Below are 50,621 nucleotides of genomic sequence, written 5' to 3'. Positions count from 1 at the left end.
CCCTCCCTCTCCCTGTGGGAGAGGGGCGGGGTGAGGGCATCAGGCCGCACGAGATTTCCCCTCACCTACCTCTCCCAAAGGGAGAGGGGACGGTATTACTTAAACAACGCGTGCACGTTGTTTTGTTTGTAATTGAGCGTCGGGTGCAGCTCGTCGAGCTCGAACGACAGCGCCAGATAGCGGTCGGCCATCAGCTCCGCGAAATGTGCCTTGATCAGCGCAAACAGCATCTCCCCCACGGCTTCCCGGCTCTCCAGGCTGCGCCCGGCACCAATCTTTAGCGTCATATGCACAAAGGCGTAGTCGTGCCTGCCGTCGGCCATCTGCCAGGTGTCCAGCCAGTGGGCGCGGCTGCGGATGCCGCCGATGGGGAAGATGCCCGTGGCGGCCAGCGCCTCATTCACTTTGGCAAACAGCCCCGGCAGGTCGGCCTGCTCGCGGATGTTGTCGGTACATTCAGCAATAAAGTGCGGCATGGTGGCTCCTTACGCGGGCAGCGGGAAAACGGCGTTGACCTGGCCGGTGCCGGAGCTGGCGAACAGCTCGGTGAGGAACTCCACCTTGCCGTCGTATTTGTCCCAGCCGAGCATCCCCAGCAGCATCACCGTGTCGTGCATGTTGCCCTCGCCGTAGCAGTAGTCGGCGTACTCCGGCAGCATGCTGCAAAACTCTTTGAACTGCCCCTCGCGCCACAGCTTCACCACGCGTTCGTCCATCTGGCGGTCGAACTCGCGGGTGTAGCTGTTCATCCCTTCTTCCGCGCGCTGGTCGTCGATAAAGCGGTGCGACAGCGAGCCGCTGGCGAGCACCGCCACGGTGCCGTCGTATTTTTCGATGGCGCTGACGATGGCCTCGCCCAGCCTGCGGCTGTCGGCGAAGTCGTGAACCGTGCAGAACGCCGAGATGGAGACCACTTTGAAGTGTTTATCCGCGTTCATGTAGCGCATCGGCACCAGCGTGCCGTACTCCAGCTTGAGGCTCGGGATGTTGTGCGCTTTGGCGCGCACGCCGAGCTTCACCGCCTCGTCGGCGATCAGCTGGCCGAGCTCCGGGTTGCCGTCGTAGTCGTAGGTCATGTCGCGGATAAAGTGCGGCAGCTCGTTGCTGGTGTAGACGCCCGCAAAATGGTCCGCACAGTTGATGTGGTACGCGCTGTTCACCAGCCAGTGGGTGTCGAACACGATGATGGTGTCCACGCCCAGCTCCCGGCAGCGCTTGCTGATTTCTTTATGCCCGTCGATGGCCGACTGGCGGCAGCCGTGGTTTTTCCCCGGCAGCTCGGAGAGGTACATCGACGGAACGTGGGTGATTTTTGCCGCTAACGCTAATTTACCCATGGTCAGATCCCCCACTTTGGAATCGGATGGTCGCCCATGGAGATGCAGACGTTCTTCATCTCCGCGAACACCTCGAAGCTGTACTCACCGCCCTCGCGGCCGGTGCCGGAAGCCTTCACGCCGCCAAACGGCTGGCGCAGGTCGCGCACGTTCTGGGTGTTGACGAACACCATACCCGCTTCGATATTCCGCGCCAGGCGCAGCACTTTGCTGACGTCCTGGGTCCAGATGTACGACGCCAGGCCGTACTCCACGTCGTTCGCCAGGCGCAGGCCTTCCGCTTCGTCCTTAAACGGCAGCAGGCAGGCCACCGGCCCGAAGATCTCCTCCTGCGCCACGCGCATGCGGTTGTCGACGTCCGCCAGCACGGTTGGTCGCAGGAAATTGCCGCCCTTCAGGTGCGCAGGCAGATCGGTTGGTTTGTCCGGGCCGCCCGCCAGCAGGGTTGCACCCTCTTCAATGCCGAGGCGGATGTAGCCGGAGACTTTCTCCCAGTGCTGCTGGCTGATGAGCGCGCCAATCTGGGTATTCGGATCGGTCGGATCCCCAACGCGCAGGCGGCTGGCGCGCTCTGCAAAGCGTTTAACGAATTCCGGGTAGATGCTCTGCTGGATGAAGATGCGCGAGCCGGCGGTGCAGCGCTCGCCGTTGATGGAGAAGATGGTGAACAGGGCGGCGTCCAGCGCGCGCTCGATGTCGGCATCTTCAAAAATCAGCACCGGGGACTTGCCGCCCAGCTCCATGGAATATTTCTTCAGCCCTGCGTTTTTCATGATGTTGCGTCCGGTGGCGGTGCCGCCGGTGAAGGAGACGGCGCGCACGTCGTGATGGCGCACCAGCGCGTCGCCTGCCGTCGCGCCGTAACCCTGCACCACGTTGAGCACGCCCGCCGGAATGCCCGCCTCCAGCGCTAGCTCGCCCAGACGATCGGCGGTCAGCGGGGAGAGTTCAGACATCTTCAGCACCGCGGTGTTTCCGAGTGCCAGGCACGGCGCGACCTTCCAGGTGGCGGTCATAAACGGCACGTTCCACGGCGACACCAGCGCGCAGACGCCCACCGGCTGTACCAGGGTGTAGTTGAGCATCTTGTCGTCGACCGGGTAGGTTTTGCCGTTCATCTGCTGGCACACCTCGGCGAAGAACTCGAAGTTGTGCGAGGCGCGCGGAATGAGCACGTTTTTGGTCTGGTGGATCGGCAGACCGGTGTCGGCGGTTTCCATGGCGGCGATCTCGGGCACGTTCTGGTCGATCAGGTCGCCCAGACGACGCATCAGGCGCGCGCGCTCCTTCATCGGCAGGTTGGCCCATTTCGGGAACGCCTCTTTGGCGGCGGCGACGGCCTGGTGAATTTCAGCTTCACCGCCGGCGGCGACTTCCGCTAATACCTCGCCGGAAGCCGGGTTGGTGGTGTGGAAGTACTCGCTTCCGGCGACGTTTTTACCGTTGATCCAGTGGTTAATCTTTTTCATTTTGCAGTCTCCTCGCTGACAATCCGGTTCACCAGGCGTCCCACGCCCTCCACTTCCACCACCACCTCATCGCCCGGCACTACGTCGGACAGCCCTTTCGGCGTGCCGGTGGCAATCATGTCGCCCGGCTGCAGGGTCATAAAATCGCTCAGGTACGCAATCAGGTACGGGATGCTGAAAATGAGATCGGCGGTGGTGCCTTCCTGGCGCAGCTCGCCGTTGACGAAGGTGCGCAGGGTGAGGTTGTGCGGATCGGGGATGGCTTCTTTTGGCACGATGTTTGGGGAAATGGGGGTCAGCCCGTCCCGGCTTTTCACCCGCAGGTTCGGGCGGTAGTAGTTTTCCAGGTAGTCGCGGATGGCGTAGTCGTTGCAGACCGTATAGCCCGCAACACAGTCCATCGCCTCGGCTTCGCTGACCTTACGCGCGGTTTTGCCGATGACCACCACCAGCTCCGCTTCGTAATGCATGTACTCAATATTGTTCGGGCGCACCGACGTCTGGCCGTCGCCGTTGAAGGTGTTTGGCGCTTTGATAAATACCAGCGGCTCGGTCGGCGGCTTAAAGTCCAGCTCGCTGGCGTGGTCGGCATAGTTCAGACCGAGGGCAAACAGCGTGGCGTGCGGCGGCGTGCTGTGCGCAATAGTGACGCTATGCTCATCCACCACCGGGTTTTCCAGCGGCGGAAAGCCTTCTGCCAGAATGCGCACGCGATCGCCCGGGCGGATCTCAACGCGGCTTTGCGGGGTGCCGAGCAGGATTGCATCGCCGGGATTGAGGGTGGCGAAGTCGCTCAGGGCGCTCAGCAGTTCGGCGGCGCTGCGCTGAAGATCGGCCGTGTTCCAGTGGTCCGCTTCGCGGCCGTTGATCTCGGTGATGATGGTCAGGTTATCCACGTTACCAACGGCGACAAGTTCGCCGAGCGGGCAAAATCCGTCCCGGCATTTGGCCTTGATGGCCGGACGGTAGAAGCTCTCTTCCGGCAGGCTCACCTCGTTGGCGAGCGCATATCCCGCGATGTACTCCGCGGCGTCCTCCACGCGAACCTTGCTGGCGGTTTTGCCCACGACCAGTGCCACCGTCGCGCCGCTTAATACCGTTTCCCCGTGCGGGAAGGGGATCGGCTCGCCCGCGCGGATCACCGTGTTATGCGGCTTGATAAACCACACCGCCGTTTTCGGCGGCGTGTTGTAGGGAGCTTTTTCAAAGGCCTCACGCCAGGCTTCACGCTGGCTTTGATGGTTGAGGGCGACGGCAAAAACGGTACCTTTCATTCATATACTCCTCACCCCGGTGGTCCGGGTTGTGATTTCATTAATATGTTAATGATCTGGTTTTATGCTTTTGCTGTTTATTTCGCAATCAGAAGTGAAAGATTTGTGATGGGAATAACAATAAATTTACGTATTGGGTTTTGTTTATAACAAAATCAAAGAGTTAATAAAATTGACGGGTTTCTGTTAAACTTTTTGATGGAAACCGTGTTGTTTATAAAAACATCTTTTAGGGATTGTTTACTTGTTAATGATGGGAAGGGGAAAGGCTATGCATGATTCATTAACCATCGCGCTGCTGCAGGCGCGGGAAGCGGCGATGTCGTACTTCCGCCCGATCGTGAAGCGCCATAACCTGACCGAGCAACAGTGGCGCATCGTGCGCGTGCTGGCTGAACATCCGTCGATGGATTTTCACGATCTGGCGTTTCGCACCTGCATCCTGCGCCCGAGCCTGACCGGCATTCTGACGCGGATGGAGCGCGACGGCCTGGTGCTGCGCTTAAAGCCGGTGAACGACCAGCGCAAGCTGTACGTGTCGCTGACCAAAGAGGGGAATGCGCTGTATGAACACGCCCAGGCACAGGTCGAAGAGGCGTATCAGCAGATCGAGGCGGAATACACGCCGGAGAAGATGAAACAGCTGACGGCGCTGCTGGAAGAGTTTATTGAACTCGGAAACCGGCATAACGCAGCGCGGGAAGAAGAGTAAAAACCACAAATTCCAGGATGATTTTCGTAAAGTTTTCCCTTTCCAGGCCGAAAATTCTGTATCTGTCTGAGGAAAGAGAAAACATGTTAAACCGTATCAAGATTGTCACCAGCTTAATGCTGGTTTTAGCGATATTTGGCCTTTTACAACTCACGTCCGGTGGTCTTTTCTTTAATGCCCTTAAGAATGACAAAGAGAATTTCACCGTCCTGCAAACCATTCGCCAGCAACAATCCACGCTGAACGCCAGCTGGGTCGCGTTGCTGCAAACCCGTAATACCCTGAACCGCGCGGGTATCCGCTACATGATGGATCAGAGCAATATCGGCAGCGGCGCGACCGTTAACGATTTGATGCAAATCGCGTCTACGTCTCTGAAACAGGCGGAAAAAAACTGGGCTGCCTACGAAGCCCTGCCGCGCGATCCGCGTCAAAGCGATGCGGATGCCATGGAGATCAAGCGTAACTATGATATTTACCACGGTGCGCTGGCGGAGCTGATTCAGCTGCTGGGTGCCGGCAAAATCAACGCCTTCTTCGACCAGCCGACCCAGAGCTATCAGGACGGTTTTGAGAAGCAGTATGTGAGCTACCTGCAGCAGAACGACAAGCTGTATCAGACGGCGGTCGAAGACAGCAACAGCTCCTACAGCCAGGCTATCTGGGTGCTGATCAGCGTCCTGATTGCCGTGCTGGTGGTGATCGTGGCCGTCTGGCTCAACATCAAGCAGACGTTGATCTCTCCGCTGAATCGTCTGATCGACAACATTCGCCATATCGCCAGCGGCGACCTGGTGAAGCGCATTGAGGTTCAGGGCACCAACGAGATGGGTGAACTGGCCGACTCGCTGCGCCATATGCAGAGTGAGCTGGTGCGTACCGTCGGCGACGTGCGTAACGGCGCGAACGCGATCTACAGCGGCGCGAGCGAAATTGCGATGGGCAATAACGACCTCTCTTCCCGTACTGAACAGCAGGCCGCTTCCCTGGAAGAGACCGCTGCCAGCATGGAGCAGCTGACGGCAACCGTTAAGCAGAACGCCGAAAACGCCCGTCAGGCGAGCCACCTTGCGCTGAGCGCTTCTGAAACCGCGCAGAAAGGCGGTAAAGTGGTGGACAACGTGGTGCAAACCATGCGAGACATTGCCGGTAGTTCACAGAAGATTGCCGACATTATCAGCGTGATCGACGGCATTGCCTTCCAGACCAACATTCTGGCACTGAACGCGGCGGTAGAAGCGGCGCGTGCGGGCGAGCAGGGCCGTGGTTTTGCGGTGGTGGCAGGTGAAGTGCGTAACCTGGCCCAGCGCAGCGCCCAGGCGGCTCGCGAGATCAAGAGCCTGATTGAAGACTCCGTGGGCCGCGTGGAAGTGGGCTCAACGCTGGTAGAAAGCGCCGGTGAAACCATGGGTGAGATCGTGAACGCGGTGACCCGCGTAACGGACATCATGGGTGAAATCGCCTCTGCGTCTGACGAGCAGAGCCGCGGTATCGACCAGGTGGGTCTGGCGGTAGCAGAGATGGACCGCGTGACCCAGCAGAACGCCTCGCTGGTAGAGGAATCTGCCGCAGCGGCGGCCGCACTGGAAGAGCAGGCGAGCCGTCTGACTCAGGCCGTGGCGGTATTCCGCATTCAGCAGGAGCAGATGAAAGCGCGCGAATTCGCTGCGGCTAAAGCGGTTTCCACGCCGGTGATGGCGCGTAAAACCGCGACGGCCGATTCAGGCGATAACTGGGAAACGTTCTAACCCGGTGCGTTGTGCCGGGTGGCGGCTACGCCTTACCCGGCCTACGGAAGGTTGTTGCAGGCCCGGTAAGCGAAGCGCCACCGGGCAATATTACAGAGGCAGGCGCATGGCGCAGCGGGAGTTATACGCTAAGCCGTGCGCTGCTTCTTCTTCACGTTTTTCACGCAGTTCAGGCGTGAGTTCAGCTACGTATTCAAACCCCAGCTTTGCATAGAACGGCGCGTTCCACGGTACGTCCAGGAACGTCGTCAACGTCAGCGACGCCAGCCCCAGCGTGCGGGCATGGTCTGCCACGCAGGCGATGAGCTGCCTGCCGATCCCTTTTCCCTGCCAGTCCAGATCAACCGAGAGTTCGACAATAAACAGTGATGAAGGATGGGCCTCGGCGAGGATAAACCCGACGGGCTGGCCGTTCGCCAGCGCCAGCCAGCTTAGCCCACGTTCGGCATATTCAAGGTGCTGCTCAGCGGAAATGACCTCACCGTCGGCAAGCAAGGCGAGATCCGGGTCTTCACGAAAGCGCTCGCCCGCCGCGCGTTCAATGGCGGGCAGGAAGGCAACGTCGCCGGGACGCGTGGGGCGGACGGTGAGGTTAAGGTCGACCATTAGCCTGCGCGACTCACAATTTTAATTTCGACCATGCCAATGCCGAGCTCGCGCGGTGAATGGCCGAGGATATTCCCTTCATTGGTGGACTGCGGATCCGGCGGCACGATCACCAGGGTATTGCTGCGCGATGGGTTCTCAAAATGCAGCGTGTGCGTGCTCACGTCGTTCCCGAGCGTCAGCATCTGCTCCTGGCTGCCCACGCGAACCGGTACAGGCTTGTTAGCGTTGGGGCCATACGCTCTGGCGGTGATCACCAGGTCGAACTGTTCCGGCAGGGGATGGGCGTACTCAATTTTCACCTCGTTGCCCAGCTGCGCGTTGGACCAGCGCCCCCAGGACTCCGGACGCGAGATGCCGCTAAACTGCTTCACTTCCTCGGGCGCGCCGGCCACGTTAAAGATAAAGCTGTCCGCTTTGTAGCGAATATCGTTATCGCTGACTTTAAGCATGTCGATGTTGTGCTGATAGCGCGCGGTATCAATCACCGTATCGTTGAACGCGGTTTTGCCTTTCCACTGGGCTTTATCCACGTGCTGCACGGTTTGCTCTCCGCCAAGCTGACCCTGAGAGACGCACCAGTCGGTAGAAAGCGCCAGCGGCTGCGACCAGAGCTGGCCCATTTTGTAGCACCGGTCGACCCAGACGAAATTATCGCGCGGAGCAAAATCGGCCAGCTGATAGCGCAGCGGCGCGGAATATTCGCTTTCCGGCAGCGGCTCGACGCGCCCCGCCGACACGCGCACCAGCAGCGGCAGACGGAAGCTGCTGCCCGAGAAGGCAATCGTGTTTTTATCCCGATCGACGGTGAAGTCCTTCATCTCTTTCGGGAAGTTCCACAGGCGGATAATGTCTGGCTTCCAGGCGAGGATTTTATCCTTCATGTTGAGGAACACTTCCGACAGGGATTGCCCCGACAGCGTGCTGCGGCCCAGGCCAATAAAGTTGTCGCCGCCCAGAATGTCCAGCACGGTTGCGCCGTTATCCATGGAGTTGCGTTTGGTGGCAATTACCTCCTGCTGCGGCTGGTCGCCGCGCAGGACGAAGAACAGGTTGCTGCGATCCTGCTTGTTGAGCCGATCCCAGGCGCTGTTTTTCATCGCCAGATGGTCAGACGAAACGACGATAACGGTGTTTTTAAACCAGGGCGAGGCTTTGATTTTCTCGACCAGCGCGGCAATGTGCTCCTGACTGCAGGTGACGGCGCTGAAGGATTTGTTGTTTTTGCCGTCCACGTCATAGCTTTTGCGTTTGCAGCTGCGCGAGACGAACCCGTCCGGATGGTGGGTATCCACCGTCAGCGCAAAGAGGGAGAAACGCTTGCCCGCGCGGGAAAGCTCCTCGAATTTCTTCCAGGTTTCGTCGAGTACCGTATCGTCATAGAAGCCCCAGTCGTTACGGTAGCTCGGATCGGCAACAGTCGTTTTTAACTCTTCTGAGCCATACAGGTGGTCAAAACCGTGAGATTTCAGGAACACGTCTTTTCCGGCAAAGCGCAGATTTGCCCCCTGCACGAAATAGTTTTCGTAGCCGGAGTTTTTCAGGATATCGCCGAGGCAAATATTCTGTGGGAAGAACGTCGACATCGAGGCTGAGGCGTTACCTTCAAAAGGCGCGAACAGCGGGATACCGCACTGGGAGGCAACCATTCCGGCAATCGTATAGTCCGTACCCGGCAGCTGCATGGTGTGGCTGAAGTCGAGCCCTTCGTTTTTCAGCGCGCCCAGGTCTGGCGTCAGGTTCGGGAAGGCATCGTTATCAAAGTACGTGCGTTCCAGGCTTTCACCGTAGATGTAGACCAGATTGAGCTTCGGGCTGGCGATCGTTTTGGACGGTTCTTTGTAGTAAGCCGCGAAATCCGGATCGCCGTCGCGCGACTGGGATTTCACCAGCTCGGTGATCTGATGGAACGCCGGGCTGGCGTCGACGGAGGCCAGCGCCAGGAATAACGCCAGCAGGCTGTAGCCATGATGGTGCGGAAGATGGCGACGGCGACGCAGCACCCAGGCCAGCGCGCCAAAAATCGTCACCAGCGCGACGATAAGGCCGAGCCCCGGAAGAATGTACTTGCCCACACCCGCGCCCGTCAGGCTGTTCGTTAGCGTGTAGAGCACCGCATCGTTAATACCGTCACCGGTGAAGTAGTCGCTGGCGTATAAGGTAATGTTTAAAATAATAAAAATGCCGAGTACCACCAGCGTGGCGATAAACCACCAGGTGTGACGGCCGGCTTTCCAGGCGTAAACGCCGACAGAAGCCAGAAAAAGGATAAGAGACATGAATTCTGACAACAGCATATCCTCATGACGCCAGGTGCTTCGCTGGCTAACTGTTTATTTTTTGGGTCATACAATGTAATTGCGATGTCGTTAAGCTGCAATTTTAGTGTCACGAAAGTGTGCTGTTGTTAGGATTTGGTTTAGAAAATCGTTTTTATGAAGAAGGTCGCATCCTGACAAACGGACGCTGAGACGGTGGCAGGTGGGAAAAACGTTCGTTTAGCGCCGCGTTGCAAGACTATCGCATTAAACGCGGCGTGTTGTGGCAGAAAATGGGGTAGATCAGGAGATGAAATTAACGCCTTGTTTCAGCACCAGATCGCAGGCTTTGGTTTTCACCTGTTTTGCCAGAGAAGAGTTGCCGAGGGTGCTCAGGTTAAGCTGCTGCCCGTTTTGCGCGTTAAGCAGGCCCTGAATGCCGTCCATATAGTTGGTGTCCGCTTTTTGCTCCTGAGTATCCAGACCCAGTTTACCCAGCACCTGGTTTTTCACGTTTTGCGCGTCGGTCACGGAGGCCAGCTTTTGCTTTGCGCAATATTCCAGAATCCCCGCCGCGTTGTTCATCGTGCCCGCGCTAAGGCTCTGAGAGCTGTTGCCCAGCAGGCTGGTGAGGGAAGAGGCGGAGAGTCCACCCTGAGAGCTGCTGCTCTCTTTGGTCAGCTCATTTGCCGCGCTTGACAGGGACTCCTGCCAGGACGCCGCTTGCGCTGCGCCGGTCACCAGCAGCGCGCCTAAAAAGGTGCTGATTAGAATCTGTTTTTTCATCATGGCTCTCTCAAAAAGGTCCGTTTTGGGCCGAAGGGGTTCCAGTATATACCTGTGCCCAGGCGGCGATTCCTGGAACTGTCTTAATACTCTTTGCCGGTAACGCGGCTGCGGTAACTTTCCCAGTCGAAGATGACATAAAGACTATTACCCAGCTTCATGCGGTCCATGACGCGTTCACCCAGTAAGCGGGTCATCTCGTCGATATTGTGGTTCGTCAGCATGCCGGTGGGGCGTTTGGACGAGGAGCGGCGGTCGACAATCTGGTTGATGATCACTTTTTCATAGCGGGATTCTGTCTGAACGCCAATCTCGTCGATGACCAGTAAATCGACATTGCTCAGATCGTTGAGCAATTGCTCTTCGCTGGTTTCGCGGTTGCTGAAGGTGTCTTTCATCGCGGACATGATATCGGCCACGGTGATGATAAGAACCGATTTACCCCGCAGAAGCAGCTCGTTGCAGATGGCGGCTGCAAGGTGGTTTTTTCCGGTACCCGGCTTGCCGCTAAAGATGAAGCTGGCGATATTGCCGTCGAATTCATCCACGTACTGACGGGCGGCGGCAAGGGCGTTCATCTGCCCGCTGGTCTCGATTTTATAGTTATCGAACGAGCAGTTCTGGTGCAGCGGACGGATACCGGAACGGTTAAAGGTGCGCTGCATTTTCATCGCCCGGTTCTCCCGGGCGAGCGCGGCGGCGCGGATCTCACCTTGCTCTTTTTGCCACGCCAGCAGCTCTTCACCCGTGGTGAACGCGGGCTTCACGTTGGCAGGCATCATTTTTTGCAGACGTTTCATCAGGTCGCCGACGTTCTTCATTTCGCACCTCGGAATCCGCTGGGGATCTGTTTATCCGGTTCGGAAAACGCGTTGATATCGCGTTTGGGCTGGCCGTTGTTGCCGGCGCGGGTAATTTGAAGATGACGCGCGAGCTTTTGCTGCCATTGAATATGGGTGAAGACTTTACCTTCCGCCTGCCACCAGGCGGTAAACGCGGCGAGCTCTTCCGCGGTGGCCGGCTGGGTTAGCGCAATCCCCCACAGCGCGGCCTGCCGCTGAAAATCTGCATCCGGCTGCCAGCCCGCGTACAGGGCAAATTTTCCCATCGGAACGGTCACGGGGACGTTAACTGGTTCATCAAAGAACTGGTTGTCCAGCGTGATATCGCTCGCCGGGCGTGACAGTTGCGCTTCAATCTCCAGAAGCTGTGCCAGGCGTTCCGGCGTGATTGCGTAGAACGCCGGCGCGTTGTCGGCAAAAACCGCAACCGTGCCGCCTTCGGCATGGGTCAACACACCGCGTGGGTCGCGCATAAAGGCATCAATGCCAGCAATGCTGGTGGTCAGAATTCTGGAGGACATAACGCTTACTCTACTGATTACTACGGGCGTGATATGGGCTTATGGTAGCACAGAGAGAGGAAAGGGAAGGAGGGGTAAAGTGCGGGCTGGTGCCCTCACCCTCTCCCACAGGGAGAGGGAACAGAAGCATTATGCGATGATATTCAGGGTCACGTCGATGTTGCCGCGGGTCGCGTTAGAGTACGGGCAAACAATGTGCGCCGCATCGACCAGCTTTTTGGCTTCCGCAGGATCCATACCCTCAACGTGGATGTTCAGTTTTGCCTCAATACCAAAACCGGTTGGCAGCGGGCCAATACCCACTTCGCCTTCAATAAAGGCGTCTTTTGGCAGGGTAAATTTGTCGCGTGCGGCCACGAACTTCATCGCGCCCAGGAAGCAGGCAGAGTAGCCCGCAGCAAACAGCTGCTCAGGGTTCGTCACTTCTCCGCCCATGCCGCCCATCTCTTTTGGCACGCCCAGTTTTACGTCCAGTACGCCATCGGAAGAGGTCGCGCGGCCGTCACGGCCACCGGTTGCTTTTGCTTTGGCGGTATACACTACTTTTTCTAAAGACATGGCAGGTTCCTCATCTTGCTTTAATATGCGCTATTAAATAGCGTGCGATATATATGGGTAATAATCACGCGTAAAGTATAGCTTTACGCGCGGTGTAGCTGTTGTCGCAAAAGTTCGAGCTGCTGTTTGAGCGCCAGCAAAGTGTCGGTATCACACTGCGCTGCGCAACCCACCGCATGGGGAATACCCAATGCCTGCTGCTGAAGTTCACGTCCCGCTTCACTCAGGGTGACGGCGACCTGACGTTCGTCTTTGCGCGAACGGTGACGGTTGATTAACCCACCGCTTTCCAGCCGTTTTAACAGCGGCGTCAGGGTTGCAGAGTCCAGAAACAGGCGTTCGCCGATGTCCGACACCGTGACGTCATCCTGCTCCCACAGCGCCAGCATCACCAGATATTGCGGGTAAGTCAGGTTCAGCGGTGCCAGCAGCTGCCGGTACAGCTTATTAAGCGCCAGATTTGCCGAATAGAGGGCAAAGCAAAGCTGGTTATCCAGCTTGAGCGCAGCGGTTGCGTCGTTCGTTTTCGCGTTCATGAGATGAATATAGGTAGTGCGCAATTTAATTGCAAGCAATTTTATGGGCAGGTGTAGCGGAGCGCCACCTGAACGGCCATTTTGCGGTAGTGCTGGCGCTGAGCCTGTTCGTCCGCCCCGTCTTCAAACAGGAGCGTGAAGGTGTAACTGTTGGCAACGTAGTGAAAGCTGAAGCTGCTTATCAGGCGGTGAAGATCGCGGGCGTCAACCGTCTGGCTGAAGAGCTGTTTTTCTTTGCCCCGGCGCAGGATGCCCTCCAGCAGGTCGAGCGCGCTACGGTTAACCTGGCGAAGATAGCTCGACTGCTGCATAAAGCGGCCGCGCTGCATGTTTTCCATGCAGATAATCCGGATGTAGTCCGGGTGGTCGGCATGATAGTCAAAGGTGGCTTCAACCAGGTTGACCAGCGCTTCGACGGGGGGCATTCCCGCCAGGCTTAGCGCTTTTTCACTGGCGCGAATCTGGGTGTAAACATGTTCCAGAACCAGGAGATAGAGATTCTCTTTATTCTTAAAATGATAAACCACCATGCGTTTGGTGGTACCCGCTTTCTCCGCGATCTGCTCCATGCGGGCACCGTTCAATCCATACTCGGCAAAAAGCGCGATGGCGCTCTGAAAAATTTTCTCTTTCAGGCTGGATTCTTCGCTGTGCTCGGGGTGTTCGCTGCCAGGGTTAGCCACATCCTTTCCTTATTTTCACCAAACGGACCAGAAAGATTATCTCCATGGCAGCGAAATAACACAAATATCAAACGCGTGGGCGTTTGCGGTACAGCCACAGCCCGGGGATCGACAGCCCGATAGAGAGCGCGCCGACGATGGACGACGCCTTAAGAAAGTTGCTCAGGAGGAGGATCATCTGAGGCTCGGTGTAGCCAAAGTGGCTGATTTTCACCGCGGAAATCATCGCCGTATAGGCAGATATGCCGGGGAACATTGGGATCACGGCGGCGACGGTGAATACCTTGGGATGCGCCAGATACCAGCGCGACCACTGGATGCCGATACTGCCAACCAGCATGGAGGCCATAAATGTCGACCATTCGATGTTAAATCCTGCGGTCATCATCACCATTCGCGAGCCATGACCAATCGCGCCCAGCAGCGCACACCACCGCAGAGCGCGTTGCGGAACGTTAAACACCATCGCGAAGCCGACGGCAGGAATGGCGGCCAGAAGCATGTCCTGTGCCAGCGCCAGCAGAAAATCTATCACGCCCATCCGCGTAACCCCCAGAGTGTCATGGCCATCACAACGCCGATGCAGGTCGCCAGCGTCAGCAGGCTGGCAATAGCCCAGCGTGCCAGACCGGTATTGATGTGCCCTTTAAACATGTCGGCGACGGCGTTAATCAACGGAAAGCCCGGCACCAGCAGAAGCACGCTCGCGGCCATGGCAATCGTCGGGGTAGTGGCAAACTGCGGCAGGCGCAGCAGCAGGCCGGAAACCGTGGTGGCGACAAACGCGGTAATGCAGAAGTTAATTTGCGGATGCAGCTGTCTGTGCGTCAGCAGCTGGCGAACATACATGGCGATACTGCTGGCGAAAAAGGTGACGATCGCGCCGTCCCAGCCGCCTTTATTGAGCTTACAAAAGCAGGCACACGACAGCCCTACCATCACCACGACAAGCCAGCGCGGATAACGCAATGGCTTAATTTGGCTGAACCGTTTTTCAATCTCCCGAAGATCGAGAAGCTTATGTTCAGCAAGGATGACGATGTGCTGCACTTCGGTCACGACGTGCATGTTAATGCCGCGATCATGGTTTTTGCGGGTGGAGGTCAGGCACTGGCCGCCTTTGATCGTGGTCAGCACGATGGCGTTAGATGAAATAGCGCTTTCAACGCTATCCATACCCAGCGCCAGTCCCAGCCGGGTGGAAAGCTCCTCAACCAGCGCGCTTTCCGCGCCGTGCTGGAGCAGAAAAAGACCGCACTGAATACATAGCCGCGTGATAGCACGCTGCGTTGACCGATCTGCCTGCATGTATTGTCCTGAAGAAGGTGGATAGTTGCCGGTTGGCCCATAGCGATTACTTTTAGCACAAAGTGCAGTGCCTCTTGCTGTGGGCCAGATCAAGGTTTATGCAAACAGTTGCAGCCCCTACGTGCGGAAGGGGTTGGGATTAATTCATCATTCTGGTGAATTATAATTATTGAAAGATAAGTTATATATATTTAGTTATTCTAATTTTATATTGTAGTTATTTTAATGACACTGCAATTAAATTTAATTTCGCTTTGTGAGATATTACTGCTGTTTAGGTATTTCTTAAACTAAGAATACATCTCATCTTCTGCTTGTATTAACCTGCTTTACACTCAGGGACGAAAATACTCATACGTTGATGCATTTTAACGTTACTCATCACATGAAGAATGGACACGGAGGGTCTATGTTGTCTTTGCACGGTAAGCATAGCGTTATCATTAGCCGGATACCGGTCATGCAAAACGGGTTGGGGGGCGTAATGACTCGCCATTTCCCCGATTTTGAATTGACCTATTGCAGCTCATTGCAGGAGTTAACACTGCTCCAGCTACGCCGCGCTGACGTCATCATTGCCGATATTACAGGCGAATACTGGAATCCTCGGGGCGCGCTCGAAGAGTATTTCAATTTATTGAATCAATACCGGAACATTCACTGGATCTTTTTAGTTTCGCGGCCGCTTAACCCTATTGCCGTTGAGCTACTTGTGCGCCCGGAAAGTACGTTGCTTTCTGATATGGAACCCATTGAAGGCCTGGTTAACGCTATTCGGGCAGGTAGCGAACGCGCAGAGCGGGTAAGCCAGACGTTGTTAGCCCCTGAACCTCAAAGTACGGAGGATGAAGACGAAAACGTTATTGCCCTTACGCACTCCGAACGCAAAGTTTTGCGACTGTTAGGTAAAGGATGGGGGATTAACCAAATCGCCACATTGCTTAAGAAGAGCAATAAAACCGTCAGTGCGCAGAAAAACAGTGCGATGCGACGGCTGTCATTACGCAGTAATGCCGATATGTACGCCTGGATAAACAGTACACAGGGAATGCGAGAGCTGAGTTTGATGTCAGCCTATGGAGAGTTCGAGGAATGGAAAAAACCGATTCAACAAGACATATCGCCATCGTCGAAAATTGCACGATGAGTGCTGTTGGGCTGCAGCATCTTTTTGCGATGCCCGGCCTGAATCATTATCAGCTGCATCTGTTTAGTGAATTTGACAGCTTTAAGAAAGCACTTCAGCACATCAATGTTTTCTCGCTGATCTATTCATATTCCGATGCGCGAGAAGAGCGTCGTAGCTGCCTGGCGCACCTGCGGGATTTTGCGTTTACGCATTGCCATATCCAGCGCATTATCCTGGTCGCTGATGAGATGGAAGCAAGATTGATTAGTCATCTTTCCCCGTCACGCCTTCACGGTGTGGTCAGTAAATCGCTGAAGCTTGAGCACCTGCAGAAGGAACTCATGGTGTTGCTGAGCGAAACCCTGCGCATCAATGACAATATGATGAATCACTGGTACCAGAGTCAAAGCAGAATGTTAAGCCCAACGGAACGGGCAATATTGCGTTATATGTCTTGCGGCTATTCCATTCCTCAAATCGCGGCACAGCTTGAACGCAATATTAAGACCATCCGGGCGCATAAGTTTAATGCGATGGTCAAGTTGGGGGTGAACTCTGACGTAGGGCTGCTCGATGCGGCGGATATTATTACCCACCTTTCGGCAAGAGAACCGCGAAGTTCGATACTCAGCAAGCCGACTTTTTTATAACCTGCCTGATGAGCGCCAGACAGGCTCTGGCGCATCAATCAGATGCAAACATCAACCCATTTTGCGGAAGTCAGCTCTGCCATTCTGTCAGGTGAAATACGCACGGCACTATGAATTGCGCCTGCTGCGGGCAGAACTTCGGCGTACTGCTTTAATGAGATATCGCAGTAAACCGCGAGCGGGTTTTCCAGGCCGAACGGGCACACGCCGCCAACGGGGTGACCTGTGATGGTCACCACTTCATCACTGCTGAGCATGCGCGCTTTTGCACCAAACGTATCCTTCAGCTTTTTGTTATCCAGGCGCGCATCGCCTTTCGCCACCACCAGTATCACCTCATTTTTCACCTTTAATGACAAGGTTTTGGCGATTTGTCCCGGTTCAACACGATGGGCGGCAGCAGCCAACGCAACGGTAGCGGTACTCTGACTAAGTTCAATGACGTCTATATCCGGCGCGTTGTCGGCAAAAAACTGCTGTACAGACTGCAAACTCATTGTTTCCTCCTGACAAATATCCTGCGTAATCTGTCATAAGAATTTATGCTCTGTAAATATCTCTTCAGTAACAAATATCCCGAACGGCTGATTTCTGGATCCTCTTCACAATCACGGAAACCGGTTACAGTAACCGGTTGCAGAGCGTGATGCGTCGATTAATACTGAGTACGTAACGTCCCCTGTATCCAATAATAAGAGCAAATTATGAAACCATTCCGTCTGAGCAGTACCACTGGTACACAAGCCAGCAAGGTTGTGAAGGTGATTTATGGAACAACGTGCGGCGCAAATGTGCCCGTAACAAACGTCTGACAGGAGATCTGCCATGTCTGCCAACCATGCTGCGTTTAACCTGATATTCCGTTTTGTTGAAAATTACGTCAGCCCGATTGCCGGGCGGATCTCTTCCCAGCGTCATGTCATGGCTATCCGTGATGGGTTTATCTCTGCGATGCCATTTATGATTGTGGGATCGTTTCTGTTAGTGTTCGCATACCCGCCGTTTTCGCCGGATACCACCTGGGGTTTCGCCCGAGCCTGGCTGGATATGGCGAAGCAGTTTGAAGGCCAGATCCTGACGCCGTTTGATATGACGATGGGCATTATGTCCATTTATATCTGTGCGGCGATTGCCTATAACCTTGGCAAACACTATGTCAAATCGCACCAGTTAGATCCGTTCATGTGCGCCATGCTGTCGCTGATGGCGTTTCTGCTGGTCGCGGCACCGAAAACCAAAGGTACGCTGCCAGTCGACAGCCTGGGTGGGACGGGCATTTTTACCGCGATTCTGGTGGCGATCTACTGCGTTGAGATGATGCGTTTCCTCAAGGCCCATAACATCGGTATTCGCCTGCCAGACCAGGTTCCTCCGATGATCAAAAACTCTTTTGATCTGCTGATCCCGGTGCTGGTGGTAGTGTTAACGCTCTATCCTCTGAGCCTGCTCATTCAGTCTCAGTTCGGCATGCTGATCCCGCAGGCCATTATGTCGGTCTTTAAACCTCTGGTTTCCGCAGCGGATTCCCTGCCTGCGATCCTGCTGGCCGTGTTGATTGGTCATCTGCTGTGGTTCGCCGGGATCCACGGCGCCGCCATCGTCTCCGGGATGCTGCAGATGTTCTGGCTGACTAACCTGGGTGCGAACCAGACCGCGCTGGCCGCCAGCCAGCCTCTGCCACATATTTTTATGGAGGCGTTCTGGACGTTCTTTATCGTGATTGGCGGGTCGGGCGCCACGATGGGGCTGGTGATTTGCTATCTGCGTAGCCGTTCAGCGCATTTACGCTCTATCGGGCGTTTGAGCGTGGTACCCAGCTTCTTTAACATCAACGAACCCGTCATTTTCGGTACGCCAATTGTGATGAACCCGGTGTTCTTCATTCCGTTCCTGCTGGCACCGATGGTAAATGCAGTGCTGGCCTGGGCGGCGATGACGTTTGACCTGATTGGCCGCGTCATCTCGGTGGTCCCCTGGACGGCACCGGCGCCAATAGGCGCAGCGTGGGCTCTGGGCTGGGATTTCCGCGCGGCTATTCTGGTTGTCGTTCTGGCCTGCGTATCGGCAATCATCTACTTCCCGTTCTTCAAAGTGTACGAGAAACAGCTGCTGGAGCAGGAAGCTGAAGAGGCACAGCGTAACGCGGAAGAGGACAATCAGCAGGTGGCTTAGGTTAAAGCAAAACGGCAACTCAGGTTGCCGTTTTTTGTGTTTGTTCCCTCTCCCTGTGGGAGAGGGGCAGGGTGAGGGCATCAGGCCGTGGCCGATTATTTCAGCGTGCAATCCCCGCACTGCTTAACGTCCGGCAGGCGATAGCGCTGGCAGCAGGTGCGGCGAACCAGAAGCCCATCACGGAGCACGACGGTACGGAATAACGGGTTGTCACGGCCATCGGAAAGCTGTTTTGCAAAGAAACAGGACTGACGCAGGGCATCAACGTTCTCGTCACCAAGCAGAGGCTTCATTTCCGTTAAATACCAGTGGATTAAATAGCCCGTATTGCTCCAGATAAGCTTCGCGTTAATTTCTCCCGTCGCTTCAAGCGCGTCCACGACCGGGATCAGGGCCTGGGTGATAAGCTGCTCCATGCGTTCCTGAGCCGTCAGGCGTTCCGCGTTCTGGTCTTCGTGGAGGTCAATCCAGAAACAGGCTGCGCGCCCGGTTTCGTGAAACTCGACGTGGAAATTATCCGGCGAGAGTTCCAGCATGCTCTTCTGGGTTAACAGCGCCAGCATGAGGGGAGGCACCATCAGCCCGATATACCACTGCGCCCAAAGAGAGAGCAGTGGTTTATTTTCCCGCGTTAGAGTGGGCTGATTGCGATAGATATGGTCGGAATAGGTGGCCAGCAGCGACTGCAGTTTTGTCGGTTGACGCCACTCTGAGAGCGTCATGGCGTGGTTCGGGTGCGCTTCATCAAGGCGGATAAAGTCCAGCAGGTGGGCGCGCGTCTCCGCAATCTTATCCCGTATGGCATCCGCAAGCGAAGCATTCCCGCTGGTGAGGGGCGCTCGCCAGAGGAGGGGTTCGACGATGTGTGCGGTATGTGTAGCCATAGCATAGATAGAAATCTAAATGATAATGATTGCCAATCCTAACTATTGCTCATATCAATGGCAAGACTTTTGTCTTTAAGACACCGCCGTGATGTTTATGCCGTCTGCAGCTCTTCACTCAACAGAATGTTATTGCGCCCCATATGCTTTGCTTCGTAGAGGGCTTTGTCCGCTTTTTCCAGCGCGCCTTCCACGTCTTCATCCTCGAAAATAGCAATACCAATGCTGATGGTGACGTTTGTCGCGACACTCTCGTTAAACAGATGCGGGATTTTCAAATCGTAGACTTTCTGACGGATCCGCTCGGCCGTCTGGCGAGCATGCTCGAGTGAAATATTGGTCAGCAGCACCATAAACTCTTCCCCGCCAAAGCGCGCCACAATATCGCGAGAACGCACGGCGTCGCGGATTGCCGCAGAGACGCGCTTCAGCGCCTGGTCGCCCATCATATGGCCATAATGGTCGTTATAGGCTTTGAAGTGGTCGATATCCATCAGCAGGACAAAATGCTCGCCATTTTCTACCGTCGGCAGGTTCTCCAGACGGCTTTGCAGGCCGCGACGATTATAGAGCCCGGTAAGCGGGTCCATCATGCTGAGATCGGTAAGGGTTTCTCGCTCTTCCAACAGGCGAGAGAGCAACTCCTGAGCGAAACGATCGTTACGTGTTTGCAAAATGTTATGAATAGCAATTGCCACCACAGGAAGTGCGAAGGAATAGGTCATTCTCAGCCATATATCGTGATCGCTTAGCCACAGGCAGACAATAAAGGTGGGCAATGAGTGCAGCGTAAATGCTTTGATATTACTGGCGAATGCCAGCGTTCCGATAAAAAGCACCGTCAGCAGGGCGATTAACAAATACGTCGCATGGTCGTGGGAAATTAAGGCGAATTTCGACACAATTTGCCAGGCCCATAAAATACCGAAGATCCCTGAAACAACAGGAATATTTATCTTCCGCGCGCGCTTTCTCCAGTGCCAGACGAACAGCCCTGTGCTGATGGAGAAAATAGCTATAAGCGGGGCAGATAACAGGCGTACGGAATTGAGCGGGTTTGTTACCGAGAACACTGCCGAGGCTGCGTTCAGAAATAAAAACAAACGTAACGACAATTGATATTTTCTGTGAACCAAAGACCGCCAGGATTGTGATGTCATAGTCGTGCGTTTTTATTAAAATTTAATTAAAACAAATAAGTAGGTGCTGTTTCGAAATAAAACATGCAAAAAACTCAAAGAGTAATTATCAGAAAATCTTTAGATGTTGTTAACAGGTGTGCAATTTATCACCTTAGGCAATTCCTGTCATTACGGGAAAGGTAAAGGTCGAAGGATTTTGATTCATTCAGCTGACAAATGATAATCTATATCATATGATATTGGTTATCATTATCGCTGTGAGAGGGCAGATCATGTTGAACAGGGCGCTTGGCAGTGGTTGGGGGGTATTGCTACCGGGAGCCATTCTCGGCGGGTTGATGTTTGCCGATCTCTCCCTTGATACCTGGAAAGCGATCATTGTGTCAGGCCTGTTAGTCACGTCAGGCATGATCTGGCATAAACAGCTGCGTCACTTTGTTTTACTGCCATCATGCGTAGCACTGGTCAGTGGAATTCTGGTGATACTAATGAGTTTGAAATAACAGGGAAAAACAAGGGGAACTTCAGAAGGGATGTAAGATAATTGGTGCGAGGGGGGGGACTCGAACCCCCACATCCTAAGGACACTAACACCTGAAGCTAGCGCGTCTACCAATTCCGCCACCTTCGCACAGTCATCTTACTATTGTTGATATCGCCTCGTTGGTGCGAGGGGGGGGACTCGAACCCCCACATCCGTAAGGACACTAACACCTGAAGCTAGCGCGTCTACCAATTCCGCCACCTTCGCATACCATCGATACTGTAAAAGTATCGTAACCACGGAGGCGCATTCTAGATGTTTTCAGCTTTACGTCAACAGAAAAGTGCGCGCGACGCCTTGATTGCTGCAAAAATGGCCGATGCAGGCGCCATGTGGAGCCGGATGGCGCTTGCACTTATCCGGCCTGCTGGAGCGGAGATTACTTTTTGGCCTGGCGCGTCATGACGGTACGATAGACCTTAAAGCGGCCGGTCTGGGCGATCACTTCGTGGAAGCCGAAGGTTTCGTCCAGCACTTTCGGGTACGCCAGGAAGGCGTTCGCGACAATACGCAGCTCGCCGCCGCTGTTCAGATGACGGGTTGCGCCGCGGATCAGCGTTTGCGCCGCTTCCAGGCTGGTCTCCATGCCGTCATGGAACGGCGGGTTAGAGATGATCATGTCGAAGCGACCGGTAATGTCAGAGAAGACGTTGCTGGCAATCACCTCGCCTTCAATGCCGTTTGCGGCAAGCGTTGCCCGGCTGGCTTCAACCGCCGGGGCGCTCACGTCACACAGGGTTAAGCGCACTTTGGGTGAATGGCTGGCGAGCACGGTAGAGAGCACGCCCGCGCCGCAGCCCACGTCCAGCACTTTGCCTTTGGTGTGCGGCGTCAGGGTGGAGAGCAGCAGCTTGCTGCCCGTATCCAGCGCGTCACGGCTGAACACGCCCGGCAGGGTTTTGATGGTCAGGCCGTCAAGCTGGTACTCGTCCCAGTAAGTCTGGGGATCAAACGTTGTCTGTTTTTCCAGACGGCCATGGTACAGACCACAGCGGCGAGCGCTGTCGACTTTATTCAGCGGCGCGTAGCCTTCCAGCATCTGTTCAGCGCTACGCACGCCGCTGCGGTTCTCACCCACCACGAAAATATCGCAGCCGACCGGCAGCAGGGAGAGCAGGTTCATCAGCTGGAACTGGGCTTCCGGCTTGTTCTTCGGCCAGTAGTAAATCAGCGTATCGCAGTCGGCGATATCGCTCTGCTCCGCCACCAGGCTAAAGCGCGCGCGCTCGCCCATCTGGCGGCTCAGCACCTGCCAGTGGTGGTAGTATTGGGTGTGGGCACGGCTTTCAGCACAGTCGAAACGCGCAGGCAGGTCATCCTGCATATCTCCGGCAAACAGAATACGGCTTTCTTCGAAATCATCACTGTGACGCAGCAAGACTTCACTTGCCGGGGTAAATGCAGACATGAATTGTTCCTCAATAAACTCAGGCGGGGATTATAGTAGGTAGATGGCGCACTTTCGACACATTTGCTATATTTGCGCGCCTGAGAGACAGGAGTTTTCCCTATGACATCCCGACGAGACTGGCAGTTGCAGCAGCTGGGCATTACCCAGTGGGCTTTGCGTCGCCCGACGGCGTTGCAGGGCGAAATCGCCATTTCCATCCCTGCGCACGTTCGTCTGGTGATGGTGGCGGAAGAACTGCCTGCCCTGAATGAACCCCTGATCGATGATGTCCTTCGCAGCCTGAAGATGACGGCCGACCAGGTTTTACAGCTGACGCCAGAGCGTGTCGCGATGCTTCCTCCTGATAGCCGCTGTAACAGCTGGCGTATCGGAGAGACAAACGAGATCCCCCTCCAGGGGAGCCAGATCTGCTCGCCGGCGCTGGACGAACTGAAAGCCAACCCAAAAGCGCGCAGCGCGCTATGGCAACAAATCTGCGAATATGAACATGATTTCTTCCCTCACGACGCCTGACCTGACCACAGCGTTTGCGATTGAAACACGCGCCCACGCGTTTCCGTGGAGCGAAAAAACCTTCGCCAGCAATCAGGGCGAACGGTATCTGAACTACCGTCTGGACGTTGACGGCACCATGGCCGCCTTCGCGATCACGCAGGTTGTTCTTGATGAAGCGACGCTGTTTAATATTGCGGTTGATCCCGCGTTCCAGCGCCGTGGGCTGGGAAGAGAACTGCTCGAGCACCTCATTCGCGAGCTCGAAACCCGTGACGTTTTCACCCTGTGGCTGGAGGTGCGCGCGTCGAATGTCGCCGCCATCGCGCTCTATGAAAGCTTAGGCTTTAACGAGGCGACAATCCGCCGTAACTACTACCCCACCGCAGAGGGACGTGAAGACGCCATCATAATGGCTCTGCCGATTGGATAACGAATATAAGGTTGTAACGATGAAATGGGACTGGATTTTCTTTGATGCCGACGAAACGCTGTTTACGTTCGATTCGTTCGGCGGCCTGCAGCGGATGTTTCTCGACTATAGCGTGACCTTCACCGCTGAAGATTTTCAGGACTATCAGGCGGTAAACAAGCCGCTGTGGGTGGATTACCAGAACGGTGCCATCACCGCGTTACAGCTTCAGCACCAGCGTTTTGACGTCTGGGCGGAACGCTTAAAGGTCAGTCCGGGAACGCTGAATGATGCGTTTCTGAACGCGATGGCCGATATCTGTGCGCCACTGCCGGGTGCGGTTTCCCTGCTGAATGCGTTGAAAGGCAAGGTGAAACTGGGGATCATCACCAACGGTTTTACCGCCCTGCAGCAGATCCGCCTCGAGCGCACCGGCCTACGCGATCATTTCGACGCGCTGGTGATCTCCGAAGAGGTGGGCGTACCTAAACCGGATCCGCGTATTTTCGACTACGCGCTGGCGCAGGCCGGTCATCCCGACCGCGATCGCGTCCTGATGGTGGGTGATACGGCAGAGTCAGATATCCTGGGCGGCATGAAGTCAGGTCTGTCGACCGTCTGGCTCAACGCGCATAGTCGCGTGAAGCCTGAGGGCATCGAGCCGACCTGGACCGTGACGTCGTTGAACGAACTGGAGCAACTCCTGTGTAAACAATGATTGCCTGCCCCCCATTGATGGGTAAAATAGCCGCAATTTTGTATTCCATGATGCGTGGCGTGCTGCCGCGCTTATAAAAGAAGATTTAATTATGACGTTGTCTCCTTATCTGCAAGAGGTGGCCAAGCGCCGCACTTTTGCCATTATCTCGCACCCGGATGCCGGTAAAACGACCATCACTGAGAAGGTGTTGCTGTTCGGACAGGCGATCCAGACTGCGGGTACCGTTAAAGGCCGTGGCTCCAGCCAGCATGCAAAATCTGACTGGATGGAGATGGAAAAGCAGCGTGGTATTTCGATTACCACCTCAGTGATGCAGTTCCCGTATCACGACTGCCTCGTGAACCTGCTGGACACCCCGGGCCACGAAGACTTCTCCGAAGATACCTACCGTACCCTGACGGCGGTGGACTGCTGTCTGATGGTGATCGACGCCGCGAAAGGTGTAGAAGACAGGACCCGTAAGCTGATGGAAGTCACCCGTCTGCGCGATACGCCGATCCTCACCTTCATGAACAAACTCGACCGCGACATCCGTGACCCGATGGAGGTGATGGATGAAGTGGAAAGCGAGCTGAAAATCGCCTGTGCGCCCATCACCTGGCCCATTGGCTGCGGTAAGCTGTTCAAAGGGGTGTATCACCTCTATAAAGACGAAACCTACCTGTATCAGACCGGTAAAGGCCACACCATTCAGGAAGTTCGCGTGGTGAAAGGTCTGGATAACCCTGAGCTGGACGTGGCAGTCGGCGAAGAGCTGGCCGCGCAGCTGCGCGACGAGCTGGAGCTGGTCAAAGGCGCGTCTCACGAATTCGACAAAGAGCTGTTCCTGAGCGGTGAAATTACCCCGGTCTTCTTCGGTACCGCGCTGGGTAACTTCGGCGTTGACCATATGCTGGACGGTCTGGTGGAGTGGGCGCCGCGCCCGATGCCGCGTAACACCGACACCCGTGAAGTGGAAGCGCAGGAAGAGAAGTTCACCGGCTTTGTGTTCAAAATTCAGGCCAACATGGACCCGAAACACCGCGACCGCGTGGCCTTCATGCGCGTGGTGTCCGGTAAGTATGAAAAGGGCATGAAGCTGCGCCAGGTGCGTACCGGTAAAGACGTGGTGATCTCCGACGCCCTGACCTTTATGGCGGGCGACCGTTCGCACGTTGAAGAGGCGTATCCGGGCGACATCATCGGTCTGCACAACCACGGCACTATTCAGATCGGCGATACGTTCACCCAGGGTGAAATGATGAAGTTCACCGGTATTCCGAACTTCGCACCGGAGCTGTTCCGTCGTATCCGTCTGCGCGATCCGCTGAAGCAGAAACAGCTGCTGAAAGGCCTGGTTCAGCTCTCCGAAGAGGGCGCCGTGCAGGTGTTCCGCCCAATCGCGAACAACGATCTGATCGTTGGTGCGGTCGGCGTGCTGCAGTTCGACGTGGTTGTCGCGCGTCTGAAGAGCGAGTACAACGTGGAAGCGATTTACGAGTCTGTGAACGTCGCGACCGCGCGCTGGGTTGAGTGTTCTGACGTGAAGAAATTCGAAGAATTTAAGCGTAAGAACGAAATTCAGCTGGCGCTGGATGGCGGCGATAACCTGACCTATATCGCGCCAACCATGGTGAACCTGAACCTGACGCAGGAACGTTACCCTGACGTTCAGTTCCGTAAAACCCGCGAGCACTAATCCCCTCTCAGAGCACGGCTGCCGCCGTGCTCTTCTTTAATTCCTGTCTTATTAATCCCTTGCGGAATGTTCTTAATTCAACGCAATTTCACGCTATTCGCGCGTTTTTTACCCAATTCTGAAAGCGGCTCTGTGAGAGTGATCTATATTTAACTCAGTGTTTAACACCGGGCGTGGATAAATTAACTGTTCAATGCATGACTTTAGGTTATCCATTTTACCCGTGTGTTTATTCGCAATATATAAAACTACTAAGGAAGTATGTAGCCCGAATAACGGGTAAACACAGGAATAGATCGATGAATATGACAAGACTGAAGATTTCGAAAACTCTGCTGGCTGTAACCCTGGGTAGCGTTCTGGTGAGCGGTTCCGCTCTGGCGGAAAGCAGCACAATGGATAAAGCCCAGTCCACGGCCGATACCGCAGGGCAAAAAATCGATAGCTCTATGAATAAAGTCGGCAACTTCATGGACGACAGCTCAATCACAGCAAAAGTGAAAGCCGCACTGGTGGATGATGAAGCCATCAAAAGTACCGATATTTCCGTTAAGACCGACAAGAAAGTGGTCACGCTGAGCGGCTTCGTGGAAAGCCAGGCTCAGGCCGAACAGGCGGTGAAAGTCGCGAAGGGCGTTGAAGGCGTTGCGTCCGTCAGCGATAAGCTGCACGTACGTGACGGCAAAAACGCGTCGGTGAAAGGTTATGCCGGTGATGCCGCTACTACCAGCGAAATCAAAGCTAAACTTTTAGCAGATGACATCGTGCCGTCCCGCAAGGTGAAAGTGGAAACCACCGATGGTGTGGTTCAGCTCTCCGGTACGGTAGATTCGCAGGCGCAAAGTGAACGCGCCGAGTCCATCGCGAAAGCGATTGACGGTGTGAAAAGCGTTAAAAACGATCTGAAAACGAAGTAAATCTGGACCATTCGCCCGTCTGGTTAAAACCTGCGGGCGAAATAAGAACGACTCTGGAAAAACGCCGGTGAGTGACCTGAGCGCTCACGTTTAGCGGCCGACATTAACTATGGTAAAGGAGAAGCTTATGTTTCGTTGGGGCATTATATTTCTGGTTATCGCGTTAATTGCCGCCGCATTGGGCTTTGGTGGACTGGCAGGTACAGCGGCATGGGCAGCTAAAATTGTCTTCGTTGTGGGTATTATTCTGTTCCTGGTCAGCCTGTTTACGGGTCGTAGACGTCCGTAGCAAACGCAATATTCCTTCAACAAAATAAAGCCAGTCACTGTGACTGGCTTTTTCTTATTTGCGGAACAGGTCGGGTGCGTTACTGTGGTGTTATAAAATAATCAAAAACAGGAAAGCAGAGGTGGGGCAACGAATTCCCGTTACGCTCGGCAATATTGCGCCGCTGACGTTAAAACCGTTTCGCGCAGGCCAACTCGCGCTGGTTTGTGAGGGGGGAGGGCAGCGCGGCATTTTCACCGCCGGCGTGCTGGATGAATTTATGCGCGCGCAGTTCAACCCGTTTGACCTTTACTTCGGCACCTCTGCCGGGGCGCAGAACCTCTCTGCCTATGTCTGTAACCAGCCTGGCTATGCGCGAAAGGTCATCATGCGCTACACCACGGCAAAAGAATTTTTTAATCCGGTGCGCTTTGTGCGCGGCGGCAACCTGATCGATCTCGACTGGCTGCTGGAGTCGACCTCCAGCCAGATGCCGCTGGCCATGGATACCGCTGCCCGTCTGTTTGATAGCGGCAAAGAGTTCTGGATGTGCGCCAGCCGGGGCGATGACTATTCGCCGGGCTATTTTTCTCCGCAGAAGGAGAACTGGCTGGACATCATCCGCGCCTCCAGCGCGATCCCCGGCTTTTATCGTACGGGAGCCCTGCTGGACGGCATTAGCTATCTGGACGGGGGGATCAGTGACGCGGTGCCGGTGCAGGAAGCCGCGCGGCGCGGGGCGAAAACCATTGTGGTGATCCGTACCGTACCGTCACAAATGTATTACACGCCGCAGTGGTTCAAACGGATGGAGCGCTGGTTGGGCGACAGCAGCCTGCAGCCGCTGGTGAACATCGCGAAGCAGCATGAAACTACCTACGGCGCGATGCAGCGCTTCATTGAAAAACCGCCGGGCAAGCTGCGTATTTTTGAAATCTATCCACCTAAGCCGCTGCTGAGCATGGCCCTGGGCAGCCGCGTCCCTGCGCTGCGCATGGATTACAAGACGGGGCGGCTGTGCGGGCGTTACTTCCTGGCGACGGTGGGGAAAATGCTGGCGGAGCAACCGCCGCTTCATCGCCATAAACGCATTATTTTGCCGCCTGCGATTGTCGCCAACGACGCCCTGACGATGCCGCTGGTGGATATTCCGCAGGCGAATGACGCTTTACTGGATAACGAGGATCTGGCGTGACGCTCCGCTTTGTCGATACCCACTGCCACTTTGATTTTCCGCCGTTTACGGGGGATGAAGCGCAAAGCATAGCGAAAGCGGCCGAAGCAGGCGTTCAGGCCATCATTGTGCCGGCAGTGGAAGCAGCCTATTTTTCCCGGGTGCTGGATCTTTCCGCGCGACACTCCGCGCTTTATGCCGCGCTCGGCCTGCATCCGATTGTGATTGAGCGGCATCTTGATGAGCACATTGAGAGGCTTGATGAGGTCCTGCAGACCGCAGGAGACAAACTTGTCGCCATCGGTGAGATCGGTCTCGATCTTTATCGCGAGGATCCGCAGTTTGAGCGCCAGCAGACGATCCTCGACGCGCAGCTCAGGCTGGCAAAGCGCCACGATCTGCCGGTGATCCTCCACTCAAGACGCACGCACGATAAGCTGGCGATGCACCTGAAACGCGTCGATCTGCCGCGCAGGGGCGTAGTGCACGGTTTCTCCGGCAGCCTGCAGCAGGCGCAGCGTTTTATTGAACTGGGCTATAAAATCGGCGTTGGTGGCACCATCACCTATCCGCGCGCCAGTAAAACCCGGGACGTGATGGCACAGCTGCCGCTGTCGGCGCTTCTGCTGGAAACCGACGCGCCGGATATGCCGCTGAATGGTTTTCAGGGCCAGCCGAACCGCCCGGAACAGGCGGCGCGCGTGTTTACCACCCTGTGTGAACTGCGAAAAGAGCCTGAAGAGGTGATTGCCGATGCGCTGCTGGAAAATACCCGTTCGGTATTTGGCATCACGCTATAGGTAAAGCGCCGGGCGGATCACCGTTATCTTCTGCCTTTCCAGCGCCCGCGCCAGCGGTTCAACGTCCTCGGGCGTGGCGCTGCGCCACGACGCCGCCTCACCGTAAACGCCATGCGCATGAAACGCGTTGATGCGCACCGGCACATTCCCAAGCCCGTGGATAAAGGTCGTTAGCGATTTGAGGTGTTCCAGATAATCACACTGCTCCGGAATAACCAGCAGGCGGAGTTCCGTCAAACGGTGACGATCTGCCAGCCAGCGGATGCTCTGCTTAATCTGCGGGTTTTCGCGCCCGGTCAGGAAACGGTGATGCTCGTTCCCCCACGCCTTCAGATCCAGCATCGCGCCATCCAGTACCGGCAGCAGCTTTTGCCAGCCGGTTTCGCTTAACAGACCGTTGCTGTCTACCAGGCAGGTGAGGTGACGCAGGGCGGGATCGGCTTTGATCGCTGAGAATAGCGTCACTAAAAACGGCAATTGCGTTGTGGCTTCGCCGCCGCTCACGGTGATCCCTTCGATAAAGGGGGCGGATTTGCGGATCTGGGTGAGGATCTCTTCCACGCTGAAGCGGTGCGCCATAGGCGTTGCCTGCTGCCGGCACAGGTGCAGGCAGGTGTCGCACTGCTGGCAGTCACTCTCCTGCCACCAGACGCGTCCGGCCTGAATCGTCAGCGCGTCGTGCGGGCAGTGGGGCACGCAGTCCCCGCAGTCGTTGCAGCGGCCGATCGTCCACGGGTTGTGGCAGGTTTTACAGCGCAGGTTGCAGCCCTGCAGGAACAGCGCCAGGCGGCTGCCCGGCCCGTCCACGCAGGAAAAAGGAATGACCTGACTAACTAAAGCGCATCTGCTGTTCATGGCTAACCACGCGCGGCTGACGTTCCAGAATACGGGTATTGCGTGCGGCCTCTTCCCCCAGCCACGTGGTATTGGTGCGCGATCCGGCTTCCCGGTATTTCTCCAGATCCGACAAGCGAACCATGTAGCCGGTCACGCGGACCAGATCGTTACCCGCTACGTTGGCGGTAAATTCACGCATTCCCGCCCTGAACGCCCCCAGGCAAAGCTGAACCACCGCCTGCGGGTTGCGTTTGACCGTCTCCTCCAGGGTGAGAATATCGCTGATTCCGGAGTGATAGTGTTTGTGATGCGGCGCAACGGCCAGCAGATGGCTGATGGGATCCGGCTCGTCGCCGTAGGGCAGGCGCGCGCCCGGCGTGGTGCCCGAATCGGAACTGATCCCCGACTGCGCGTGAAGCATCGCGCGATGCTTCCAGCCATGCTTCACCGGCGTGCTTTCAACGAACGCCGCAAGCTGTTCGCTGATGCGATAGCCCAGCGCGTTGGCCTGTTCATCCTTTCCGTAGCGTCCCGCTATTCCTGCTTTCTCACAGAGCGTATTCACCGCTTCCGCCAGGCCGTACATGCCAAACATGGGTACAAACCGTTCCGCATCAATCAGCCCCTCTTTTACCAGGAAGCTATTCTCAAAGAAGCCAGATTGCTCGTACAGGAAACAGCAGCGCGCATCGATGATGGCAATTTGCTGCTGGCAGTAGTGCGGGAGCGTGCGGGTGAAGAAGTTTTCAATGGATGTGCTGCGTTCAGCAATGGCTTTGAGGTTAAGGCGCACCAGGGTGCTGCCGCCGCCTGCAAGCGGCAGGGAGTTGTAACAGCTCACCACGCCGTAACGGCCTTTTGTGAAAATTTTATCATTCATCGGGCCATTAGAAATATGCGGTTTGCTGCATTCACAAATGTTTTTCGCCACCTCAAGCAGCAGGTCGTCCGGGGTGATATCGGGATCGTAGATAAAGGTCAGGTTCGGTGCGACCTGCTTCAACTCTGCGTCGGCACGCAGAATGGCACGCGTGACGGGCGTATCTCCAGGCCCGATGTTTACGTGCATAAACGCGTCCGGCAGCGTACGGTCGAGATAACGCCAGAAACGTTTTATTCGGCTATCGATCTCTTCTTGTGTTAGAATTCTAACATATGGAGTTAATATCGCATCAAGCTGACCGAGATAGACCGGCATCGATGTGACGGACGGAACATGATGGTAGAGGATGGTTAACAGCGAGAGGGCGTCGTCGAGATCTTTCGCGCCTTCCAGCTCCAGCCACGCTGAACCGTTAGCCAGAAATTTTGCGTAATCCGGCAGAACGTAACGGGGTTTGTAAGGCGCATGGCCTTCGAACATGTCGCAGATAAACCCTTCGTCCAGTGCGGCTCGTGCGGCCTCAGGAAGCGCCGGATAAGGCAGGTTGTTCTCCGCTTCCAGCGCCAGAAAATGACGTTTTTGTTCCGGGGTTAACACCGGGCTTGTCACAATGTGCTGGCAACGTTGTTGCAGGGCGTCGGGGCTGGAGTGGGGCATAGTCGCTTCCTTGAGTGTTCTGCGGGTGATGAACGGATTGTAGGAAGCCAGCCTGTCGGGGCTTTTGATCCGACAGGGGGTATCGCTGCTTTAGTCGGCAATTTACGCGCTAAAGCTTGAAGAAGATCTCATTACAGTAATGCAAATTTGTATGCAGTTTTCATTAACTGTGATGAATGTCGAAGTGTGGAAGCGGGTGAATGTTAGAATACTCACAGACCCGCAAGGTAAAATTTATACGGCACTGCCGTTGGAGAATGTTATGACCGATTTAACTGCAAGCAGCCTGCGCGCGTTGAAACTGATGGACCTGACCACCCTGAACGATGACGACACCAATGAAAAAGTCATCGCCCTGTGCCATCAGGCGAAAACGCCGGTGGGTAACACCGCAGCCATCTGTATCTACCCGCGCTTTATCCCGATTGCCCGTAAGACGCTGAAAGAGCAGGGTACGCCGGACGTGCGCATTGCAACCGTAACTAACTTCCCGCATGGCAACGACGATATCGAGATCGCGCTGGCAGAAACCCGCGCGGCGATTGCTTACGGCGCAGACGAAGTTGACGTGGTGTTCCCGTACCGCGCGCTGATCGCCGGCAACGAGCAGGTCGGTTTTGACCTGGTGAAAGCCTGTAAAGACGCGTGCGCGGCGGCAAACGTGCTGCTGAAAGTGATCATCGAAACCGGCGAGCTGAAAGAAGAGGCGCTGATTCGTAAAGCATCTGAAATCTCCATCAAAGCCGGTGCGGATTTCATTAAAACCTCTACCGGTAAAGTGCCGGTGAATGCGACCCCGGAAAGCGCGCGCATCATGATGGAAGTGATCCGCGACATGGGCGTATCCAAAACCGTTGGTTTCAAACCTGCGGGCGGCGTGCGTACTGCCGAAGACGCGCAGCAATTCCTGGCGATTGCCGACGAGCTGTTTGGCGCCGACTGGGCGGACTCCCGTCACTACCGCTTCGGTGCGTCCAGCCTGCTGGCTAGCCTGCTGAAAGCGCTGGGTCACGGCGACGGTAAGAGCGCAAGCAGCTACTGATTGCCAGACAATGCCGGATGACGCTTCGCTTATCCGGCCGACAGGATCGTAGGGCGGGTAAGCGTAGCGCCACCCGCCACAACTCTCCCGATTCCGCATGGAGGTTACCGTGTTTCTCGCACAAGAAATTATTCGTAAAAAACGTGATGGTCATGCATTAAGCGATGAAGAGATCCGCTTCTTCATCAACGGCATTCGTGATAACACCGTCTCAGAAGGGCAGATTGCGGCTCTGGCGATGACCATTTTCTTCCACGATATGTCGATGCCTGAGCGCGTGTCGCTGACCATGGCGATGCGAGATTCAGGTACCGTTCTGGACTGGAAAAGCCTCAACCTTAACGGCCCGATTGTGGATAAACACTCCACCGGCGGCGTGGGCGACGTGACTTCTCTGATGCTCGGCCCAATGGTTGCAGCCTGTGGCGGTTACATCCCGATGATCTCCGGGCGCGGCCTGGGCCACACCGGCGGTACCCTCGACAAACTGGAAGCCATTCCGGGCTTCGATATCTTCCCGGACGACAACCGCTTCCGCGACATTATTAAAGACGTTGGTGTGGCGATTATCGGTCAGACCAGCTCTCTTGCTCCGGCTGACAAGCGTTTCTACGCGACCCGCGACATCACCGCGACCGTTGACTCTATCCCGCTGATCACCGCCTCTATCCTGGCGAAGAAACTGGCAGAAGGGCTGGACGCGCTGGTGATGGACGTGAAGGTCGGCAGCGGCGCGTTTATGCCGACCTATGAACTTTCTGCTGCGCTCGCAGAAGCGATCGTTGGGGTCTCCAACGGCGCGGGCGTGCGCACCACCGCGCTGCTCACCGACATGAACCAGGTTCTGGCGTCCAGCGCCGGTAACGCCGTCGAAGTGCGTGAAGCGGTGCAGTTCCTGACCGGTGAATACCGCAACCCGCGTCTGTTCGACGTGACCATGGCGCTGTGCGTTGAGATGTTAATCTCCGGCAAGCTGGCCAAAGACGACGCAGAAGCTCGCGCGAAACTGCAGGCGGTGCTGGATAACGGCAAAGCGGCGGACATTTTCGGCCGCATGGTTGCAGCCCAGAAGGGCCCGACCGATTTCGTCGAAAACTACGCGAAATACCTGCCAACCGCGACGCTCAGCAAAGCGGTGTATGCCGATAGCGAAGGGTTTGTCTCTGCAATGGACACCCGTGCGCTGGGTATGGCAGTAGTCTCGATGGGCGGCGGCCGTCGTCAGGCGTCAGACACCATTGATTACAGCGTCGGCTTTACCGATATGGCCCGTCTGGGCGACAGCGTTGACGGACAACGTCCGCTGGCGGTGATCCACGCGAAAGACGAAGCCAGCTGGCAGGAAGCGGCTAAAGCGGTGAAAGCGGCTATTACGCTTGACGATAAAGCGCCAGAAACCACACCGACTGTCTATCGCCGTATCACCGAATAGCGGTATACTGATCTGATCGATAATTTTTGAAGCACTACGTACGGAGAACAATTATGAAACGTGCATTTATTATGGTGCTGGACTCATTCGGCATCGGCGCAACCGAAGATGCAGAACGTTTTGGTGACGTGGGTTCCGATACCATGGGTCACATCGCGGAAGCCTGTGCGAAAGGCGAAGCGGATAACGGTCGTAAAGGCCCTCTGACTCTACCTAACCTGACCCGCCTCGGTCTGGTGAAAGCGCATGAAGGTTCTACCGGTAAAATCGCAGCCGGTATGGACGGCAACGCGGAAGTCGTGGGCGCCTACGCCTGGGCTCACGAGCTCTCCTCCGGTAAAGACACCCCGTCTGGCCACTGGGAAATCGCCGGTGTGCCTGTGCTGTTCGACTGGGGTTACTTCTCCGATCACGAGAACAGCTTCCCACAGGAGCTGCTCGATAAGCTGGTGAAGCGCGCCAACCTGCCGGGCTACCTCGGAAACTGCCACTCTTCCGGTACCGTGATTCTGGATCAGCTCGGCGAAGAGCACATGAAAACCGGCAAGCCGATTTTCTACACCTCTGCTGACTCCGTGTTCCAGATTGCCTGCCACGAAGAGACCTACGGTCTGGATAAACTCTACGAGCTGTGCGAAATCGCCCGTGAAGAGCTGACCGAAGGCGGCTACAACATTGGCCGCGTGATCGCGCGTCCGTTTATCGGCGACAAAGCGGGTAACTTCCAGCGTACCGGTAACCGTCATGACCTGGCCGTTGAGCCACCGGCACCGACCGTACTGCAGAAGCTGGTTGAAGAGAAAGACGGCCACGTGGTTTCCGTGGGTAAAATAGCGGATATCTACGCCAACTGCGGCATCACCAAAAAAGTGAAAGCCACCGGTCTGGACGCGCTGTTTGATGCCACCATCAAAGAGATGAAAGAAGCGGGCGACAAGACTATCGTCTTCACCAACTTCGTGGACTTCGACTCCTCCTGGGGCCACCGTCGCGACGTCGCAGGCTATGCGGCCGGTCTTGAGCTGTTCGACCGTCGTCTGCCGGAGCTGATGGAGCTGGTGGGTGAAGATGACATTCTGATCCTGACCGCGGACCACGGCTGTGACCCAACCTGGACCGGTACCGACCACACCCGTGAGCACATTCCGGTGCTGGTGTACGGCCCGAAAGTGAAGCCGGGCTCGCTCGGTCACCGTGAAACCTTTGCGGACATCGGCCAGACCCTGGCGAAATACTTTGGTACGTCTGACATGGAATATGGCAAGGCCATGTTCTGAACGGATTGGGTGCGGCCTGATGTCCTCACCCCGACCCTCTCCCACAGGGAGAGGGAGAACAGAATGTAGGCCGGGTCAGGCGTAGCCGCCACCCGGCAAAAACAACAATGTAAAAGGAACTGAAGATGGCAACTCCTCACATTAACGCAGAAATGGGTGATTTCGCTGACGTCGTATTGATGCCGGGCGACCCGCTGCGCGCGAAGCACATTGCAGAAACCTTCCTGGAAGACGTGCGTGAAGTGAACAACGTTCGCGGCATGCTGGGCTTCACCGGTACCTATAAAGGCCGCAAAATTTCCGTTATGGGCCACGGCATGGGTATCCCATCCTGCTCTATCTACACCAAAGAGCTGATCACCGACTTCGGCGTGAAGAAAATCATCCGCGTTGGCTCCTGCGGCGCGGTGCGCATGGACGTTAAGCTGCGCGACATCGTTATCGGTATGGGTGCCTGCACCGATTCCAAGGTTAACCGCATGCGTTTCAAAGACCATGACTTCGCGGCGATTGCCGACTTCGGCATGGTGCGTGACGCGGTTGACGCGGCAAAAGCGCTGGGCGTTGAAGCGCGCGTGGGTAACATCTTCTCTGCTGACCTGTTCTATGCCCCGGACGGCGGCGAGATGTTCGACGTGATGGAGAAATACGGCATCCTGGGCGTGGAAATGGAAGCGGCGGGTATCTACGGCGTGGCGGCTGAGTTTGGTGCGAAAGCGCTGACCATCTGCACCGTGTCTGACCACATCCGTACCCACGAGCAGACTACCGCTGCCGAGCGTCAGACCACCTTCAACGACATGATCAAAATCGCGCTGGAATCCGTTCTGCTGGGCGATAAAGAGTAATTCTGTCTCTTCCCTCCCTCTCCCTGTGGGAGAGGGCCGGGGTGAGGGGACCAGACCGCACCTAGCGCACGGCCTGTGCAATCCACGCCGACAGCTCCCGCAGCTCTTTTTCCTGCCCCGGGAAATCCCCAATCAACGCGTCGCATTCCTGCTGCAGCATATCCGCCCGGTACAAACAGCCCTGCAAACGTGCCGCCAGCGCCTCTAACGGTGCCGGGTTCAGGCTATCGGTAAACACCTGCGTGCGGGTGATATGGCCTTTCTCCACGTCAAAATGCAGCTCCACGCCGCCCCAGGTAAAACGCTCGTCCAGCAGATGGGAAAAGGAAGGAGCCTGACCGAAGTTCCATTCCCAGCTGCTCTGGCGGGCGAAGGTTTCAGCGAAGTTGGGCAGGTCCGGGGTTTTGTCAGGGGAGATGACTTCTGCTTCCACGCGCTCGCCGTAATGTTCAAAGAACGCGTCACGGATAGCATCGCAAATCTGCTCGTGAGTGATCCCCGGCAGCAGTTCCACCAGATTTGCCACGCGGCCGCGCACGGAGGTAATTCCTTTGGCCTGGAGTTTTTTCTTGTCCGGGTTCAGGTAGTTAGCGAGACGGCTGAGATCGGCGTTCAGCAGCAGGGTGCCGTGGTGGAACCCGCGATCCATCGTTTCGCGGTAGGCAGAGCCGGAGACCTTCCGGTCGCCCTCGGGAGTTTTCACCACCAGGTCGTTCCGCCCCGACGCCTCCGCCGTGACGCCGAGCGAATTCAGTGCGTTTAGCACGATGGAGGTTGAGATGGTTTTATCGTATTCCGGTTTGCCCGCCATAAAGGTAAAGCAGGTATTGCCCAGATCGTGAAACACCGCGCCGCCGCCGCTGCTTCTACGTGCGAGGCGGACGTTGTCCTCTTCCATACGCCGGGTGTTGCACTCTTTCCACGGGTTTTGCGCGCGGCCGATGACCACCGTATCGGCGTTCCGCCAGAGAAACAGTACGCGCTGGGTGGCGGGCATCTGGCGGAAGATGCACTCTTCTACCGCGAGATTAAACCAGGGATCGTAAGAGTCAGAGATAAGCAGGCGTAACGTCGTCATGGCAAAGTTCCTTTTCCGAATCGTTCGCCTACTTTATCACTAATCTTTCTTCTCGCTCTCTTCGTCTTCGGGGACGGATTTGCTGGCGGTCAGCAGGAACGGGGATTGCTGCCAGCGCGTGCGCTTGCCGCGAAGCAGGGTACGCGCCAGCACAACGCCGATGGCGAGTGAAAGCAGCAGCATCAGGCGCAGAATATTGGTGGTATTATCGACCTGTTTAGCTTCAGTGGGCAGGGTGTGGGTATCAAGGGTGAGGCGCAGATAGCCCAGCGGGCCATTCTTCCCCTGAATGGGTTCGACGATCTGCTGGTTAAAATAGCCCCCGGCTTTTTTGCCGTCCAGCGCCAGCCTGTCGCGGACGTCGACGTGCTCGCCCGCGCGGCAATCAGGTTGCCTTGCTCATCATAGACGCCAGCATCAAGAATGCGGCTGTTCTCCGTGAGCAGGCGTAAAACCTGGCCTATCCGCTTATCGTCCGGCGTTTCGGTACGCATGGACGGCGCGACGTTGAGCGTCACCTGACGTGCCAGCGTGCGGGCCAGCTCTTCAAACTGCGGGTTGCGTTGCCGTTGATGGTTCTGGCTAAACCACGATGCCCCTTGCATCAGCACCACTAATAGTGCGAGACAGGAAAGGACAATCACGGCGCGATGGAGCCGGAATTTCAGTTTTGCGCGAGCCATATTCCACCTGCTGAAAATTTACGGCTTAATGTTGCCAGAAGTGATGGTTACAGGGTAGCCTCATGCGTTATTTTCCCTCTGCAACCTTCCGGCGCGAACGAAATTACAGGAGCTTTAATGCCGAACATTACCTGGTGTGACCTGCCAACGGATGTCTCTTTATGGCCAGGATTGCCGCTCTCTTTAAGTGGCGATGAGGTGATGCCTCTGGATTACCACGCCGGTCGTAGCGGCTGGCTCCTCTACGGACGCGGTCTGGATAAGCAACGCCTGACCCAGTATCAAAGCAAGCTGGGTGCGGCAATGGTCATCGTCGCCGCCTGGTGCGTGGAAGACTACCAGGTTATTCGCCTGGCGGGCTCTCTGACGCAGCGCGCAACGCGTCTGGCGCATGACGCCGGGCTGGACGTCGCGCCGCTGGGTAAAATTCCGCACCTGAAAACCCCGGGCCTGCTGGTCATGGACATGGACTCTACCGCCATTCAGATCGAATGCATTGACGAGATTGCGAAGCTGGCGGGCAGCGGCGAGCTGGTGGCGGAAGTCACCGAACGTGCGATGCGCGGCGAGCTGGACTTCACCGCCAGCCTGCGACAGCGCGTGGCGACCCTGAAAGGGGCCGATGCCAACATTCTGCGCCAGGTGCGCGACGTGCTGCCGCTGATGCCAGGGCTGACGCAGCTGGTGCTGAAGCTGCAGTCCCTCGGCTGGAAGGTGGCGATTGCTTCCGGTGGCTTCACCTTCTTCGCGGATTACCTGCGGGAAAAACTCCATCTGACCACCGTGGTGGCCAATGAGCTGGAGATCATGGACGGCAAGCTGACCGGCCAGGTGATCGGCGATATCGTTGATGCCCAGTACAAAGCCAACACGCTGACGCGTCTGGCGGAAAAATATGAAATTCCGGTTGTCCAGACCGTTGCCATTGGCGATGGCGCGAACGACCTGCCGATGATCAAAGCCGCCGGGCTGGGCATTGCCTACCATGCCAAGCCAAAAGTGAATGAAAAGACGGAAGTCACTATCCGTCACGCTGACCTGATGGGAGTGTTCTGCATTCTCTCCGGCAGCATTAATCAGAAATAACGGCCTGCTTTGTAGGCCGGGTAAGCGTAAGCGCCACCCGGCACGCAGGCCGCACAGAAATAACGAGGTAAACCGTGGCGAAAGCTCCAAAACGCGCATTTGTCTGTAATGAATGTGGTGCGGATTATCCGCGCTGGCAGGGGCAATGCAGCGCCTGTCATGCCTGGAACACCATCACCGAAGTGCGTGGTGTGGCGGCTTCGCCGAGCGTGGCGCGCAATGAGCGCCTGAGCGGCTATGCCGGTAACGCGGGCGTGGCGAAGGTGCAAAAACTTTCGGACATCAGCCTCGAAGAGCTGCCGCGCTTCTCCACCGGGTTCAAAGAGTTTGACCGCGTGCTCGGCGGCGGCGTGGTGCCGGGCAGCGCGATCCTGATCGGCGGTAACCCGGGCGCGGGTAAATCGACCCTGCTGCTGCAAACGCTCTGCAAGCTTGCCGAACAGATGAAAACCCTGTACGTCACGGGCGAAGAGTCTCTGCAGCAGGTGGCGATGCGCGCGCACCGTCTGGGCCTGCCGACCGGCAACCTGAACATGCTCTCCGAAACCAGCATCGAGCAGATCTGCATGATTGCCGAAGAAGAGCAGCCGAAGCTGATGGTGATCGACTCCATCCAGGTGATGCACATGGCGGACATTCAGTCCTCGCCGGGCAGCGTCGCGCAGGTGCGTGAAACCGCGGCTTACCTGACGCGCTTTGCCAAAACGCGCGGCGTGGCGATTGTGATGGTCGGCCACGTGACCAAAGACGGCTCGCTGGCCGGACCGAAGGTGCTTGAACACTGTATCGACTGCTCCGTGATGCTCGACGGCGACGCGGATTCCCGTTTCCGTACCCTGCGCAGCCACAAGAACCGCTTTGGGGCGGTGAATGAACTGGGCGTGTTTGCCATGACCGAACAGGGGCTGCGCGAAGTCAGCAACCCGTCAGCCATCTTCCTGAGCCGCGGCGATGAGATCACCTCCGGCAGCTCGGTGATGGTGCTGTGGGAAGGGACGCGCCCGCTGCTTGTTGAAATTCAGGCGCTGGTGGACGTGTCGATGATGGGCAACCCGCGGCGCGTGGCGGTCGGTCTGGAACAGAACCGTCTGGCGATCCTGTTGGCGGTGCTGCACCGTCACGGCGGGCTGCAGATGGCGGATCAGGACGTCTTCGTAAACGTGGTCGGCGGCGTCAAAGTCACGGAGACCAGCGCAGACCTGGCGCTGCTGCTGGCGATGGTCTCCAGCCTGCGCGACAGACCGCTGCCGCAGGATCTGGTCGTCTTCGGCGAAGTGGGCCTCGCCGGGGAAATCCGTCCGGTACCCAGCGGCCAGGAGCGTATCTCCGAGGCGGCAAAACACGGTTTCCGCCGGGCGATAGTTCCCGCCGCCAACGTGCCGAAAAAGATCCCGGAAGGGATGCAGGTATTTGGCGTGAAAAAACTCGCAGATGCGTTAAATGTCTTTGACGACTTATAATTACGTAAATTTGATTTTGCAGGAGGCACCGTAATTTATGTCATCATTGACTACATCAAGACCGCAATCCGCCAGAAGGGCTGCACGCTGCAGCAGGTGGCGGACGCCAGCGGCATGACCAAAGGCTACCTGAGCCAGCTGCTGAACGCCAAAATCAAAAGCCCCAGCGCGCAGAAGCTGGAAGCGCTGCACCGCTTTCTGGGGCTGGAGTTCCCGCGTATGCAAAAGAACATCGGCGTGGTGTTCGGCAAGTTTTACCCCCTGCATACCGGACATATCTATCTGATCCAGCGCGCCTGTAGCCAGGTTGACGAGCTGCATATCATCATGGGTTACGACGAAACCCGCGACCGTCAGCTGTTTGAAGACAGCGCCATGTCGCAGCAGCCGACCGTGCCGGACCGCCTGCGCTGGCTGCTCCAGACCTTTAAGTACCAGAAAAATATTCGTATTCATGCCTTTAACGAAGAGGGCATGGAGCCGTATCCGCACGGCTGGGACGTGTGGAGCAACGGCATCAAAGCGTTTATGGAAGAGAAGGGTATTGCGCCTAACTGGATCTACACCTCTGAAGAGTCCGACGCGCCGCAGTTTCGCGAGCATCTGGGCATCGAGACGGTGCTGATCGATCCAAAACGTACCTTTATGAACATCAGCGGGGCGCAGATCCGCGAGAACCCGTTCCGCTACTGGGATTACATCCCGACCGAAGTGAAGCCGTTCTTCGTGCGCACGGTGGCTATTCTGGGCGGAGAATCGAGCGGTAAATCAACGCTGGTCAACAAGCTGGCGAACATCTTCAACACCACCAGCGCGTGGGAGTATGGGCGCGATTATGTGTTCTCGCACCTCGGCGGCGACGAGATGGCATTGCAGTATTCGGACTACGATAAAATTGCCCTCGGACACGCCCAGTACATTGATTTTGCGGTGAAATACGCCAATAAAGTGGCCTTTATCGATACCGATTTCGTCACCACGCAGGCGTTCTGTAAAAAATATGAAGGGCGCGAGCACCCGTTCGTGCAGGCGCTGATTGACGAATACCGCTTTGACCTGGTGATCCTGCTGGAGAACAACACCCCGTGGGTCGCTGACGGCATGCGCAGCCTCGGCAGCTCCGTGGACAGACGGGAATTCCAGTCCATGCTGGTGGAGATGCTCAACGAAAACAACGTTGAGTTTGTCCATGTGGAAGAGTCTGACTACGACTCCCGTTTCCTGCGCTGCGTCGAGCTGGTGAAGGAGATGATGGGGGAGCAGGGGTAAAAAACTTACCCCTCACCCTAACCCTACCCCTACCCCTCTCCCAAAGGGAGAGGGGACTTTAACCTCCCTCTCCCTGTGGGAGAGGGGCGGGGTGAGGGCATCAAATCACTCAAAACTCAACCACCACTTTCCCCCGCATATGCCCCTCCAGCACTTTACGGTGCGCCTCGGTAATGCTTTCCACGCTTAGCCCGTGCAGCGTTTCACTCAGCGAACTTTCCACCACGCCGTTATCCACCAGCTTGGCCACCTCATTGAGGATCTCACCCTGACGCGCCATATCCCCGGTCTGGTACATGCTGCGGGTGTACATAAATTCCCAGTGCAGGGCGGCGGATTTTGACTTCAGCTTGTCCTGGTTCAGCGGACGTTCATTCTCAACGATGGAGCAGATATGCCCCTGCGGCGCAATCAGGTCGCTGACCGCATCCCAGTGCCCGTCGGTGTCGTTGAGGATGAAAATGTAATCCACGAAGGTGAGCCCGTGTTTCGCCAGCTCGCCTTTCAGATCGCGGTAGTTGACGACTACGTCAGCCCCGCGATCGCGGCACCACCGGGCGGAATCTTCTCGCGAAGCGGTTGCAACGATCTTCACCTTGCTGTTGTGCTTCGCAAAGGGGATCGCCAGCGATCCCACGCCGCCCGCGCCACCGATGATCAGCAGCGTTTTATCCGCTCCGGCATCCTGAATATTCAGACGCTCGAATAATCCTTCCCAGGCAGTAAGGGCGGTCAGTGGCAACGCGGCAGCCGCGGCCCAGCCGAGGCTGGCAGGCTTGTGCCCGACAATCCGCGCATCAATCAGCTGGTGCGTGGTGTTGCTGCCCGGGCGGGTGATGTCGCCCGCGTACCAGACCTCGTCACCCGGTTTGAATCCGGTCACGCCAGCCCCCACCGCTTTGACGATCCCGCTGGCATCCCAGCCGAGAATGCGCGGCGCGTTCAGCCCGTTTTTAGCAATGCCCGCGTGGACTTTGGTATCGACCGGGTTAACGGAGGCGGCCTTCACCTCTACCAGCAGATCGTGCTCGCCGGGCTGAGGCATCGGCGGGGTGATTTCAATGAAGGTGGACGGATTTTCTGGGTTAACGGCAATGGCTTTAACAGACATGGTGTGCTCCTCAATGGAATGCGTTTTGTTGAGGCTAGTCTATAAAGTGGACAGCTGCGTGATAAGATGGACAATCAAGAACTCAGCGTTCGTACAGGGTGAACAATCATGTTTAAACAGCTGCAGGATATGGCGCTGTTCGCGCTGGTGGCGGAGATGGGCAGCTTTACCGCGGCGGCCCAGAAAGCCGAACTGCCGAAATCGAGCGTCAGCCAGCGGATTAGCCAGCTGGAGCAGCAGGTGGGGATCCGCCTGCTAAACCGCACCACGCGCAGGATCAGCCTCACGTTTGCGGGCGAGCACTATCTGGTGCACTGTCGCGAGATGCTGGCGGCCAGCGAGCGGGCCGAGTACGCCATTCAGCGGCTGCGCGAAAACCCCAGCGGGCGGCTGCGCATCACCTGTCCGGCGGGAATTGGGGCAACGCTGCTGGCGCACATGAATGCCGAGTTTCAGCTTCGCTATCCTGACGTTTCGCTGGATGTGTCGATCTCTGATGACGTGGTGGATCTGGTCGAGGCCGGTTTTGACGTAGCGCTGCGTACCGGTAAGCCGCAGGACTCCTCCCTGATTGGCCGGATGATCGGGCACTGCCCGCGCTATATGCTGGCCTCGCCGGACTATCTGGCGCGTCGGGAGCCGCTGATGCATCCCCGTCAGCTGGTGGAGCACCGCTGTATTACGCACCGGGCGTGGTCGGAGTGGCTTCTGCGAAGCGAGAGCGAGGATTACCGCTACCTGCCGGATAACGCGCACATGACCGATAATCTGGTCTACGCCCGCGAATGTGCAATTGCCGGTGCGGGGATCACGCTGCTTCCCGCCTTCCTGGTAGAAGATAAAATTGAAAAAGGGGCGCTGGTTCAGGTGCTGCCGGAGTGGAATGTTGAAGGTAACGATCTGTGGCTGGCCTACCCAAGCCGCAAGCTGAATTCGCCTGCGCTGATGAGCTATATCGACTTTGCGATGCAGTTTGACGAGGTGAAGCGGTATTACGTGGGTGGGTGATTTTGTGCGGCCTGATGCCCTCACCCTGGCCCTCTCCCACGGGGAGAGGGTACGAACATAAAAACGGCAACCGAAGTTGCCGTTTTGCTTTTATTTCGAAATACGCTTGTACTTAATACGCTTCGGCTCCAGCGCGTCGGCGCCCAGCGTGCGTTTCTTGTACTCTTCGTATTCGGTGAAGTTACCTTCGAAGAACTCCACTTTACCTTCGTCCTGATAGTCCAGGATGTGGGTCGCGATACGGTCCAGGAACCAACGGTCGTGCGAGATAACCATCGCACAGCCCGGGAACTCCAGCAGGGCGTTTTCCAGCGCGCGCAGGGTTTCGATATCCAGGTCGTTGGTTGGTTCATCAAGCAGCAGAACGTTACCGCCCACCTGCAGCAGCTTCGCCAGGTGCAGACGACCGCGCTCACCGCCGGACAGTTCGCCCACGCGTTTGCCCTGGTCGGTGCCTTTGAAGTTAAAGCGGCCAACATAGGCGCGGCTTGGCATCTCGGTGTTGCCGATACGCATGATATCCAGACCGCCGGAGACTTCTTCCCACACGGTTTTGCTGTTATCCATCGCGTCACGGAACTGGTCAACGGAGGCCAGCTTCACGGTTTCACCCAGGGTGATAGAGCCGCTGTCAGGCTGTTCCTGACCGGACATCATGCGGAACAGGGTCGATTTACCCGCGCCGTTCGGACCGATGATACCAACGATAGCGCCTTTCGGTACGGAGAAGGTCAGGTCGTCGATCAGCAGACGGTCGCCGTAGGATTTACGCAGGTTGGTCACTTCAACCACTTTATCCCCCAGACGTGCTCCAGGTGGAATAAACAGTTCGTTGGTTTCGTTACGTTTCTGGTATTCGGTGTTGTTCAGCTCTTCGAAGCGTGCCAGACGGGCTTTGCCCTTAGACTGACGGCCTTTCGCGCCCTGACGAACCCACTCCAGCTCTTTCTCGATAGACTTACGACGCGCCGCTTCCTGAGAAGCTTCCTGCGCCAGACGCTGATCTTTCTGCTCCAGCCAGGAAGAGTAGTTGCCTTCCCACGGAATACCTTCACCGCGGTCCAGCTCCAGGATCCAGCCGGCGACGTTGTCGAGGAAGTAACGGTCGTGGGTAATCGCCACAACGGTGCCTTCGAAGTCGTGCAGGAAGCGCTCCAGCCACGCCACGGATTCTGCATCCAGGTGGTTAGTCGGTTCGTCGAGCAGCAGCATGTCTGGTTTTTCCAGCAGCAGGCGGCACAGCGCCACGCGGCGGCGTTCACCCCCGGAGAGGTTCGCGATTTTCGCATCCCAGTCCGGCAGACGCAGGGCATCAGCCGCGCGCTCCAGCTGCACGTTCAGGTTGTGACCGTCGTGCGCCTGGATGATCTCTTCATACTTGCCCTGCTGCGCGGCCAGCTTGTCGAAGTCCGCATCCGGCTCAGCGTATTTGGCATACACTTCATCCAGACCTTTCAGCGCGTTAACCACTTCGGATACCGCTTCTTCAACGGATTCGCGAACGGTGTGTTCCGGGTTCAGCTGAGGTTCCTGCGGCAGGTAACCAATCTTGATGCCAGGCTGCGGACGGGCTTCACCTTCGATGTCTGTATCAATGCCGGCCATGATGCGCAGCAGGGTGGACTTACCGGCACCGTTGAGACCCAGAACACCGATTTTTGCGCCCGGGAAGAAGCTCAGCGAGATATTTTTAAGAATATGACGTTTCGGCGGGACAACTTTGCCGACACGATGCATGGTATAAACGAATTGAGCCACGTTGGACTTCGCCTCTTTTATCGTAATGAGAAGGAATTTCAGCCTCGAAGTGTAGCCTTTTTCACGTCCTAATCCCAGCCAGGAACGTCGGGAGTGTTAAAACGCGCAAGAAAGGTAAAAAAGTGTCCATGACGTGGCGCGTTGAAGGATGCCTGGTTAGCATAAGTTAATTAGACTTTGACGTGGCAAGACGCTGCAATTGACGAAAAAACAATGAGGAAGAGCTTGTGGAAAAAGCCAAACGGGTGGTCTGGCGTCTGCTGGCTGCCAGCGTATGCGTAATGGCGGTAAGCCAGGCGGTGCATGCCGATTCACTGGATGAACAACGTAACCGCTACGCCCAGATTAAACAGGCGTGGGACAACAAGCAGATGGATACCGTGCAGGCGCTGATGCCGACGCTAAAGGATTATCCGCTGTATCCGTATCTGGAGTATCGCCAGATTACGGACGACCTGATGAACCAGCCCACCGTCACCGTGAATAACTTCATTCAGGCGAACCCGACCCTGCCGCCTGCCCGAAATCTCCAGTCTCGTTTTGTGAATGAGCTGGCGCGTCGCGAAGACTGGCGCGGCCTGCTGGCGTTTAGCCCTGAGAAGCCGAATGCCACCGAAGCCCAGTGTAATTATTACTACGCGAAATGGGCGACCGGCCAGCAGGAAGAGGCCTGGGCCGGAGCAAAAGAGCTCTGGCTGACCGGAAAAAACCAGCCGAACGCCTGTGATTCTCTGTTTAGCGCGTGGCGTGCTTCCGGCAAGCAGGATCCGCTCTCCTACCTTGAACGCATCCGTCTGGCGATGAAAGCCGGTAACACGCGTCTGGTGACCACGCTGGCGGGGCAGATGCCGTCCGATTACCAGACGATCTCCACGGCGGTTATCTCGCTGGCAAACGATCCGAACAGCGTCCTGACCTTTGCCCGCAGTACGGGCGCGACCGATTTTACCCGCCAGATGGCGGCGGTGGCCTTTGCCAGCGTGGCGCGTGACGATGTGGAAAACGCGCGGCTGATGATCCCGCAGCTGGTGCAGGCGCAGCAGCTTAATGAGGAGCAAACCCAGGAGCTGCGCGACATCGTGGCGTGGCGACTGATGGGCACCGATGTGACCGATGAACAGGCGCGCTGGCGTGACGATGCCATTATGCGTTCGAACTCCACGTCGCTGGTGGAACGCCGTGTGCGCATGGCGCTGGGCACGGGCGATCGTCGTGGGCTCAATACCTGGCTCGCGCGGTTGCCCATGGAGGCCAAAGAGAAAGACGAATGGCGCTACTGGCAGGCCGATCTGCTGATGGAGCGCGGTCGTGATGATGAGGCCAAAGAGATCCTCCATTCGCTGATGCAGCAGCGCGGATTTTACCCAATGGCTGCCGCGCAGCGTCTGGGCGAGGAATACACTTTCCGTATAGATAAAGCGCCTGCCAACGCGAACCCGGCACTGACGCAGGGGCCTGAAATGGCGCGCGTTCGCGAGCTGATGTACTGGAATATGGATAACACCGCGCGCAGCGAGTGGGCGAATTTGGTGACCAGCCGCACCACCGATGAGAAAGCCCAGCTTGCCCGCTATGCGTTTGATAATCACTGGTGGGATCTCAGCGTGCAGGCGACGATCGCCGGCAAGCTTTGGGATCATCTGGAAGAGCGTTTCCCGCTGGCGTACAAAGATCTGTTCGATCGCTACACCAGCGGCAAAGATATCCCGCAAAGCTACGCGATGGCGATTGCCCGTCAGGAGAGCGCGTGGAACCCGAAAGTCCGTTCCCCGGTGGGCGCCAGCGGCCTGATGCAGATTATGCCAGGCACGGCGACGCACACGGTGAAGATGTTTAATATTCCTGGCTACAGCAGTCCGTCGCAGCTTCTGGATCCGGATACCAACATCAACATCGGTACCAGCTATCTCCAGTACGTGTATCAGCAGTTCGGCAATAACCGCATCTTCTCTTCTGCGGCTTATAACGCGGGTCCTGGGCGCGTGCGGACCTGGCTCGGCAACAGCGCCGGACGCATCGACGCCGTGGCTTTTGTGGAGAGCATTCCGTTCTCGGAAACGCGCGGCTACGTGAAGAACGTGCTGGCCTATGACGCTTACTATCGCTACTTCATGGGGCAGAAAGATACCCTGATGAGCGATGCCGAGTGGCAGAGACGTTACTGATCGGCGTGGGTTGTGTTATGCTGTACTCGCTAAAGAGTACAAGAGGCAGCATAACATGACCCAGCATTCCCCGTATTCCTCGGCAATGGCCGAACAACGTCATCTGGAGTGGCTTCGTTTTGTGGAGCTGCTGCGTCAGTCTTACGAACAGGATCTGCATTTACCCCTTATGCAGCTGATGCTCACGCCGGACGAGCGCGAGGCGCTGGGCACGCGCGTGCGGATCATTGAGGAGCTGCTGCGCGGGGAGATGAGCCAGCGCGAGCTGAAAAATGAGCTCGGCGCGGGTATTGCAACGATCACCCGCGGCTCGAACAGCCTGAAGTCGGCGCCGGTTGAGCTGCGCCAGTGGCTGGAAGCGGTATTGCTGAAAAATGCCGGATGACGGCTTTTCTTTAATCCGGCCAAAAAAACTTACCGATAAATCGCGTTATGGAACGGGCTTAAGGCCAGAATCACGGCCTGGTGATAAACGCCTGAACGCGTCAGCGCGCCTGCGGTAAAGACGCCAATCGCTCCTTCTTTACGGCCAATCTCATCGATTCCGGTGTACTGCGACATCACCGGCCCGAGCGCTTCACCCGCACGGACTTTTTCCAGAATGATCTCCGGCAGCGGCAGGGTGGCAGAACGCGCTTCACCGCGCTGCTCGCGGCTTTCGATGACCACCCAGCTAAAAGTTGCGCCTTCGTCGATACCTGCTTCAATCGCTACCCAAAAGTCAGCATTCGGTGCCGCGGCCTTTGCGTTTGCCACGCGATTTCGTGCGCCAGCGCGCGTTTCCTCGCTGCCAAACGGCTGTTCAGGAACGCCACTCTCGACGCCGATGGCCTCAATATGGCAGGATCCTGCGCCGAAGATCTCGTCAAATGCCCTTAGAATTGCCTGAATTTTGGCAGGATTAGTGGTAGCAGAGACAACATGGTGCATAATTAAGCTCGATTCAAAAAAAACTCATCGCAGTATAACGGAAAAAAAGCATGTTACAGGTATACCTTGTTCGCCACGGTGAAACGCAGTGGAACGCCGAGCGACGTATTCAAGGCCAGTCAGACAGTCCTCTCACCGAGAAGGGTGTGCAGCAAGCGTGGCAGGTGGCGGAACGCGCCAGAACGCTGGGCATTACCCACGTGATTACCAGCGATTTAGGTCGCACACAGCAGACGGCGCGCATCATCGCAGATGCCTGCGGCTGTGACGTCATGCTGGAGCCGCGCCTGCGCGAGCTGGATATGGGCGTGCTGGAGAAACGCCATATCGATACGCTGACGGAAGCGGAGGAGGGCTGGCGCCGCACGCTGGTGAACGGTACCGAAGATGGCCGCATTCCTGAAGGCGAATCCATGCAGGAGCTTAGCGTACGCATGCATGCCGCCCTGGCGGAGTGCCTGAAGCTGCCGGCGGGAAGCCGTCCGCTGCTGGTGAGTCACGGGATTGCGTTGGGTTGCCTGGTGAGCACCATTCTGGGGTTACCGGCTTACGCTGAGCGCCGTTTGCGCCTGCGCAACTGCTCCATTTCCCGGATTGATTATCAGGAAAGCGCGTGGCTGGCGTCGGGCTGGGTAGTGGAGATGGCAGGGGACATTTCGCATCTTGATGCCCCTGCGCTTGACGAACTGCAGCGTTAACGACGTATCGGAATCAAAAATTCCATACGCAGATTGATTGGGCCTTCTTCCGGTTTGGCATCCTGCGCCGGGTAGTAGCGCTCAATGTCCTGACCTTTACGGCGATTCAGATTCAGCATCGGCATGCAGGTTCCGTAAACGGTCAGGATAAACTCCTGAACCCCCGTTCCCAGCCCTTCATAGGCGAACATCACGTATTCGCCGCCTTCCAGCACGACGGGCTTCGAACCCTGAATATACCCATTGGCCATCTCTGGCGTCAGCGCGGTGGTGTAGAACACCTCCTGCTCGTCGTCTTTTTCCTGGCTTGGGTGCGTTTCGTTGAGGCCATACAGGATTGGCGGGATCGTCGGTGCGTGGCTCAGGAAGTCGCGCCAGAACTGGACGCGCATCTGATGACGGAACTCTGAAATCTGCTCCAGTGAGCAGGAGTAGCTCTGCGTCGTGCCGATCAAATGGGTTTCCGGCAGCGCGACAATTTCATATTTCGGCATTGCGAATTCGCCCAGACGCAGCGGCGGACGCATGCCAAACGAGCTCCAGTCAGGCGAGCGACGATACAGCGCTGGCGTCAACGAGAACTGTTTTTTAAAGGCGCGGGTGAAGGTCTGCTGCGAATCGAAACGATATTGCAGGGCAATATCCAGAATAGGCCGCGCGGTCAGGCGCAATGCCACAGCAGATTTTGATAAACGACGTGCGCGAATATAGGCCCCGATAGCATGACCGGTGACATCCTTGAACATCCTTTGCAAATGCCACTTGGAATAGCCTGCTTTAGCCGCCACATTATCAAGTGACAAAGGCTGGTCGAGATGACCTTCCAGCCAGGTGAGCAGGTCGCGAATAATTCCAGCCTGATCCATATACTATCCTCATCCTTAAAACAGCAGGTGCCTGATAACAGGTTAGCGGATAATAGCATTTTTTGATGTTTTAGCATTCAGTGTTTTTTTTGCGCATTCATGCTTTTTAGAGCACATTACAGGCAGATATATTCTAATCCTGTGATCTTGCTACATTTTTGTCTAAAGTGTTGAATAATCGCTCAGTGTAATTTTAAAGAATGGTAACAATATGAAATACAAGACTTTGATCTTCACCGCGTTGATGCTGATGGTCGGGCGCGTGGCGCAGGCAGAACAGATTGGCTCCGTCGATACCGTGTTCAAAATGTTCGGCCCGGACCATAAAATCGTGGTGGAAGCGTTTGACGATCCGGACGTGAAAAACGTCACCTGCTACGTCAGCCGCGCGAAAACGGGCGGTATCAAAGGCGGGCTGGGACTGGCGGAAGATACCTCCGATGCGGCGATTTCCTGTCAGCAGGTGGGGCCGGTTGAGTTGAGCGATAAAATTAAAAACGG

51 protein-coding genes, 2 tRNA genes and 1 pseudogene (1 of these 54 only partly in view) are annotated in these 50,621 nt (G+C 56.4%); 26 read left to right on the top strand and 28 right to left on the bottom strand.

Annotated elements, in window-relative coordinates; all coding sequences use genetic code 11:
* Positions 1-95: 95 nt before the first annotated feature.
* From ACZ6J2_RS18330 to hpaG, 4 genes are read right to left on the bottom strand one after another with little or no spacing between them, the layout of a single operon-like run.
* On the bottom strand, positions 96-476 hold the full coding sequence (locus ACZ6J2_RS18330) for a 5-carboxymethyl-2-hydroxymuconate Delta-isomerase (RefSeq protein ID WP_045400867.1): 381 nt from the start codon (positions 474-476) through the stop codon (positions 96-98).
* Positions 477-485: 9 nt separating this feature from the next.
* Complete coding sequence (gene hpaD / locus ACZ6J2_RS18325) at positions 486-1,337, bottom strand: 3,4-dihydroxyphenylacetate 2,3-dioxygenase (protein WP_045888120.1); 852 nt, start codon at positions 1,335-1,337, stop codon at positions 486-488.
* A gap of 2 nt (positions 1,338-1,339) precedes the next feature.
* On the bottom strand, positions 1,340-2,806 hold the full coding sequence (hpaE, locus tag ACZ6J2_RS18320; RefSeq protein ID WP_471726387.1) for a 5-carboxymethyl-2-hydroxymuconate semialdehyde dehydrogenase: 1,467 nt from the start codon (positions 2,804-2,806) through the stop codon (positions 1,340-1,342).
* Positions 2,803-4,080 carry a 4-hydroxyphenylacetate degradation bifunctional isomerase/decarboxylase gene (gene hpaG / locus ACZ6J2_RS18315; RefSeq protein WP_471726386.1) on the bottom strand — a complete coding sequence of 426 codons (1,278 nt, stop codon included), beginning with the start codon at positions 4,078-4,080 and terminating at the stop codon, positions 2,803-2,805. Before hpaG ends, hpaE begins: the two co-directional genes overlap by 4 nt.
* Positions 4,081-4,351: 271 nt before the next feature.
* Between hpaG and hpaR the strand changes: the two genes are divergently transcribed.
* Entirely contained in the window at positions 4,352-4,792 is a 441-nt protein-coding gene (gene hpaR, locus ACZ6J2_RS18310) for a homoprotocatechuate degradation operon regulator HpaR (protein WP_023334396.1), read from the top strand.
* A gap of 83 nt (positions 4,793-4,875) precedes the next feature.
* On the top strand, positions 4,876-6,540 hold the full coding sequence (gene tsr, locus ACZ6J2_RS18305) for a methyl-accepting chemotaxis protein (RefSeq protein ID WP_033146482.1): 1,665 nt from the start codon (positions 4,876-4,878) through the stop codon (positions 6,538-6,540).
* 90 nt (positions 6,541-6,630) lie between these two features.
* Here tsr and ACZ6J2_RS18300 read toward each other — a convergent pair whose 3' ends face one another.
* The 10 genes from ACZ6J2_RS18300 to ACZ6J2_RS18255 form a co-directional block, all read right to left on the bottom strand.
* Positions 6,631-7,146: a GNAT family N-acetyltransferase gene (locus tag ACZ6J2_RS18300; RefSeq protein WP_471726385.1), complete on the bottom strand. Its 516-nt coding sequence runs from the start codon at positions 7,144-7,146 to the stop codon at positions 6,631-6,633.
* The gene (gene opgB, locus ACZ6J2_RS18295) at positions 7,146-9,437 is read right to left on the bottom strand and encodes a phosphatidylglycerol--membrane-oligosaccharide glycerophosphotransferase (protein ID WP_471726384.1); all 2,292 of its coding nucleotides are present in this window, start codon (positions 9,435-9,437) and stop codon (positions 7,146-7,148) included. The genes ACZ6J2_RS18300 and opgB overlap by 1 nt, the downstream gene beginning before the upstream one ends.
* Positions 9,438-9,707: 270 nt before the next feature.
* A complete protein-coding gene (locus tag ACZ6J2_RS18290) occupies positions 9,708-10,190 on the bottom strand; it encodes a YjjA family protein (protein ID WP_073001066.1) in 483 nt (160 codons plus the stop codon).
* 83 nt (positions 10,191-10,273) lie between these two features.
* A complete protein-coding gene (gene dnaC, locus ACZ6J2_RS18285; RefSeq protein ID WP_023310297.1) occupies positions 10,274-11,011 on the bottom strand; it encodes a DNA replication protein DnaC in 738 nt (245 codons plus the stop codon).
* A complete protein-coding gene (gene dnaT, locus ACZ6J2_RS18280; protein ID WP_029742210.1) occupies positions 11,008-11,553 on the bottom strand; it encodes a primosomal protein DnaT in 546 nt (181 codons plus the stop codon). The genes dnaC and dnaT overlap by 4 nt, the downstream gene beginning before the upstream one ends.
* Positions 11,554-11,682: 129 nt before the next feature.
* On the bottom strand, positions 11,683-12,111 hold the full coding sequence (locus ACZ6J2_RS18275) for an organic hydroperoxide resistance protein (RefSeq protein ID WP_023310299.1): 429 nt from the start codon (positions 12,109-12,111) through the stop codon (positions 11,683-11,685).
* Between the two features lie 83 nt (positions 12,112-12,194).
* A complete protein-coding gene (locus ACZ6J2_RS18270; RefSeq protein WP_471726383.1) occupies positions 12,195-12,647 on the bottom strand; it encodes a MarR family winged helix-turn-helix transcriptional regulator in 453 nt (150 codons plus the stop codon).
* A gap of 41 nt (positions 12,648-12,688) precedes the next feature.
* Positions 12,689-13,330, bottom strand: a complete 642-nt coding sequence (locus ACZ6J2_RS18265) for a TetR/AcrR family transcriptional regulator (RefSeq protein WP_471726382.1) — start codon at positions 13,328-13,330, stop codon at positions 12,689-12,691.
* Between the two features lie 67 nt (positions 13,331-13,397).
* A complete protein-coding gene (locus ACZ6J2_RS18260) occupies positions 13,398-13,871 on the bottom strand; it encodes a threonine/serine exporter (protein ID WP_023310302.1) in 474 nt (157 codons plus the stop codon).
* Positions 13,862-14,638 carry a threonine/serine exporter family protein gene (locus ACZ6J2_RS18255; RefSeq protein ID WP_471726381.1) on the bottom strand — a complete coding sequence of 259 codons (777 nt, stop codon included), beginning with the start codon at positions 14,636-14,638 and terminating at the stop codon, positions 13,862-13,864. The genes ACZ6J2_RS18260 and ACZ6J2_RS18255 overlap by 10 nt, the downstream gene beginning before the upstream one ends.
* A gap of 409 nt (positions 14,639-15,047) precedes the next feature.
* Between ACZ6J2_RS18255 and ACZ6J2_RS18250 the strand changes: the two genes are divergently transcribed.
* Entirely contained in the window at positions 15,048-15,785 is a 738-nt protein-coding gene (locus ACZ6J2_RS18250) for a helix-turn-helix transcriptional regulator (RefSeq protein ID WP_039260920.1), read from the top strand.
* A complete protein-coding gene (gene bglJ, locus ACZ6J2_RS18245; protein WP_471726389.1) occupies positions 15,782-16,417 on the top strand; it encodes a DNA-binding transcriptional activator BglJ in 636 nt (211 codons plus the stop codon). Before ACZ6J2_RS18250 ends, bglJ begins: the two co-directional genes overlap by 4 nt.
* A gap of 38 nt (positions 16,418-16,455) precedes the next feature.
* Here the strand turns inward: bglJ and ACZ6J2_RS18240 are convergent, their stop codons facing one another.
* Positions 16,456-16,914, bottom strand: a complete 459-nt coding sequence (locus ACZ6J2_RS18240) for a YbaK/EbsC family protein (RefSeq protein WP_008502085.1) — start codon at positions 16,912-16,914, stop codon at positions 16,456-16,458.
* A gap of 328 nt (positions 16,915-17,242) precedes the next feature.
* On the opposite strand from ACZ6J2_RS18240, the gene ACZ6J2_RS18235 reads away from it, so the two are divergent.
* Entirely contained in the window at positions 17,243-18,589 is a 1,347-nt protein-coding gene (locus ACZ6J2_RS18235; RefSeq protein WP_023310306.1) for a PTS sugar transporter subunit IIC, read from the top strand.
* 95 nt (positions 18,590-18,684) lie between these two features.
* Here the strand turns inward: ACZ6J2_RS18235 and fhuF are convergent, their stop codons facing one another.
* Positions 18,685-19,473: a siderophore-iron reductase FhuF gene (gene fhuF, locus ACZ6J2_RS18230; protein ID WP_033144570.1), complete on the bottom strand. Its 789-nt coding sequence runs from the start codon at positions 19,471-19,473 to the stop codon at positions 18,685-18,687.
* Positions 19,474-19,568: 95 nt separating this feature from the next.
* Entirely contained in the window at positions 19,569-20,633 is a 1,065-nt protein-coding gene (locus tag ACZ6J2_RS18225; protein ID WP_407602721.1) for a GGDEF domain-containing protein, read from the bottom strand.
* A 215-nt stretch (positions 20,634-20,848) separates the two neighbouring features.
* On the opposite strand from ACZ6J2_RS18225, the gene ACZ6J2_RS18220 reads away from it, so the two are divergent.
* The gene (locus ACZ6J2_RS18220) at positions 20,849-21,118 is read left to right on the top strand and encodes a DUF1435 domain-containing protein (protein ID WP_471726380.1); all 270 of its coding nucleotides are present in this window, start codon (positions 20,849-20,851) and stop codon (positions 21,116-21,118) included.
* A 42-nt stretch (positions 21,119-21,160) separates the two neighbouring features.
* Here the strand turns inward: ACZ6J2_RS18220 and ACZ6J2_RS18215 are convergent.
* The 3 genes from ACZ6J2_RS18215 to rsmC all read right to left on the bottom strand — a co-directional run bounded on the left by ACZ6J2_RS18215 (position 21,161) and on the right by rsmC (position 22,567).
* Positions 21,161-21,246 (bottom strand) — tRNA-Leu (locus ACZ6J2_RS18215).
* A 33-nt stretch (positions 21,247-21,279) separates the two neighbouring features.
* A tRNA-Leu gene (locus ACZ6J2_RS18210) sits at positions 21,280-21,366 on the bottom strand.
* 172 nt (positions 21,367-21,538) lie between these two features.
* Positions 21,539-22,567 (bottom strand): 16S rRNA (guanine(1207)-N(2))-methyltransferase RsmC, encoded by a 1,029-nt coding sequence (gene rsmC, locus ACZ6J2_RS18205; RefSeq protein ID WP_471726379.1) that lies wholly within the window; start codon positions 22,565-22,567, stop codon positions 21,539-21,541.
* Between the two features lie 102 nt (positions 22,568-22,669).
* On the opposite strand from rsmC, the gene ACZ6J2_RS18200 reads away from it, so the two are divergent.
* The 8 genes from ACZ6J2_RS18200 (at position 22,670) to ACZ6J2_RS18165 (ending at position 29,032) form a co-directional block, all read left to right on the top strand.
* Positions 22,670-23,083: a DNA polymerase III subunit psi gene (locus ACZ6J2_RS18200; RefSeq protein ID WP_033144572.1), complete on the top strand. Its 414-nt coding sequence runs from the start codon at positions 22,670-22,672 to the stop codon at positions 23,081-23,083.
* Positions 23,052-23,495 (top strand): ribosomal protein S18-alanine N-acetyltransferase, encoded by a 444-nt coding sequence (rimI, locus tag ACZ6J2_RS18195; RefSeq protein ID WP_471726378.1) that lies wholly within the window; start codon positions 23,052-23,054, stop codon positions 23,493-23,495. The genes ACZ6J2_RS18200 and rimI overlap by 32 nt, the downstream gene beginning before the upstream one ends.
* A 19-nt stretch (positions 23,496-23,514) precedes the next feature.
* A complete protein-coding gene (gene yjjG / locus ACZ6J2_RS18190; protein ID WP_471726377.1) occupies positions 23,515-24,192 on the top strand; it encodes a pyrimidine 5'-nucleotidase in 678 nt (225 codons plus the stop codon).
* A 91-nt stretch (positions 24,193-24,283) separates the two neighbouring features.
* On the top strand, positions 24,284-25,873 hold the full coding sequence (gene prfC, locus ACZ6J2_RS18185) for a peptide chain release factor 3 (protein WP_023310314.1): 1,590 nt from the start codon (positions 24,284-24,286) through the stop codon (positions 25,871-25,873).
* 299 nt (positions 25,874-26,172) lie between these two features.
* Positions 26,173-26,790 carry a molecular chaperone OsmY gene (gene osmY, locus ACZ6J2_RS18180; RefSeq protein ID WP_028015434.1) on the top strand — a complete coding sequence of 206 codons (618 nt, stop codon included), beginning with the start codon at positions 26,173-26,175 and terminating at the stop codon, positions 26,788-26,790.
* Positions 26,791-26,917: 127 nt separating this feature from the next.
* Positions 26,918-27,079, top strand: coding sequence for a DUF1328 domain-containing protein (locus tag ACZ6J2_RS18175; RefSeq protein WP_003856556.1), 162 nt, complete (start codon positions 26,918-26,920; stop codon positions 27,077-27,079).
* Between the two features lie 121 nt (positions 27,080-27,200).
* Positions 27,201-28,253 carry a patatin-like phospholipase family protein gene (locus ACZ6J2_RS18170; protein ID WP_048979045.1) on the top strand — a complete coding sequence of 351 codons (1,053 nt, stop codon included), beginning with the start codon at positions 27,201-27,203 and terminating at the stop codon, positions 28,251-28,253.
* On the top strand, positions 28,250-29,032 hold the full coding sequence (locus tag ACZ6J2_RS18165) for a TatD family hydrolase (RefSeq protein WP_471726376.1): 783 nt from the start codon (positions 28,250-28,252) through the stop codon (positions 29,030-29,032). Before ACZ6J2_RS18170 ends, ACZ6J2_RS18165 begins: the two co-directional genes overlap by 4 nt.
* On the opposite strand, the gene ACZ6J2_RS18160 is transcribed toward ACZ6J2_RS18165, so the two are convergent.
* Positions 29,027-29,887: a YjjW family glycine radical enzyme activase gene (locus tag ACZ6J2_RS18160; protein ID WP_471726375.1), complete on the bottom strand. Its 861-nt coding sequence runs from the start codon at positions 29,885-29,887 to the stop codon at positions 29,027-29,029. The two genes, ACZ6J2_RS18165 and ACZ6J2_RS18160, sit on opposite strands and share 6 nt — an antisense overlap.
* Positions 29,862-31,409: a YjjI family glycine radical enzyme gene (locus ACZ6J2_RS18155; protein ID WP_471726374.1), complete on the bottom strand. Its 1,548-nt coding sequence runs from the start codon at positions 31,407-31,409 to the stop codon at positions 29,862-29,864. Before ACZ6J2_RS18155 ends, ACZ6J2_RS18160 begins: the two co-directional genes overlap by 26 nt.
* A gap of 262 nt (positions 31,410-31,671) precedes the next feature.
* Here ACZ6J2_RS18155 and deoC point away from each other — a divergent pair, with 262 nt between their 5' ends.
* The 4 genes from deoC to deoD all read left to right on the top strand — a co-directional run bounded on the left by deoC (position 31,672) and on the right by deoD (position 36,008).
* Positions 31,672-32,451: a deoxyribose-phosphate aldolase gene (gene deoC, locus ACZ6J2_RS18150; protein ID WP_023310320.1), complete on the top strand. Its 780-nt coding sequence runs from the start codon at positions 31,672-31,674 to the stop codon at positions 32,449-32,451.
* 109 nt (positions 32,452-32,560) lie between these two features.
* Entirely contained in the window at positions 32,561-33,883 is a 1,323-nt protein-coding gene (gene deoA / locus ACZ6J2_RS18145; RefSeq protein WP_047060215.1) for a thymidine phosphorylase, read from the top strand.
* 53 nt (positions 33,884-33,936) lie between these two features.
* A complete protein-coding gene (deoB, locus tag ACZ6J2_RS18140) occupies positions 33,937-35,160 on the top strand; it encodes a phosphopentomutase (protein ID WP_316379728.1) in 1,224 nt (407 codons plus the stop codon).
* 125 nt (positions 35,161-35,285) lie between these two features.
* On the top strand, positions 35,286-36,008 hold the full coding sequence (deoD, locus tag ACZ6J2_RS18135; protein ID WP_010427122.1) for a purine-nucleoside phosphorylase: 723 nt from the start codon (positions 35,286-35,288) through the stop codon (positions 36,006-36,008).
* 61 nt (positions 36,009-36,069) lie between these two features.
* Here deoD and lplA read toward each other — a convergent pair whose 3' ends face one another.
* Entirely contained in the window at positions 36,070-37,086 is a 1,017-nt protein-coding gene (lplA, locus tag ACZ6J2_RS18130) for a lipoate--protein ligase LplA (protein WP_471726373.1), read from the bottom strand.
* 39 nt (positions 37,087-37,125) lie between these two features.
* A pseudogene (locus ACZ6J2_RS18125) lies at positions 37,126-37,769 on the bottom strand (YtjB family periplasmic protein).
* A gap of 117 nt (positions 37,770-37,886) precedes the next feature.
* Here ACZ6J2_RS18125 and serB point away from each other — a divergent pair.
* From serB to nadR, 3 genes are all read left to right on the top strand, one after another.
* On the top strand, positions 37,887-38,855 hold the full coding sequence (gene serB, locus ACZ6J2_RS18120) for a phosphoserine phosphatase (RefSeq protein WP_023310325.1): 969 nt from the start codon (positions 37,887-37,889) through the stop codon (positions 38,853-38,855).
* A 74-nt stretch (positions 38,856-38,929) separates the two neighbouring features.
* On the top strand, positions 38,930-40,315 hold the full coding sequence (gene radA, locus ACZ6J2_RS18115; protein ID WP_014068810.1) for a DNA repair protein RadA: 1,386 nt from the start codon (positions 38,930-38,932) through the stop codon (positions 40,313-40,315).
* A 42-nt stretch (positions 40,316-40,357) separates the two neighbouring features.
* Entirely contained in the window at positions 40,358-41,584 is a 1,227-nt protein-coding gene (nadR, locus tag ACZ6J2_RS18110; protein WP_471726388.1) for a multifunctional transcriptional regulator/nicotinamide-nucleotide adenylyltransferase/ribosylnicotinamide kinase NadR, read from the top strand.
* A 109-nt stretch (positions 41,585-41,693) separates the two neighbouring features.
* Here the strand turns inward: nadR and ACZ6J2_RS18105 are convergent, their stop codons facing one another.
* Positions 41,694-42,695: a zinc-binding alcohol dehydrogenase family protein gene (locus ACZ6J2_RS18105; protein ID WP_471726372.1), complete on the bottom strand. Its 1,002-nt coding sequence runs from the start codon at positions 42,693-42,695 to the stop codon at positions 41,694-41,696.
* Between the two features lie 108 nt (positions 42,696-42,803).
* Here ACZ6J2_RS18105 and ACZ6J2_RS18100 point away from each other — a divergent pair, with 108 nt between their 5' ends.
* A complete protein-coding gene (locus ACZ6J2_RS18100) occupies positions 42,804-43,703 on the top strand; it encodes a LysR family transcriptional regulator (RefSeq protein ID WP_471726371.1) in 900 nt (299 codons plus the stop codon).
* Between the two features lie 90 nt (positions 43,704-43,793).
* Here ACZ6J2_RS18100 and ettA read toward each other — a convergent pair whose 3' ends face one another.
* Entirely contained in the window at positions 43,794-45,461 is a 1,668-nt protein-coding gene (gene ettA, locus ACZ6J2_RS18095) for an energy-dependent translational throttle protein EttA (RefSeq protein WP_047060206.1), read from the bottom strand.
* Positions 45,462-45,688: 227 nt separating this feature from the next.
* Here ettA and sltY point away from each other — a divergent pair, with 227 nt between their 5' ends.
* Together sltY and trpR are read left to right on the top strand one after the other, a co-directional pair.
* Positions 45,689-47,626 carry a murein transglycosylase gene (gene sltY / locus ACZ6J2_RS18090; protein WP_048975080.1) on the top strand — a complete coding sequence of 646 codons (1,938 nt, stop codon included), beginning with the start codon at positions 45,689-45,691 and terminating at the stop codon, positions 47,624-47,626.
* 55 nt (positions 47,627-47,681) lie between these two features.
* Positions 47,682-48,011 (top strand): trp operon repressor, encoded by a 330-nt coding sequence (gene trpR / locus ACZ6J2_RS18085; protein ID WP_023310330.1) that lies wholly within the window; start codon positions 47,682-47,684, stop codon positions 48,009-48,011.
* A 29-nt stretch (positions 48,012-48,040) separates the two neighbouring features.
* Here the strand turns inward: trpR and yjjX are convergent, their stop codons facing one another.
* Entirely contained in the window at positions 48,041-48,556 is a 516-nt protein-coding gene (gene yjjX / locus ACZ6J2_RS18080) for an inosine/xanthosine triphosphatase (protein WP_023334447.1), read from the bottom strand.
* A gap of 50 nt (positions 48,557-48,606) precedes the next feature.
* Between yjjX and gpmB the strand changes: the two genes are divergently transcribed.
* Positions 48,607-49,254: a 2,3-diphosphoglycerate-dependent phosphoglycerate mutase GpmB gene (gene gpmB / locus ACZ6J2_RS18075; RefSeq protein ID WP_023310332.1), complete on the top strand. Its 648-nt coding sequence runs from the start codon at positions 48,607-48,609 to the stop codon at positions 49,252-49,254.
* Here the strand turns inward: gpmB and robA are convergent.
* Complete coding sequence (robA, locus tag ACZ6J2_RS18070; protein WP_023310333.1) at positions 49,251-50,120, bottom strand: MDR efflux pump AcrAB transcriptional activator RobA; 870 nt, start codon at positions 50,118-50,120, stop codon at positions 49,251-49,253. The two genes, gpmB and robA, sit on opposite strands and share 4 nt — an antisense overlap.
* Positions 50,121-50,331: 211 nt before the next feature.
* Between robA and creA the strand changes: the two genes are divergently transcribed.
* On the top strand, positions 50,332-50,621 hold the 5' portion of the coding sequence (gene creA, locus ACZ6J2_RS18065) for a protein CreA (RefSeq protein ID WP_032660778.1). 184 nt of this gene lie beyond the right edge of the window; only the first 290 of its 474 coding nucleotides appear in the window; it begins with the start codon at positions 50,332-50,334; its stop codon lies off the right edge, out of view.

The organism is Enterobacter sp. E14S, assembly GCF_055666685.1.
The sequence above is the reverse complement of the archived record's forward strand: the minus strand, read 5'-3'. Positions and strand labels throughout refer to the sequence as shown.

Coding starts and splice junctions, on each gene's coding strand:
- ACZ6J2_RS18275 (WP_023310299.1), bottom strand. CDS start 12,111: ATGTCTTTAGAAAAAGTAGTGTATACCGCCAAAGCAAAAGCAACCGGT.
- ACZ6J2_RS18175 (WP_003856556.1), top strand. CDS start 26,918: ATGTTTCGTTGGGGCATTATATTTCTGGTTATCGCGTTAATTGCCGCC.
- dnaC (WP_023310297.1), bottom strand. CDS start 11,011: ATGAAGAACGTCGGCGACCTGATGAAACGTCTGCAAAAAATGATGCCT.
- hpaG (WP_471726386.1), bottom strand. CDS start 4,080: ATGAAAGGTACCGTTTTTGCCGTCGCCCTCAACCATCAAAGCCAGCGT.
- rimI (WP_471726378.1), top strand. CDS start 23,052: ATGAACATGATTTCTTCCCTCACGACGCCTGACCTGACCACAGCGTTT.
- fhuF (WP_033144570.1), bottom strand. CDS start 19,473: ATGGCTACACATACCGCACACATCGTCGAACCCCTCCTCTGGCGAGCG.
- ACZ6J2_RS18160 (WP_471726375.1), bottom strand. CDS start 29,887: ATGAACAGCAGATGCGCTTTAGTTAGTCAGGTCATTCCTTTTTCCTGC.
- ACZ6J2_RS18100 (WP_471726371.1), top strand. CDS start 42,804: ATGTTTAAACAGCTGCAGGATATGGCGCTGTTCGCGCTGGTGGCGGAG.
- lplA (WP_471726373.1), bottom strand. CDS start 37,086: ATGACGACGTTACGCCTGCTTATCTCTGACTCTTACGATCCCTGGTTT.
- ACZ6J2_RS18220 (WP_471726380.1), top strand. CDS start 20,849: ATGATATTGGTTATCATTATCGCTGTGAGAGGGCAGATCATGTTGAAC.
- bglJ (WP_471726389.1), top strand. CDS start 15,782: ATGAGTGCTGTTGGGCTGCAGCATCTTTTTGCGATGCCCGGCCTGAAT.
- ACZ6J2_RS18260 (WP_023310302.1), bottom strand. CDS start 13,871: ATGGGCGTGATAGATTTTCTGCTGGCGCTGGCACAGGACATGCTTCTG.
- ACZ6J2_RS18330 (WP_045400867.1), bottom strand. CDS start 476: ATGCCGCACTTTATTGCTGAATGTACCGACAACATCCGCGAGCAGGCC.
- yjjG (WP_471726377.1), top strand. CDS start 23,515: ATGAAATGGGACTGGATTTTCTTTGATGCCGACGAAACGCTGTTTACG.
- yjjX (WP_023334447.1), bottom strand. CDS start 48,556: ATGCACCATGTTGTCTCTGCTACCACTAATCCTGCCAAAATTCAGGCA.
- ACZ6J2_RS18270 (WP_471726383.1), bottom strand. CDS start 12,647: ATGAACGCGAAAACGAACGACGCAACCGCTGCGCTCAAGCTGGATAAC.
- ACZ6J2_RS18105 (WP_471726372.1), bottom strand. CDS start 42,695: ATGTCTGTTAAAGCCATTGCCGTTAACCCAGAAAATCCGTCCACCTTC.
- osmY (WP_028015434.1), top strand. CDS start 26,173: ATGAATATGACAAGACTGAAGATTTCGAAAACTCTGCTGGCTGTAACC.
- ACZ6J2_RS18300 (WP_471726385.1), bottom strand. CDS start 7,146: ATGGTCGACCTTAACCTCACCGTCCGCCCCACGCGTCCCGGCGACGTT.
- ACZ6J2_RS18255 (WP_471726381.1), bottom strand. CDS start 14,638: ATGCAGGCAGATCGGTCAACGCAGCGTGCTATCACGCGGCTATGTATT.
- deoC (WP_023310320.1), top strand. CDS start 31,672: ATGACCGATTTAACTGCAAGCAGCCTGCGCGCGTTGAAACTGATGGAC.
- ACZ6J2_RS18290 (WP_073001066.1), bottom strand. CDS start 10,190: ATGAAAAAACAGATTCTAATCAGCACCTTTTTAGGCGCGCTGCTGGTG.
- trpR (WP_023310330.1), top strand. CDS start 47,682: ATGACCCAGCATTCCCCGTATTCCTCGGCAATGGCCGAACAACGTCAT.
- prfC (WP_023310314.1), top strand. CDS start 24,284: ATGACGTTGTCTCCTTATCTGCAAGAGGTGGCCAAGCGCCGCACTTTT.
- deoD (WP_010427122.1), top strand. CDS start 35,286: ATGGCAACTCCTCACATTAACGCAGAAATGGGTGATTTCGCTGACGTC.
- ACZ6J2_RS18235 (WP_023310306.1), top strand. CDS start 17,243: ATGTCTGCCAACCATGCTGCGTTTAACCTGATATTCCGTTTTGTTGAA.
- gpmB (WP_023310332.1), top strand. CDS start 48,607: ATGTTACAGGTATACCTTGTTCGCCACGGTGAAACGCAGTGGAACGCC.
- ACZ6J2_RS18250 (WP_039260920.1), top strand. CDS start 15,048: ATGTTGTCTTTGCACGGTAAGCATAGCGTTATCATTAGCCGGATACCG.
- ACZ6J2_RS18155 (WP_471726374.1), bottom strand. CDS start 31,409: ATGCCCCACTCCAGCCCCGACGCCCTGCAACAACGTTGCCAGCACATT.
- serB (WP_023310325.1), top strand. CDS start 37,887: ATGCCGAACATTACCTGGTGTGACCTGCCAACGGATGTCTCTTTATGG.
- rsmC (WP_471726379.1), bottom strand. CDS start 22,567: ATGTCTGCATTTACCCCGGCAAGTGAAGTCTTGCTGCGTCACAGTGAT.
- ACZ6J2_RS18225 (WP_407602721.1), bottom strand. CDS start 20,633: ATGACATCACAATCCTGGCGGTCTTTGGTTCACAGAAAATATCAATTG.
- robA (WP_023310333.1), bottom strand. CDS start 50,120: ATGGATCAGGCTGGAATTATTCGCGACCTGCTCACCTGGCTGGAAGGT.
- deoB (WP_316379728.1), top strand. CDS start 33,937: ATGAAACGTGCATTTATTATGGTGCTGGACTCATTCGGCATCGGCGCA.
- dnaT (WP_029742210.1), bottom strand. CDS start 11,553: ATGTCCTCCAGAATTCTGACCACCAGCATTGCTGGCATTGATGCCTTT.
- tsr (WP_033146482.1), top strand. CDS start 4,876: ATGTTAAACCGTATCAAGATTGTCACCAGCTTAATGCTGGTTTTAGCG.
- hpaD (WP_045888120.1), bottom strand. CDS start 1,337: ATGGGTAAATTAGCGTTAGCGGCAAAAATCACCCACGTTCCGTCGATG.
- hpaE (WP_471726387.1), bottom strand. CDS start 2,806: ATGAAAAAGATTAACCACTGGATCAACGGTAAAAACGTCGCCGGAAGC.
- hpaR (WP_023334396.1), top strand. CDS start 4,352: ATGCATGATTCATTAACCATCGCGCTGCTGCAGGCGCGGGAAGCGGCG.
- ACZ6J2_RS18240 (WP_008502085.1), bottom strand. CDS start 16,914: ATGAGTTTGCAGTCTGTACAGCAGTTTTTTGCCGACAACGCGCCGGAT.
- ACZ6J2_RS18200 (WP_033144572.1), top strand. CDS start 22,670: ATGACATCCCGACGAGACTGGCAGTTGCAGCAGCTGGGCATTACCCAG.